The sequence below is a fragment of the Mesorhizobium sp. BR1-1-16 genome, assembly GCF_020165495.1.
Classification (GTDB): Bacteria; Pseudomonadota; Alphaproteobacteria; order Rhizobiales; family Kaistiaceae; genus Kaistia.
The window spans coordinates 1-57,671 of the sequence record NZ_JAIUIE010000018.1 but is presented as its reverse complement, the minus strand read 5'-3'; the positions used below and the strand labels follow the sequence as shown (position 1 = coordinate 57,671).

General features: G+C 63.6%; 50 protein-coding genes and 2 pseudogenes (1 of these 52 running past the window's edge). 33 read left to right on the top strand and 19 right to left on the bottom strand.

Features of this window, described 5'->3' with window-relative positions:
• The 9 genes from LB518_RS23345 to LB518_RS23305 form a co-directional block, all read right to left on the bottom strand.
• On the bottom strand, positions 1–1,634 hold the 5' portion of the coding sequence (locus LB518_RS23345) for an FGGY-family carbohydrate kinase (protein ID WP_224580231.1). The gene continues 13 nt to the left of window position 1, outside the view; the window shows 1,634 of its 1,647 coding nt (coding positions 1–1,634); the start codon lies at positions 1,632–1,634; the stop codon falls past the left edge of the window.
• 4 nt (positions 1,635–1,638) lie between these two features.
• Positions 1,639–2,367, bottom strand: a complete 729-nt coding sequence (locus LB518_RS23340) for an SDR family oxidoreductase (RefSeq protein WP_224580230.1) — start codon at positions 2,365–2,367, stop codon at positions 1,639–1,641.
• Between the two features lie 25 nt (positions 2,368–2,392).
• Positions 2,393–3,661 carry a sugar ABC transporter permease gene (locus LB518_RS23335; protein ID WP_224580229.1) on the bottom strand — a complete coding sequence of 423 codons (1,269 nt, stop codon included), beginning with the start codon at positions 3,659–3,661 and terminating at the stop codon, positions 2,393–2,395.
• Positions 3,658–4,464 (bottom strand): ATP-binding cassette domain-containing protein, encoded by an 807-nt coding sequence (locus LB518_RS23330; RefSeq protein WP_224580228.1) that lies wholly within the window; start codon positions 4,462–4,464, stop codon positions 3,658–3,660. Before LB518_RS23330 ends, LB518_RS23335 begins: the two co-directional genes overlap by 4 nt.
• Before the next feature lie 99 nt (positions 4,465–4,563).
• On the bottom strand, positions 4,564–5,604 hold the full coding sequence (locus LB518_RS23325; protein WP_224580227.1) for an ABC transporter substrate-binding protein: 1,041 nt from the start codon (positions 5,602–5,604) through the stop codon (positions 4,564–4,566).
• Between the two features lie 230 nt (positions 5,605–5,834).
• Entirely contained in the window at positions 5,835–6,716 is an 882-nt protein-coding gene (locus tag LB518_RS23320) for an AraC family transcriptional regulator (RefSeq protein WP_224580237.1), read from the bottom strand.
• A gap of 704 nt (positions 6,717–7,420) precedes the next feature.
• Positions 7,421–10,627 (bottom strand): efflux RND transporter permease subunit, encoded by a 3,207-nt coding sequence (locus tag LB518_RS23315; RefSeq protein ID WP_224580226.1) that lies wholly within the window; start codon positions 10,625–10,627, stop codon positions 7,421–7,423.
• Positions 10,628–10,744: 117 nt separating this feature from the next.
• Positions 10,745–11,935, bottom strand: a complete 1,191-nt coding sequence (locus LB518_RS23310; protein ID WP_224580225.1) for an efflux RND transporter periplasmic adaptor subunit — start codon at positions 11,933–11,935, stop codon at positions 10,745–10,747.
• A gap of 39 nt (positions 11,936–11,974) precedes the next feature.
• Entirely contained in the window at positions 11,975–12,790 is an 816-nt protein-coding gene (locus tag LB518_RS23305) for an alpha/beta hydrolase fold domain-containing protein (RefSeq protein ID WP_224580236.1), read from the bottom strand.
• 154 nt (positions 12,791–12,944) lie between these two features.
• Between LB518_RS23305 and LB518_RS23300 the strand changes: the two genes are divergently transcribed.
• Positions 12,945–13,853, top strand: a complete 909-nt coding sequence (locus LB518_RS23300) for a LysR family transcriptional regulator (RefSeq protein ID WP_224580224.1) — start codon at positions 12,945–12,947, stop codon at positions 13,851–13,853.
• Here the strand turns inward: LB518_RS23300 and LB518_RS23295 are convergent.
• Positions 13,850–14,875 carry a LacI family DNA-binding transcriptional regulator gene (locus tag LB518_RS23295; protein ID WP_224580235.1) on the bottom strand — a complete coding sequence of 342 codons (1,026 nt, stop codon included), beginning with the start codon at positions 14,873–14,875 and terminating at the stop codon, positions 13,850–13,852. The two genes, LB518_RS23300 and LB518_RS23295, sit on opposite strands and share 4 nt — an antisense overlap.
• Positions 14,876–15,048: 173 nt before the next feature.
• On the opposite strand from LB518_RS23295, the gene LB518_RS23290 reads away from it, so the two are divergent.
• The 5 genes from LB518_RS23290 to LB518_RS23270 all read left to right on the top strand — a co-directional run bounded on the left by LB518_RS23290 (position 15,049) and on the right by LB518_RS23270 (position 21,267).
• Positions 15,049–16,290 (top strand): ABC transporter substrate-binding protein, encoded by a 1,242-nt coding sequence (locus LB518_RS23290; RefSeq protein ID WP_224580223.1) that lies wholly within the window; start codon positions 15,049–15,051, stop codon positions 16,288–16,290.
• A gap of 71 nt (positions 16,291–16,361) precedes the next feature.
• Positions 16,362–17,240, top strand: coding sequence for a carbohydrate ABC transporter permease (locus LB518_RS23285; RefSeq protein ID WP_224580222.1), 879 nt, complete (start codon positions 16,362–16,364; stop codon positions 17,238–17,240).
• A complete protein-coding gene (locus LB518_RS23280) occupies positions 17,233–18,069 on the top strand; it encodes a carbohydrate ABC transporter permease (protein WP_224580221.1) in 837 nt (278 codons plus the stop codon). The genes LB518_RS23285 and LB518_RS23280 overlap by 8 nt, the downstream gene beginning before the upstream one ends.
• 166 nt (positions 18,070–18,235) lie before the next feature.
• The gene (locus LB518_RS23275; RefSeq protein ID WP_224580220.1) at positions 18,236–19,600 is read left to right on the top strand and encodes a NosD domain-containing protein; all 1,365 of its coding nucleotides are present in this window, start codon (positions 18,236–18,238) and stop codon (positions 19,598–19,600) included.
• Positions 19,597–21,267: a glycoside hydrolase family 32 protein gene (locus LB518_RS23270; protein WP_224580219.1), complete on the top strand. Its 1,671-nt coding sequence runs from the start codon at positions 19,597–19,599 to the stop codon at positions 21,265–21,267. The genes LB518_RS23275 and LB518_RS23270 overlap by 4 nt, the downstream gene beginning before the upstream one ends.
• 308 nt (positions 21,268–21,575) lie before the next feature.
• On the opposite strand, the pseudogene LB518_RS23265 reads toward LB518_RS23270, so the two are convergent.
• A pseudogene (locus LB518_RS23265) lies at positions 21,576–21,834 on the bottom strand (integrase core domain-containing protein); the annotation flags it as partial.
• Positions 21,835–22,509: 675 nt separating this feature from the next.
• Between LB518_RS23265 and LB518_RS23260 the strand changes: the two are divergent.
• The 5 genes from LB518_RS23260 to LB518_RS23240 all read left to right on the top strand — a co-directional run bounded on the left by LB518_RS23260 (position 22,510) and on the right by LB518_RS23240 (position 27,205).
• Entirely contained in the window at positions 22,510–22,743 is a 234-nt protein-coding gene (locus LB518_RS23260; protein WP_224580218.1) for a hypothetical protein, read from the top strand.
• A 584-nt stretch (positions 22,744–23,327) separates the two neighbouring features.
• Complete coding sequence (locus tag LB518_RS23255) at positions 23,328–24,197, top strand: ABC transporter permease (protein WP_224580217.1); 870 nt, start codon at positions 23,328–23,330, stop codon at positions 24,195–24,197.
• Positions 24,197–24,862, top strand: coding sequence for a flavin reductase family protein (locus tag LB518_RS23250; RefSeq protein WP_224580216.1), 666 nt, complete (start codon positions 24,197–24,199; stop codon positions 24,860–24,862). The genes LB518_RS23255 and LB518_RS23250 overlap by 1 nt, the downstream gene beginning before the upstream one ends.
• A gap of 301 nt (positions 24,863–25,163) precedes the next feature.
• A complete protein-coding gene (locus LB518_RS23245; RefSeq protein ID WP_224580215.1) occupies positions 25,164–25,949 on the top strand; it encodes a ParB/Srx family N-terminal domain-containing protein in 786 nt (261 codons plus the stop codon).
• A 200-nt stretch (positions 25,950–26,149) separates the two neighbouring features.
• Entirely contained in the window at positions 26,150–27,205 is a 1,056-nt protein-coding gene (locus LB518_RS23240; RefSeq protein ID WP_224580214.1) for a hypothetical protein, read from the top strand.
• An 88-nt stretch (positions 27,206–27,293) separates the two neighbouring features.
• On the opposite strand, the gene LB518_RS23235 is transcribed toward LB518_RS23240, so the two are convergent.
• The 4 genes from LB518_RS23235 to LB518_RS23220 all read right to left on the bottom strand — a co-directional run bounded on the left by LB518_RS23235 (position 27,294) and on the right by LB518_RS23220 (position 32,135).
• Entirely contained in the window at positions 27,294–27,818 is a 525-nt protein-coding gene (locus tag LB518_RS23235; protein WP_224580213.1) for a phenolic acid decarboxylase, read from the bottom strand.
• A 324-nt stretch (positions 27,819–28,142) separates the two neighbouring features.
• On the bottom strand, positions 28,143–29,249 hold the full coding sequence (locus LB518_RS23230; protein ID WP_224580212.1) for a class I SAM-dependent methyltransferase: 1,107 nt from the start codon (positions 29,247–29,249) through the stop codon (positions 28,143–28,145).
• Positions 29,250–29,407: 158 nt separating this feature from the next.
• Positions 29,408–30,697 (bottom strand): hypothetical protein, encoded by a 1,290-nt coding sequence (locus LB518_RS23225; RefSeq protein ID WP_224580211.1) that lies wholly within the window; start codon positions 30,695–30,697, stop codon positions 29,408–29,410.
• A 31-nt stretch (positions 30,698–30,728) separates the two neighbouring features.
• On the bottom strand, positions 30,729–32,135 hold the full coding sequence (locus tag LB518_RS23220; protein ID WP_224580210.1) for a TIGR00366 family protein: 1,407 nt from the start codon (positions 32,133–32,135) through the stop codon (positions 30,729–30,731).
• A gap of 90 nt (positions 32,136–32,225) precedes the next feature.
• Between LB518_RS23220 and LB518_RS23215 the strand changes: the two genes are divergently transcribed.
• The 20 genes and pseudogenes from LB518_RS23215 to LB518_RS23125 all read left to right on the top strand — a co-directional run bounded on the left by LB518_RS23215 (position 32,226) and on the right by LB518_RS23125 (position 48,461).
• Entirely contained in the window at positions 32,226–32,936 is a 711-nt protein-coding gene (locus LB518_RS23215; protein ID WP_224580209.1) for a GntR family transcriptional regulator, read from the top strand.
• A gap of 297 nt (positions 32,937–33,233) precedes the next feature.
• Positions 33,234–33,452, top strand: coding sequence for a rubredoxin (locus LB518_RS23210; protein WP_224580208.1), 219 nt, complete (start codon positions 33,234–33,236; stop codon positions 33,450–33,452).
• Positions 33,453–33,478: 26 nt separating this feature from the next.
• Entirely contained in the window at positions 33,479–34,282 is an 804-nt protein-coding gene (locus LB518_RS23205) for a pirin family protein (protein WP_224580207.1), read from the top strand.
• A gap of 176 nt (positions 34,283–34,458) precedes the next feature.
• On the top strand, positions 34,459–35,109 hold the full coding sequence (locus LB518_RS23200) for a tautomerase family protein (RefSeq protein ID WP_224580206.1): 651 nt from the start codon (positions 34,459–34,461) through the stop codon (positions 35,107–35,109).
• Positions 35,110–35,292: 183 nt separating this feature from the next.
• Entirely contained in the window at positions 35,293–35,775 is a 483-nt protein-coding gene (locus tag LB518_RS23195; protein ID WP_224580205.1) for a cupin domain-containing protein, read from the top strand.
• Between the two features lie 120 nt (positions 35,776–35,895).
• Positions 35,896–37,482, top strand: a complete 1,587-nt coding sequence (gene mdlC / locus LB518_RS23190) for a benzoylformate decarboxylase (protein ID WP_224580204.1) — start codon at positions 35,896–35,898, stop codon at positions 37,480–37,482.
• Positions 37,483–37,675: 193 nt separating this feature from the next.
• Complete coding sequence (locus LB518_RS23185; RefSeq protein ID WP_224580234.1) at positions 37,676–38,005, top strand: GCG_CRPN prefix-to-repeats domain-containing protein; 330 nt, start codon at positions 37,676–37,678, stop codon at positions 38,003–38,005.
• 45 nt (positions 38,006–38,050) lie between these two features.
• Positions 38,051–38,548 (top strand): Spy/CpxP family protein refolding chaperone, encoded by a 498-nt coding sequence (locus LB518_RS23180; protein WP_224580203.1) that lies wholly within the window; start codon positions 38,051–38,053, stop codon positions 38,546–38,548.
• A gap of 138 nt (positions 38,549–38,686) precedes the next feature.
• On the top strand, positions 38,687–40,159 hold the full coding sequence (locus LB518_RS23175) for an FAD-dependent monooxygenase (protein WP_224580202.1): 1,473 nt from the start codon (positions 38,687–38,689) through the stop codon (positions 40,157–40,159).
• A gap of 83 nt (positions 40,160–40,242) precedes the next feature.
• Positions 40,243–40,578 (top strand): hypothetical protein, encoded by a 336-nt coding sequence (locus tag LB518_RS23170; protein WP_224580201.1) that lies wholly within the window; start codon positions 40,243–40,245, stop codon positions 40,576–40,578.
• On the top strand, positions 40,575–40,943 hold the full coding sequence (locus LB518_RS23165; protein WP_224580200.1) for a nitrile hydratase subunit alpha: 369 nt from the start codon (positions 40,575–40,577) through the stop codon (positions 40,941–40,943). The genes LB518_RS23170 and LB518_RS23165 overlap by 4 nt, the downstream gene beginning before the upstream one ends.
• Before the next feature lie 44 nt (positions 40,944–40,987).
• Positions 40,988–42,793 (top strand): CocE/NonD family hydrolase, encoded by a 1,806-nt coding sequence (locus LB518_RS23160; RefSeq protein WP_224580199.1) that lies wholly within the window; start codon positions 40,988–40,990, stop codon positions 42,791–42,793.
• A gap of 375 nt (positions 42,794–43,168) precedes the next feature.
• A complete protein-coding gene (locus tag LB518_RS23155) occupies positions 43,169–43,519 on the top strand; it encodes a hypothetical protein (protein WP_224580198.1) in 351 nt (116 codons plus the stop codon).
• A 24-nt stretch (positions 43,520–43,543) separates the two neighbouring features.
• Positions 43,544–43,990 (top strand): DUF3489 domain-containing protein, encoded by a 447-nt coding sequence (locus tag LB518_RS23150; RefSeq protein ID WP_224580197.1) that lies wholly within the window; start codon positions 43,544–43,546, stop codon positions 43,988–43,990.
• A 10-nt stretch (positions 43,991–44,000) separates the two neighbouring features.
• Entirely contained in the window at positions 44,001–44,201 is a 201-nt protein-coding gene (locus LB518_RS24765) for a DUF2924 domain-containing protein (protein ID WP_286198836.1), read from the top strand.
• A 77-nt stretch (positions 44,202–44,278) separates the two neighbouring features.
• On the top strand, positions 44,279–44,542 hold the full coding sequence (locus LB518_RS24760) for a DUF2924 domain-containing protein (protein ID WP_353619983.1): 264 nt from the start codon (positions 44,279–44,281) through the stop codon (positions 44,540–44,542).
• Positions 44,478–45,154, top strand: a pseudogene (locus LB518_RS24865) (recombinase family protein). Before LB518_RS24760 ends, LB518_RS24865 begins: the two are co-directional and overlap by 65 nt.
• A 28-nt stretch (positions 45,155–45,182) precedes the next feature.
• Positions 45,183–45,497, top strand: a complete 315-nt coding sequence (locus tag LB518_RS23135) for a recombinase family protein (protein WP_286198835.1) — start codon at positions 45,183–45,185, stop codon at positions 45,495–45,497.
• Positions 45,498–45,610: 113 nt separating this feature from the next.
• Positions 45,611–46,408, top strand: a complete 798-nt coding sequence (locus LB518_RS23130) for a ParB/RepB/Spo0J family partition protein (protein ID WP_224580196.1) — start codon at positions 45,611–45,613, stop codon at positions 46,406–46,408.
• A gap of 622 nt (positions 46,409–47,030) precedes the next feature.
• Positions 47,031–48,461, top strand: a complete 1,431-nt coding sequence (locus tag LB518_RS23125; RefSeq protein ID WP_224580195.1) for a DUF6538 domain-containing protein — start codon at positions 47,031–47,033, stop codon at positions 48,459–48,461.
• Between the two features lie 566 nt (positions 48,462–49,027).
• Here the strand turns inward: LB518_RS23125 and LB518_RS23120 are convergent.
• The 3 genes from LB518_RS23120 to LB518_RS23110 form a co-directional block, all read right to left on the bottom strand.
• Complete coding sequence (locus LB518_RS23120; protein ID WP_224580194.1) at positions 49,028–50,308, bottom strand: hypothetical protein; 1,281 nt, start codon at positions 50,306–50,308, stop codon at positions 49,028–49,030.
• 54 nt (positions 50,309–50,362) lie between these two features.
• Positions 50,363–50,902, bottom strand: coding sequence for a hypothetical protein (locus tag LB518_RS23115; protein WP_224580193.1), 540 nt, complete (start codon positions 50,900–50,902; stop codon positions 50,363–50,365).
• A gap of 758 nt (positions 50,903–51,660) precedes the next feature.
• Positions 51,661–51,879, bottom strand: a complete 219-nt coding sequence (locus LB518_RS23110) for a hypothetical protein (protein ID WP_224580192.1) — start codon at positions 51,877–51,879, stop codon at positions 51,661–51,663.
• Between the two features lie 287 nt (positions 51,880–52,166).
• Here LB518_RS23110 and LB518_RS23105 point away from each other — a divergent pair, with 287 nt between their 5' ends.
• Positions 52,167–52,949 carry a hypothetical protein gene (locus LB518_RS23105; RefSeq protein WP_224580191.1) on the top strand — a complete coding sequence of 261 codons (783 nt, stop codon included), beginning with the start codon at positions 52,167–52,169 and terminating at the stop codon, positions 52,947–52,949.
• Between the two features lie 26 nt (positions 52,950–52,975).
• A complete protein-coding gene (locus LB518_RS23100; RefSeq protein ID WP_224580190.1) occupies positions 52,976–56,743 on the top strand; it encodes a hypothetical protein in 3,768 nt (1,255 codons plus the stop codon).
• A gap of 18 nt (positions 56,744–56,761) precedes the next feature.
• Here LB518_RS23100 and LB518_RS23095 read toward each other — a convergent pair whose 3' ends face one another.
• Entirely contained in the window at positions 56,762–57,370 is a 609-nt protein-coding gene (locus LB518_RS23095; protein ID WP_224580189.1) for a recombinase family protein, read from the bottom strand.
• Positions 57,371–57,671 lie beyond the last annotated feature (301 nt).

Here is a 57,671-nt window from a genome sequence, read left to right as displayed (position 1 = left end):
TCCTCTCCGTCGCGAATGCGGCGCCCGGCAACTTGCAGGCACTCAAAGGCGGCGTAGCGCTTTAGGTGAATGGTAGCGATCCTCTTCCCTGCGGGCCGCAGCACGGCCGCAGGACCGGACATCGTCGCCATCGCCGTCGGCAAATCAGGACTGGTGGCTGCGGCGACGGACGCGAGCATCGCTGCGCCGCGCAGAACGGGTTCGTCCGCTGCCGGCAACAGCACGGGGGTCGCCGTCGCGTCGGCGAGGATCTGGCAGACCACGGGGTTGCGCGCCGCCCCGCCGCTCGCCACGATCGAGGCGACTGGAATACCGCTGAGCCGCAAACGGTCGAGCAACTGGCGCAGGCCATAGCCGATGCCCGAGAGGCCGGCGACATAGAGCGCGATAAGGCTGTCCTCGTCACGTTCAAGGCCGAGCCCTGCGATCACCGCCCGCGCGTTCGGATCGGCGAAGGGCGAGCGGTTGCCGAGGAACTCCGGCACTACATGCACCCGGCCGGCAAGATCGATCACGGTGGAAGCCTCGCCCGCTTTCGCGGCCGCCCGGCGCGTCAGCCATTCCGTCAGCGGAACGCCATCCGCCGCCGCGCGCTCAGCGGCTGCTGGCGCTTCCGGGTGCAACTCCACCAGATGGTCGAGCGCCGCGCCGGCAGCGGACTGCCCGCCCTCCGTAAGCCAGAGCCCCGGCACCATGGCCGAGAAATAAGGGCCCCAAACGCCGTCGACGAAGATCGGCTCGGCGGCCGAGGCCATCGAACAAGCCGAGGTCCCAAAGATATAAGCGAGGCGGCTGCCGATGGCCGGGTCGATGCTCTCGGCCGCGACGCCGAGCGTGCCGATGCCGCCCGAATGAGCGTCGATCAGCGCGGCGGCGACGGCGGTTCCAGGTGCCAGGCCGAGATCGGCGGCAGCCCGTTCCGTCAGGCCGGTGCCGATCGCCGTGCCCGGCGACACGATCTCGGTGCCGATGCGGGCGAAGCCCTCATCGGCGAGCGCGCCGAGGCCGATGGCGCGGAAATAGCCTTCGTCCCAGCGCTTCTCGTGCGCGAGATAGGTCCATTTGCAGGTGACGGTGCAGATCGAACGCGCAGTCGAGCCCGACGAACGCCAGGTGAGATAGTCCGAAAGATCGAAGAAATGATCGGCCGCCGCGAAGGAGGCAGGCAGGTGCCGCTGAAGCCAGACGAGCTTCGGCGTCTCCATCTCGGGGGAGATCCGGCCGCCGACATGATCGAGCACGCGATGATGGCCAGCATTGATCTCCTCGGCGATCGCCGAGGCGCGGTGGTCCATCCAGACAATGACGTTGCGCTCGGGATCGCCGGAGAGGCCGACGGGCACCGGCGTGCCGTTCGCCTTCACCGCCACCAACGAGCAGGTTGCGTCGAAGCCGATGCCCTTGATCTCGGAGGGATCGAGCCCCGACTCCGCGACCGCCTGACGGACGCTCTCGCACACCGCCGTCCAGATCTGGTTGCCGGACTGCTCGACGATGTCGCCGGGCTCGTGCCACAGCGTCAGCGGCCGCTTCGCGGTGGCGAGCAAGGTGCCATCGGCGAGGAACACGCCGGCGCGGGCGCTGCCGGTGCCGACATCGACGCCGACCAGCGCGGAAAGGGTTTCGCCGGCCATGGCGCTAGAGATCCACGCTGTGCGGCAGCAGCACGAGGTCGCGCACCACGACCCCGGCTGGACGGGTCAGCATGAACATCACGGCGTCGGCCACCTCCTTCGGCGGCATCAGGCTACCATTGGCGAGCGCCTCGTCCATCTTGGCCTTCGGCCAGTCGTCGAGGAGTGCGGTGACAACCGGGCCGGGCAGGACGGCGCCGACGCGGACCTTGTGTGGGATCATCTGCCGGCGCGTGGTGTGCACGAAGGCCTGCACCGCATGCTTGGAGGCGGTGTAGACCGGCTCCCACACGACCGGAATGACGCCGGCGACCGAGCTCGTCATGATCACATCGCCGGTCTTGCGCTCGGCCATGTGCGGCAGCACCGCGAGAACCGAGCGGAAGGCGGCATTGACGTTGAGGTTCAGCATCCGGTCCCAGGCGTCGGCATCGGCCTCCAGCACATGGCCGCCGACATAGGCGCCCGCATTGGCGTGGAAGATGTCGAGCTGACCCGCCTTTTCGAGGATCGCCGGCAGCATGCCAGCGACGCTGGCCGGATCGGTGAGGTTCACCTCCAGCGGATGGGCGCGGTCGCCGAGATCAGCGACGATCGACTGCAGCCGGTCGCCCGCACGATCGACGAAGAACACCGTCGCGCCGGCCGCGTGCATGGCACGGGCACATTCGAGGCCGATGCCCGACGCGGCGCCGGTCACGGCCGCAACTTTTCCCTCGAGAACTGAGGTCATGACACTTACTCCGTCTGAAATCCGGTCAAGCGCGGCCGTGGCTGATGCGGGAGCGCCGGGCGAGCGAGTCGACGATCACGGCGATGGCGAGAACGCCGCCGGTGATCATGTAGCGCAGCGAGGAAGAGAGGTTGAGCAGCGTCAGGCCGCTCGAGATCGCCTGGATGACGATGATGCCGAGCACTGCCGACCAGGCACTGCCGCGGCCGCCGAAAAGGCTGGTACCGCCGATCACCGCCGCCGCGATGGCGTTGAGATTCACGTCGCCAGAACCGGCCTGCTGGCTGGCCGAGGCGAGACGAGAAGCTGCGAGGATGCCGCCCAGCGAGGCGAGCATCGAGCAGAGAACGAAGGCGCTGGCATAGACGCGGCGCACATTGATGCCGGCGCGGCGGGCCGCCTCGCGATTGCCTCCCACCGCCATCATCGAGCGGCCCCATTTGGTGCGGGTCAAAGCGTAGTTCAGCACGACGGCAAGCACGAGGAACAGGCAGAACATCCACGGCACCCCACGGCCGCGATTGAGATAATAGACCGCAAATTCGAGCAGGGCGGTGAGCAGGATTGCCTTGACGACGAGACCGCCGATCGACTGCGCCGAGAGATTGGCAGCGACGCGTCGGCGCATGACCGCGATGCCCGACACGACCATCACGATGCCCGGCAGCAACGCCGCCGCATGCGACAGCCAGGCCGGCATGATCAGGATCTGGCCGAACTTCACCAGCGCGGATTCGAAAGGAAGGTTGATCGAGCCGGCGGCGCCGAGCACATAAAGCTGCAGTCCGAGCAGCGCGAGAAGGCCCGCGAGCGTCGCGACGAAGCTCGGCATGCCCAGCCGGTTGAAGAGGATCGCGTAGAGATAGCCGACCACGGCACCGACGGCGATCGCGGCAAGGATGGCAAGTCCCACCGGCCAACCCTGGTTGACCCAGAGCGTGCCCACCATCGCCGACGCGAAGCCGCTCATCGAGCCGACCGAGAGGTCGATCTCGCCGACGATCAGCACGCAGACGATGCCAAGCGAGATGACGCCGACCGTCGCGCAGTCGAACAGGAGGTTGACGAGGTTGTTCGGCAGCAGGAACACCGGATTGAGGCTGGTGAACACTGCCGAGATGACGACGAGGCCGACCGCGACCGGCAGCATGCCGAGATCGCCCGAACGGACCTTGTCGAAGAAGCTGCTGAGCGCACCGGCGAAGCCGACATCGGTCCGCAGCCGCACATCGGCGCGGTCGAGTGGGATCGATCCGCGTTGCGGTTCCGGGGGCGTGGGAACGGGAGAACTCATCGGGACACCTCGGCGGCCTGGGCCTGCGCCTGGCGGCGCTCGCTGCGACGGGAAACGGAATTCTCGGTGGCGCCGGTAATGGCGGCGACCAGGTCCTGTTGGCTCGCCTCGCGGGTGAAGACGCCGTTGTTGCGGCCGAGCCGAAGCACGACGATGCGATCGGCGACCGCCCGTACGTCCTCCATGTTGTGGCTGATCATGATGACCCCGAGGCCGCGATCGCGCACGCGCTCGATGAGGTTGAGTACCTCGGCGGTCTGGGCGACGCCGAGCGCGGCGGTCGGCTCGTCGAGCATGATGATCTTGGGGTCGAGCAGCAGCGAACGCGCGATGGCGACCGTCTGCCGCTGGCCGCCCGACAACGAGGCGATGGGCTCGCGCACCGAGGGAATGCGTGCGGCGAGCTCCTTCAGCAGCGTCCAGGCGCGCACCTCCATGGTCACCTCGTCGAGGCGCGCCGGCGAAAGTTCGTGGCCAAGGAAGAGATTGGCGACCACATCGAGATTCTCGCAGAGGGCGAGATCCTGGTAGACGGTGGCGATGCCGAGCTGCATGGCCGTGGCGGGGGTATCGAGATGGACCTCCTTGCCGGCGAAGCGGATCGTACCGCCATTGGGCTGATGCGCGCCGGCGAGCACCTTGACCAGCGTCGACTTTCCGGCGCCGTTGTCACCCACCAGCGCGACCACCTCGCCGGCATGAACGTCGAGATCGATGTCGGTCAGCGCGGAGACAGCGCCGAACTTCTTGGTGATGCCGCGCAGGCTCAACACCGGCTCGGTCGAATTCGGGGATGTCGTCATGCCTGTCGCACCCTGTCCTGTCGCGTCATGTTCAATGGGTCGGACCGGATCGGATCCAGCCCCGACGGCGAATGTCCGCCGGGGCTGGTTCCGCCTTGATCACTCGATGCCGAGCTTCTTGCAGGCGTCGACATATTCACCGGTGCAAACTTCGGCCGGGGTCTGGATCTTCTTGTCGAAGATCTCGGCCTTGATGTTCTCGGCGGTGACGACAGCCGGCACGAACAGTTCGGACGGCGTTTTGTAGAGCGTCGTCTTCGCTTCCGGCGTGCCGCCCTTCAGGAAAGTGACGGCGACATTGGCCGCGGCTGCGGCGACGATCTCCGAAGGCTTGGAGATGGTGTTGTACTGGTCGCCGGCGATGATCAGCTGCAGCGCGGCGATGGTCGCGTCGTTGCCCGTCACGGGCGGAACAGGATTGACGCCAGCCGCCTTGAAGGCGGCGATAGCGCCGCCACCGGTGCCGTCATTGGCCGCAACCACGCCCTTGATATCGCCGCCGAAGCGGGTGATCTGGCCGGCGGCCCATTCCTGCGCCTTGGCAGGGGTCCACTGCGGCGTGTCATATTCGGCAAGCGTCTTGTAACCCGACGGCTCGAGCGCCTCGTGGATGCCGTCGCGGATCAGGCCGGCGGCGGCGTCGGTGGGCGAGCCGTTGATCTGCAGGACGCCAGCGCCGGCCGGCACGCCCGTTGCCTTCAGGTGATCGACGAGCGACTGGGCAATCGCCTTGCCGATACCCTTGTTATCGAACGAGACGTAATAGTCGGCCGCCTTGTCCGGAATTGGACGGTCATAGGCGATGACCTTGACGCCCTGCGACTGGGCGAGCGCCACCAGCGAAGCGGCGGCGGTGGAGTCGACTGCGTCGAGCACCACGACCTTCGCGCCCTGCGAGATCACCGAGTTGAACTGCTGCTGCTGCAGCGTCGCGTCGGCAGTAGCGTTCTGGTAGATGACCGTGCAATCGGCGCAAAGCTTCGCCATCTCGGCCTTGAAGCCGGGAAAATCGTGCTGCTCATAGCGCGTGGAGCCCTGGTCCGGCATCAGGAAGGCGACGGTGTCGCCAGCCAGAGCGGCGCCAGCGGACAGCGTGAGCGCGGCGACGGCGGCTGCCGTCCTCAGATAGAAATTCTGCATCAATTCACTCCCCTTGTTTTCGAAAGACCGAACCGGCTCCCGGCGCAGGGCGCGGAGAGGCATTCATGGTTCGATCGGTCCTAGAAGCACGGCCCCTGATGACGCGATCTCCAGGACCACGCCTTCATCACCCCGCCGGACGGCCCTCCAGCCGCCCCGGCACCGCGGGACCCGCGGTCGGGTGCCTCCCAAATTCACATGACGCGAACCTCCCTTGACCTGCGCCGTCCTCAGGCGGCGATGACCACGTTGTTTTCGTTGAGCAGCGCGCGGAAGCGCGACGGCGGCATTCCCTTGCGGCGCAGGAACTGCCGGTTGAAGTTGGACAGATTGTTGAAGCCGCAGGCGTAGCAGATGTCCGTCACGGACATGTCCGGCTCGTTCATCAGCAACTGGCACGCGAGGTTGATCCTGAGCCGGTTTACATATTCGACGACGCCCATGCCGGTATGGCGACGGAAGCTGCGCGAGAAGGTGCCGACCGACAGGCCGGCGCAGGCCGCGAGCTCGTTTTCGCCGAAAGGCTCGGTCAGTTGCTCATTGATATAGGACAGAGCCCTGTTGACGCCGACCGACATGAATCCGGAGGGGTCGGGCCGATAGGTCGGGCTCGACAGGGTGGTCAGGTGCCGGTCGTCCGAAAGGGTCGACATCAGGCTGACGAACAGCTCAACCCGGCGGGGTCCCCGCGCAGGAATCAACTCGGCGAGTATCGCTGCCGCGCGGCCCGAAACCGCTTCGCTGAACAGAGCGCCCCGCCGACTGGTCTCCAGCACGGAAGCGAAGGCGGACATTTCAGGGAACACGTCGCTGATGCGTGTCAGAAAGTCCTCGCGGAACTGGACCACGCGGCTGCGCAACGAGACGGTGGCGCCGGGCGAGACATGACTGACCCAGTTGTGAGGAAGGTTAGGCCCGGTCATCACGAGATTGCCCGGCCCGAAGTCGCCGATGAAGTCGCCGACGAAATAATGGCCAGAAGTCGCTACGACGTAATGGATCTCGCACTCGGGATGAAAATGCCAGCGTACGGTTCGATAGGGATAACCATGTTCCCAAGCGGTGAACGACTGTCCCCTACCGATCTCAACGACTTCAAGATCCGGCTTCATCATATCCCTCCCGAGATCTAAGCTTTTCGCCTCTTGATCTTGACCGCCGGATCGTCTCCCCGTGATCTGGCAATCATGAGGCAGTGAAGCGTCGACAGCCACCTCGTTCCCAATCCGGAACCGATACTATTTTGTCGTTTCGCGTGATTGATCGGCCCAATATTGCACAAGCGAAGTGGGTTTCAGGCGATTGCTGCGGCGCGTTATGTCGACTGAGGTAGGGAAACGGATCGGCGCTGGGTGTCGGCGTTACCGGTCCTCGAGGCTTGCAACCAGACCGTGCCTAATACTGTTTGGAGGCGGCCGACGCGCTTGGTGAGCGGTTCGAGGCGCGATCTCGCGGGCAAAGCGCCGTGTCTCATGCGCGATGCAGCCGGTGCCGGTGTCGGTCAGCCATTCGGTGACGGCCGGAAGCGATCGACCGGTCCGAAGCGGTCTCGACGGCGAGCGTCATGAGATCGCGAACATCCTCGCCCTTGATGCCTTCGGTGGTGAAGTTGATTGCCTCGTGATCGCAGCAGTACGACTGGCTTGGAGAGAAAGCTGGAGTGTGAGTCCGGAGCACGGAACTAGACTACGCTCCATGCTCCGGACTTGAGAAATCGCCTTGGCTATCCTTAGCCAATATCTAGGGTTGCTTCATTGCAATCACCCATGTGATCCGGGCATTGCGATCGGCCAATCCAGTGGCTACCTCGAATACGTCATACGTTAGCACTGCTTGAAGAAACGATTTTCACTTCACCGCCATCGGAGACTTGGACGTGGTGCTGGACGAGAGGGCGATTGCCCGCTACCCGGCGCATCAGGACATAGAAAACGGGCGTCATGAATATGCCGAAGAAGGTGACCCCGATCATGCCGGAGAATACGGCGACACCCATGGCCGAGCGCATTTCCGCGCCGGCGCCGACGGAAACAACCAAGGGAACAACGCCCATAATGAAGGCCATCGAGGTCATCAGGATGGGCCGAAGGCGTTGGCGGCTCGCCTCGATGGCCGCCTGCACCGGGTTTCGACCTTCAAATTCCAGTTCGCGGGCGAACTCGACGATAAGGATCGCATTCTTTGCGGACAGCCCCACCAGCACCATGAGGCCGATCTGCGTAAAGATGTTGTTGTCGCCGCCGATGAGCCAGACGCCCGTCATAGCCGCCAGCACGCCCATGGGCACGATCAGAATGATGGCAACCGGCAAAGTCAGGCTCTCGTATTGAGCCGCCAGCACCAGATAGACAAGCAGCAGGGCGAGCGCGAAGACGACGAAGCTCGAATTGCCGGCGAGGATCTGCTGGTAGGTCAGGTCCGTCCACTCGAAATCGATGCCCGCGGGCAAGGTCTCGCCGGCAATCTTCTCGATTGCCGCTTCCGCCTGACCTGACGAAAATCCAGGCGCCGGACCTCCATTGATGTCAGCGGCCAGGAAGCCATTGTAGCGGGTTGTCCGTTCCGGGCCGTTGGCACTTTCCACCTTGAGCAACGCGGCCAGGGGGATCATCTCGCCCGATTTTGAGCGGACACGGAGCCGGCCGATGTCTTCGGGTAATGCCCGAAACGCCGCGTCGGCCTGGACACGGACGCTATAGGTCCTGCCAAAGGCGTTGAAATCATTGACGTAAAGCGATCCCAGATAGATCTGCAGAGTGTCGAAGACGTCCGTGACCGCGACGCCGAGCTGCTCGGCTTTCGGCCGGTCGATATCAGCGAAGAGCTGCGGCACGTTGATCTGGAAGCTGGAGAACAAGCCGGCCAGTTCCGGCGTCTGGCCGGCCTTGGCAAGGAAGTCCTTGGTAGCGTTGTCGAGCGCCTGGTAGCCAAGGCCAGCGCGGTCTTCAATCTGAAGCTTGAAACCGCCCGTCGAGCCAAGGCCGTTGACCGGCGGCGGCGGGAACATGGCGATGAAGGCGTCCTGGATCCCTGCAAATTTCCCGTTCAGCTGCATCGCGATCGCGCCGCTCGACAGTTCGGGTGACTTGCGCTTCTCGAAATCGTCAAGGACCGCAAAGACGATGCCGGAGTTCGAGCCAATCGTGAAGCCGTTGATCGACAAGCCCGGGAATGCGATCGCATGCGCGACGCCTGGCTGTTCCAACGCAATCGCACTCATCCGCTTGATGACAGCCTCGGTGCGGTCGAGCGAGGCCCCGTCCGGCAACTGCGCGAAGCCGATCAGATATTGCTTGTCCTGAGCCGGCACGAAGCCGCCGGGCACGCTGTTGAACACCAGATATGTCGCGCCGCCGAGGGCCAGATAGATAGCCATCACGATGCTCTTGCGCGACATGAGGCCGCCGACCCCCTTGCCATAACCACGGGACACGGAGCCGAACATCCGGTTGAAGCCGCGGAAGAACCAGCCAAGAGCAAAGTCCATAATGCGCGTAAGCCGGTCCCTTGGCGCGTGATGGTCCCGTAGCAGAAGGGAAGCCAGGGCAGGTGAAAGCGTCAGGGAGTTGATCGCGGAAATAACGGTCGAGATCGCAATCGTCAGGGCGAACTGGCGATAAAATTGGCCGGAGAGCCCGCTGATGAACGCCAGTGGGACGAAGACCGCCACAAGCACCAGTGCAATGGCGACGATCGGCCCCGACACTTCGCGCATGGCGCGATAGGTCGCCTCCCGGGGGCTGAGCCCCATCTCGATGTTTCGCTCGACATTTTCGACGACGACAATGGCATCATCGACGACGATACCGATCGCCAGCACCAGGCCAAACAGCGTCAGGGCGTTGATCGAGAATCCGAATACGAACATGACGGCGAAGGTACCGATGATCGATACCGGAACCGCGATCAGGGGGATGATGGACGCGCGCCATGACTGCAGGAAGAGGATGACGACCAGAACGACCAGCGCTATCGCCTCGAGAAGCGTATCGATGACCTTCTCGATGGAAGCGCGCACAAACTTGGTCGTGTCATAGACGATCTCGTATCGGACGCCTTCCGGCATCGCGAGCTGCAGTTCATCCATCGTGGAATAGATCTGATCCGCAATCTCGATTGCGTTCGAGCCTGGCGCCTGCAGCACCGCAATGGCCACAGCCGGCCGGCCATCCAGCAGCGAGCGCAGCGTATAGTCAGCCGCGCCCATCTCGACGCGGGCAACATCCCTCAGCCGCGTTATCTCTCCGTTCGAGCCCGTCCTGACGATGATGTCGCCAAACTCCTCGGGAGTACCGAGGCGGCCACGCGCGTTGACGTTCAGCTGCAGGTCCGTGGACGAAGGCGCGGGCGAAGCGCCGATGGTGCCGGCGGCCGCCTGGATGTTCTGCTGGCGGATGGCATTGGTGATGTCGCTCGCGGCAAGGCTGTGTTGTGCCGCCTTTTCCGGGTCAATCCAGACGCGCATGGCATAGTCGCCGGCGCCGAAAATCTGGACCTGGCCGACGCCCTCCGTGCGAGCCAGACGGTCCTTGATGTTCAAGGTCGCGTAGTTCCGCAGATAGGTGATGTCGTAGCGATCGGTGTCGGAAACCAGGTTCACCACCATGATGAAGTCGGGCGAACTCTTGATGGTCGTAACGCCAAGCGCGCGCACCTCGGCAGGCAGGCGGGGTTCCGCCTGCGAGACGCGATTCTGCACCAGCTGCTGTGCCTTGTCGGGATCCGTGCCGAGCTTGAAGGTTACCGTGAGGGTCAGAACGCCATCGGAGGTGGCCTGGCTGTTCATATACAGCATGTCCTCGACGCCGTTTATCTGCTCCTCAAGAGGCGTTGCTACGGTTTGGGCGACGACAACGGGATTTGCCCCCGGATAGGTCGCCCGCACGACGATCGAAGGCGGAACGACCTCTGGATACTCGGAGATCGGCAGCGACCTCATGCCGATCAGGCCTGCGACGACGATGAGAACGGACAGCACGCCGGCAAACACGGGGCGATCGATGAAAAATCGCGATATATTCATTTCCAAGTCCTACTCTGGGACGAAATTAGCGTGAATCGTCCTAGTCCCCGGATCGCTCCGCAGGCTGATGAGAAGTATTCGATATTTTGCGGAGCTTAGCGGCCTCCGCTGTGGCCTCTATTTCAGTACAGCAACCGCTTCATCGACCTTCGGAGCTACGATTGCGCCGGGACGAATGCGTTGCAGGCCGTTGACGACCACCCGGTCACCTGCCGAAAGTCCGCTTTCGACAATACGCTCGCCATTCGCACTGTCGCCGATCTGGACGGGGCGATAGATCACCTTGTTTTCTGCATCGATGACAAAGACGAACTTCTTGTCCTGGTCAGTGCCGATAGCCCGCTCGCTGACGAGGATCCTCTTTTCGGCCTTCGGTTCGCCGATGCGGATCCGAACAAACTGGCCGGGGATAAGCTTGCCACCCGGATTGGAGAATACGGCGCGGACCCCGATTGTGCCGCTGGCGGCATCGACCTGATTGCCGATAAACTGCAGCTTTCCTCGAATAGGCGAGCCATCTTCCGAAGGCGATTGGATCTCGACGGGTATCTCTTCGATTGGCGAATTGGCCACGTCAGCTGTCGGTAGCTTGGCGAGGATCTGCGCCGCAATATCCTCCGCCACGTCAAAGCTCGCGTAAATCGGATCGATCGAAACAAGCGTTGTCAGGGCAGGCGAGGCGGATCCGGCCGCGACCAGATTGCCGACTGTGATTTCGACCCTGCCAATGCGACCGGTGACCGGCGCATAGAGCTTCGTATAGTCAAGTTCCAGTTGCGCCGACTGCAAAACAGCCTGAGCCGTCTGTTGAGCTGCCTGCGCTTCGGTCACGGCATTCTGGCGTTGGTCCAGCGTGCTCTGCGATATGACCTGGGTCTGCGACAGTCGCCGTCCGCGCTCCAACTCGAGCGCTGCAAGTTTCAATTTTGCACCGGCCGACGCCACCTGGCCTTCTGCCTGGGCGACGGCGGCCTGATAGGGCGCCGGATCGACCGTGAAGAGGAGGTCTCCCGCATTCACGAGCGAGCCTTCCCGGAAGTCCACGGATTGGATGGCGCCTGCGACGCGGGAGCGTATCTGGATACGGTTGACCGCCTCGAGGCGGCCCGAGAATTCCTGCCATCGGTTCACGTCACGAGCCTTGATGACGGTGACGGTGACGGGCACTGCGGGGGATTGCAGCACCCCATCCGATGCCGATGCATTGGTGCTCAGGGGAAGATCAAGGAGCATGGCAGCGGTAAAAACGGACGCAGCCAGTCCCAGACCGGTGCCCGCAAGGGCCCAGCGCTTGATAGTCGGTGTCATTGTTTTTCCTTACGGCCGGTGGATGCCGGCGATGGTCAACTAGGTTTCAAGCCGCGCATACCGGGTGCCGAGTTCGCGGGTGAAACTTAAAAAATGGCTGCCTACGACATCCTGCCACGACGATGCCTGGCCCGTGTCGCCACCGTAGATGGATGGCCAACCGGTCCCGGCAGGAAGAGCGTGCTGGTGAACCTGAACCCCCGCATCCCTCAGCTGCCTGGCATAGCCTCTCGCCTCATCGAGCAGGGGGTCGTCGTCCGACGTCAGCAGGAGTGCCGGTGCCACGTCACGAAGGCGCGAACACATGGAGGGGGCAGCGTATGGATGACAGATCCCGCCGCTCAGATAATGGACCCATCCATTCTCCCAGCGGTGGCGCATCCCGATATCGTCAGAGTTGCGAAAGGAGGGCGAGCCCATGAAGGGATCGAGCAGAGGCGAAGCGAGCACCTGGCCATCCAGTTCGCTGGCAAAATGATCGCGTGCCTTCAGCGCGACGGCAGCCGCGATGTTGGCACCCGACTCCTCGCCGCCGACAATCAGGAGAGACTTTCGGTCGCCAAATCCGGCGCACTTTTTCGCAAGGGTGGAGAAAATCGAAAAACCGACTTCCAAGGGTCTGGGAAACACACCGCCGAACGGCGCGTTATAGTCCGGCACCACGACGATTGCGCCTGTGGCAGCAAAACACCGGGCGAGCGGGCACTCTTCGAGGCCTGTGCGCATGAACGCACCGCCGTGAAAATACAGAAGGACAGGTGGGTACTTGGTGGGTTCTGCGCCCTGATAGATTTGCGCAGACACACAGCCTCCCGCCACTTGCTCCAACTCCACATTTCTCACTTGGACGGCAATCACGCTTTTCACTCTGGATGTTGAGGCTGCGGGGGGTCGCAGCTCGCGTCATTTCAGTGATCTAGCATTATTCATCGCCTTGAATAAGGACGCCATATTCGACTACACTATTCGAAATTTTGAACAATGACCCCAGCGGGAGGCGCCCTCGGATATGGATCAGCTATTGGCCATGCGCGCCTTCATCCGGGTCGTCGATACCGGCAATTTCACCAAGGCTTCCGAAGCGCTCGGTTTGTCGAAAGCCTCGATGACGAATCTCGTCCAAAATCTCGAAGCGCACCTGCAGACGAAGCTGCTCAATCGGACCACGCGGCGGGTGATGGTGACGACGGACGGCGCGCTCTACTATGAGCGCGCATTGCGGATCATATCCGAAGTGGACGAACTCGACGGCAGTCTGTCCCAGTCCTATTCGACCCCGACAGGCCGCTTGCGGGTGGAGATGGCCAGCATCTTCGCCGACTGGATCGTGATTCCCGCGCTCGATGATTTCAACCGGGAGTTTCCAGATATCCATATCGACTTGGGTGTCGGCGACCGGAACGTCGACTATCTTGCCGAAAATGTCGATGTCGCATTGCGGGGCGGACAGCCTGCCGATCAATCCCTGATTGCGCGACGCGTGGGCCAAGTCGACCTGACATTCTGCGCCTCCGCCCACTACGTGGAGAGGTACGGGATGCCGAACCATCCCTCCCAGTTTGAAGCGGACCATCAATGCGTCGGCTACTTCATGCCGCCCAGCAATCGGAGCATGTCGTTCCTGTTCGAAAGGGACGGCGAACAAGTCGAGATCAACCCGCGCTACGCCTTGTCCGTCAATGACGCACGCAGCTACACGGCGGCGGTTCTTTCCGGCCTCGGTGCGGGCCAGCTTCCTCGCTGCATGGTCGCCGATGAGATCGCCAGCGGGCGGCTCATTGCTGTTCTGCCTGACTGGCATATCGAGCCGGTGCCGCTCTACGTCGTCTATCCGCCGAACCGGCATCTGAGCAACAAGGTAAGGGTGTTTGTCGAATGGCTTGTGAGGCTGATGGCGAAAAAGGGCCTGAACGCCTAGCACACTCGCGTGCTGGATCGTCGTGTAACCAGCGAACACCTGAGGACGCGTCGCTCTGTTTCGCTGCCGCCCTTGCCCTGTATCAGCTGATCCAGCATGTCGGCGCCTTGCCATCCCAGATCGTAATAGGGCAGGGCCACGGTCGTGAGTTCCGGCTTGAGTCCAAGCGAGACCGTCCGGAAGTCGTCGAAGCCAACGATCGTGATATCGTCCGGGATGCGCAGGCCGAGGGAGAGGGCGGCGAGGTAGGCCTGGAGCGCCATTTCGTCATTTCCGCAGACGAGCGCTGTCGGGCGATCGGGCAGGGAGAGAATGTCCAGGGCTTCACGATAGACATAGTTCGTCTCGCGACCGATCGGTCCCTCCATTCCGAGACGGATGATCATGTCATTCTCTGAAAGGCCGTGCGCCTGCGCCGCAGCGAGGAACGCATCCAGCCGCTGATTGGCCCCTAGCAGAAGCGGGTTCAGGCGGATGTAGCCGATCCGGCGGTGGCCAAGGTCTATCAGGTGCCGGGTGAGGTCATAGGCCCCGCCATAGTCGTCCGGCTCGATCGACGGATACGAATACCCGTCCTCGGCATGGGAGTTGACCAGCACCGTCGGGATCGAGACTTCGCCCGCCGCAGGCACCACGACCCGGTGATACATCGCGACATAGAGTACGCCATCGATACGGTGGGCCTTGAAGGTCCGCCAGACATTGGCTTCGCGGTCCTGGTCGCCATCGGTGTTGGCCAGTAGCACCGTTCGGCCATTGGCTCCCGCCCAATCCTGCACCCCCCGGACGATGTCGCCGGAATAGGGCGTCGTCGAAATGAAATCGGTGATGATGCCGATGATATCGGTACGGTTCGACCTGATGCTGCGCGCCGCGAGGTTCGGGATGTAGCCCAGACCGGCAATGGCGAGCTGCACCTTCTCGATCGTGTCAGCCGTGACGTTCGGCTCGCCATTGACCACTCGGGACACAGTCTTGTCCGACACGCCGGCCACGCGAGCGACATCCTTGATACTGACCATCCACGCTCCCCCACAATCTCCCGGGAACTCTATCGTCACCAAAACTATACCGCAACCGACAACGTCGACATTATGCATGTCGACGTTGTCATAGCCAATTGACGACGTCGACATTGCTGCATATGGTCCCAGCGCTCCCGGTCGTCTTCCGCGGGCAAAAAGCAGGAGGGGACATGAACAAGACGCTCTTATGCGCGGCAGCCGCGCTTTCTCTGGCAACGTCCGTGGCGCATGCCGAAGCCATCAACGTGCTTGTCGAAGGCGGCGGTCATTCGCTTCAGCAGGCGGCCGCCGATGCTTTCACCAAGGACACCGGCATAGAGGTCAATTTCGTCGAGGTGCCCTACCAGGGCGTCTTCGACAAGCTCACGGCCGAGATCGCCTCGGGAACGTCGAATTATGACGTCGCGACCATCGACGTCGTCTGGAATGCGGCCTTCGCGGATCATGTCGAGGATTTGAGCGACCTGTTCACCGATGCCGTCAAAGCGGATATTCCGCCGGCCCTTCTCGCCGACGCCAAGGTCGGCGGAAAAACGATGGGCATGCCCGCCTGGGCGAATGCCGAGATCGTCTTCTACCGCAAGGATCTGTGGGAAGATGCAGCCAACAAGGCGGCCTTCAAGACGCAATATGGCTACGACCTCGCGCCGCCAGCCACCTGGCAGCAATGGCGCGACATGGCCAAGTTCTTCACCAAGGACGGCATGTTCGGCACCGATGTGATCGGCGGGACGTCCGAGGAATGGATGGCCGAGGTGCTGCAGGCCGGCTCGCCCGGCGTGATCCTCGATGACCAGGGCAATGTCATTATCGACAACCAGGCCCATATCGACGCGCTCATCAACTACCGGGCGCCGCTTTGCGAAGACAAATCAGCGCCTGACAATGCGCTCGAAATCAGCTGGGGCGAGGCGCAGAACCTGTTCTATCAGGGCCAGACGGCCATGATGAAGTTCTGGGCCCACGCCTACAAGATGACGCCAGCGGATAGCAAGGTCGCCGGCAAGGTCGGCGTGGCGCCTATGATCGCCGGTCCAGCAGGGATCGCAGGCATTCCCGGGCCCTGGTACAACGTCATTCCGTCGACGTCGCAGCACAAGGACGCGGCGCGAAAGTTCATCGCCTACGAGACCGCCCACAACGCGCTCGGCATCGAGGCTCCGCTTGGGCTTGCGGCGACGAACTCGGCCTATGCGAGCTATTCGGGCAAGCCCGGCTACGAGCATTTCGGACCGCTGATGGCCACGCTCTCGGCGCCGGCAACCAAGGGCCGGCCGCTCAATGCGCATTATCAGGAACTCGTCGACGAAGCCGTCATGCCCGCATTTCAGGGGGCCCTCGAGTGCAAGGATAACGTGGCGGATCTGCTCAAGGAGGCGGCCTCCACCGCGCGCGGCATTCTGAAACAATAAACGCCAGCGCATCACGGACCGAGGCGGTCGCCCGCCGCCTCGGCACATCAACAAAAACAGTGGAGGGGGCGATGAACGAACGCAGGTTCGTGCTGCTTATGCTGCTGCCTGCCCTGTTGTTCCTGGGGTTGCTGGTTGCCTATCCGGTTGTGCTGCTCGTCTATAATTCGTTCTTCGACGTCAAGCTGATCGATCCGTCGAGCCGTGTCTGGGTTGGTCTTGCCAACTATGCGGACGTGCTGACCTCGAAGCGGATCCTCGAATCCGCCGTCAGGACGCTGCAATATTCGATCTTCGCGCTCGTCTTCGAGATCGTCTTCGGCCTCGGCGCAGCACTTCTCTTTGCCGCGATCGCCAGGCACTCACACTGGCACCGCACCGTCTTTGCCCTGCCCTTAATGATTTCGCCGATCGTCGCCGGCCTGCTCTGGCGTTTTCTCCTTGTCGGAAATATCGGAATCCTCAACTACGGGCTGGCGGCGCTCGGCATCATTCCGAACCCCGGCGCGATCAAGTGGCTGTCCGACACCGACATCGTGATCTATTCGGTCGCCGTCGCCGACATCTGGCTGACGACGTCATTCGTGGCTCTGGTCAGCTACGCCGGACTGACGAACATACCGAAGGATGTTCTCGAGGCTGCCCGGATCGACGGTGCCGGCGCGGTCAACCGCTTCTGGCACATCACCTTGCCGATGATGCGCCCGGTCCTTGCGGTCGTCGTGATCGTGCGCGGCATCGATGCGCTCAAGACCTTCGACCTGATCTGGATCCAGACCCAGGGTGGGCCGCGACAAGCCAGCGAAGTCCTGTCCATGAACATCTATCAGCGCATGGTCCGCTATGGCGACCTCGGCCAGGCCTCGGCATCGGCGACGCTGTTTCTGGCCTTCATGATTGCGCTGGCCGGCCTCGCCTATTGGAAGATCTGGAGGAAGGACAATGTCTGATCGCGAACCTCTGGACCTTGGCAAGACAGTCATCCATGCGGTCGCGTTCATGCTGGTGCTGTCCTATGCCCTTCCCTACGTCTACCTGCTCTCGACGTCGCTGAAGCCGGCGGCAGACGTCCAGCAGATCCCGCCTTCCTTCTTCCCCGACCGCGTGTCGCTCGAGAATTTCGGCACGGTCATCGGCACGGCCGCGCTGCCCCAGGCATTCCTGAACTCGGCCATCGTCGCGGTCCTTACGACGCTGCTGTCGCTGCTGATCGCAGTTCCGGCGGCTTATGTCTCCGCGCTCTATCGTCGGAAGATCACCGTCCTCTTTCTCTTGTTCGCTCTCATCACCCGCATGGTGCCGGCGGTCTCGCTTGGTGTCCCGCTGTTCCAGATCATGAAGACGCTGGGCCTGCTCGATACCCGTATCGGCCTGGTTCTCGCTCATACATCCACTGCCGTTCCCTTGGCCCTCCTGCTGATGGCGGCCTTCTTCGAAGGCGTGCCGAAGGAACTCGAGGAAGCGGCGCGCATCGATGGCTGCAGCCGCTTCGGCGCCTTCTGGCATATCATCCTGCCCTTGATGCCGAGCGGCCTTGCGATCACGGCACTGTTCAGCTTCATCGCGAGCTGGAACGAATTCCTGTTCGCCCTGCTGCTCACCTCCCAGAACAGCAAGACGGCGCCGATCGTCATTGCGGAGTTTAACTCGGTCTATGGCCTCGCCTGGGGGCCGATGACCGCCGCCGCCGTCCTCTATTCGCTGCCCGTCATTCTCATCACCCTCATCCTGCAGAAGCAGATCGTCGGCGGGCTGACCTTCGGCGCCGTGAAAGGCTAGCCCGGTGGCCCGCAATCGAACGCGACAGGATCAACAGGGTCTGGCGCGGGCGAGGGACGCTCGACGGCAGGATGTTTCGACACCCCAGCAACCGCCGGCAGCCCGCCGGATCGCGCCGCCCTTGGTCTCGCGCGCGAAAACAGAAATGCCCGAGGAAGAGCACGGAATGTCCAGCGCCAATGTCTACAACGTCACGGAATGGTCGGTCGGCAATCCGCATGAGGATATCGGCGCGGTCATCAACAGCATTATTGCGGACATCAAGCGCCGGCAGGCCGTCTCCGATCTCCATGAGGGCGGCAAGCCGGGCGCGGTGATCTACATCCCGCCTGGCGATTTTCGCCTGCGCACGCAGGTCGTCATCGACATCAGCTTCCTGCGAATTGTCGGATCCGGACACGGCTTCACCTCGTCGAGCATCCGCTTCAACACGCCGCCGGACGAGCTGAAGCAGTGGCACGAGATCTGGCCCGGCGGCAGTCGGGTCCTCGTCGACATCCCCGATGGCGCTGGCGAGGGCGAGGCGGGGAGGGCGGCATTTCTCGTGCGGCGCGCCGGCAATCCGCGCATCAGCTCCGTCGAGTTTGCCGATTTCTGCATTGACGGCCTGCACTTCACGGAAGCTCGCCATGGCGACGTCGAGAATTCCTATCGAAACGGCAAGACCGGCATCCATGTCGCGACCGCCAACGACTCGTTCCGGATTACGGGTATGGGCCTCGTCTATCTGGAGCATGGCATCGTCTCGCACCATGCCGATGCCTCCACCATCGACAACAACTTCATCGGCGAATGCGGCAATTGCATCGAACTGCGCGGCATGGGCCAGGCTTCGAAGATTTCGAACAATCTGATCGGCGCCGGCTATGATGGCTATTCGATCTATGCCGAGAATTTCGGCGGTCTGCTCGTGTCCGGCAACAATGTATTCCCGCGCGGGCGCAGCAGTATCGAGTTCTCGGGCGTGGTCCGGTCATCCGTCACCGGCAACAGGTTGCACGCCTTCTATCCGGGAATGCTGATCTTCTCCGGCAACTGCTCGGAAAACCTGGTCTCGTCCAACCACTTCCTGCGCGATCGCGAGCCTTGGGCGCCCATGATGGGCTACAATAATGGGCTGGACGACCAATTCGGCCTTCTCCATCTCAATGGCGACAATAACTCGGTGATCGCCAACCATATCTCCGAGACGATCGACACCAGGTTTCTGAAGCCGGCCGGCGAAAAGCCGGTGATCATCCGGATCGTCTCGGGCCGGGGGAACTACGTCGCGAACAATCATATCGTCGCGACGACAGAGGCCGCGCAGGCGAGCGACCCACTGAACAGCGACTGCTTCGCGACGCAGGTCGAGGCGATCCTCTCGACGAGGAACCTCGCTGCCCTCGAGGTGATCGCCGTGCAGGTCGAGCCGCAATCGAGCCACAACACGATCCTCGATTCCGGCAGCGATGCCGAGGTTCAGCTCGACAGGAGCGTCAATGCGTTCCGAGGCACGCCCGCGCCGGGGCAGGGAGGGGTACCGAATTGAAGTCGACGATCACGCTTTCCGCCAGCTATCAGCTCGAATTTTGGGCGCAAGGGCCGGGCTCTATCCGCATCGTGCGAGACGATGATCTGCTCTGGCAAGTGCCCGCCTTTTCCTCCCATCCCGATTTCTTCCGCTATCACCACCGCGAGGTTGGCGTCGTCACCCTGGAATGGGATCGGAGCGAGGCGATCCTCTGGGCCTATGGCTATGACCCGCAGACCGTGACCGAGACCGGCATCACGATCTTTGAATTCGGCGCCGAAGGGTTGGCCCTGCGCACCGGTCCGGAGATCGATGCCCGGCTGCGGTCCGACCCCGCGCGGCCAGTGATGCATTTCTCGCCGATTCGCCAGTGGATGAACGACCCGAACGGGCTCTGCAAGATCGGCGAAACCTGGCACATCTTCTACCAGTTCCATCCGGCCGGTACCGACTGGGGACCGATGCACTGGGGCCATGCGGTCAGCACGGACCTCTTCAACTGGACGCATCTGCCGGTCTTCCTGCATCCCGAGCAGAATCTCTGGCGGCTCGGGGCCACGGGCGGCGCCTTTTCCGGCAATGCCTTCGAGGATCGCGACGGCAGCCGCATGTTCTTCTACACCGAGCGCCTGCCGGCCTATGACCTGTTCAAGGGTTATCGCGAGGTGCAGAAGCTGGCGCGGCCGGGGCGGGGCCTCCTCCACGCTACCAGCGTCGAGACGGTCATCGCCGTACGCCCCGAAGCGGATGGCGTCGATCATGATTTCCGCGATCCCAAGGTCTGGTGGGATGAGGGCGCCCGCGCCTATCGCATGGCGCTCGGTTCGGCGCTCTTCGGCGATCCGGCGGTGCTCCTGTACGGTTCGGACAATCTGATCGACTGGTCCTATCTCGGCCCAATATATCGGGCGCCGGCACATTACCGCGAAAACGGCGCTCGAGCAGTCGAATGTCCCGACTTCTTCCCGCTCGGTGACAAGTGGGTCATGCTCATGGCCTTTGTCGGCTATACGGAGCCGGCGACGGGCCGCCACAATCTCTCCTTCGCCCTTGTCGGCGAATTCAAGGACGATGCTTTCGTGCCCGATACGGGCGAATTGCAGGTGCTGGACTTTGGCACCGACTTCTACGCCATGCAGACCTTCCGGGCAGGCGAACGGCAGGTCGCCTTCGCCTGGCTGTTCAACTGGGAAGACCGCAAGCCCGCCGGTTCGCCCTATTCCGGCGAGATGTCGCTTCCGCGTGAGATCAGCCTCGACAGCACGGGGCGGCTCCTCATGCGGCCGTCAGCCGAACTTCAGAACGCCTGGCGTGCCGATCCTCTGGTGAGAGAAGCGGACGGAAGCTTCAAGTTGAACGACGCGCCGTTCGAGTTGTTCATAACGGGCAACCTCGAAGGCTCAAGGGTTGCCGCTACGGAACGCGATGCTCTAGCATTTGAGATCGTGGTGACGGGCGGTCGCGTTTCAGTCCGGCTCCCGCAGGATGATGGACGGATCCGCTATGAGGCGGAGTGTGCCTTGGCGGCCGACCTGCGCATCATCTACGACCGAGGCATCATCGAGATTTTCGCCGACAACGGCGCGATTTGCGGTACGCGGCGCAGCTATACCAATATCGCCCCAGACAAAATCGAAATCATGTCCAGCGCGCGCTTCATTCTGTCCGAGCGCCAAGCGGTTTGACATCTCCAATGCCGTCAGCCGAGCCCTGGCGCAAAGTCGAATGTCGGCTGTTGGGCGCAGAGCCAGCTTCTATTCTTGGCGCAGAGCCGTCGTTCGCACCTCGATACCGGACTGACGGCTTTCCACCATGCCCCATGGTTGATGTTCGTGGGCGTCGAGCATGCAGGGCGCTCTCATCGCTTTTCTAGCAAAGACTGGTCCTAGATTGCACTCATCTGCCGACGGCGGGTCGGTTCGTGCGCACCGCCGGATGAGCGCCGGCGGTAATGTAGGACTGAACTGCTGCCGGTTTTATGGACACGAGGCTCGGCTAAGTTAGCCTGCTTCTCGAAGTCCAAGGGGCTGAGATACCCCAAGGTCGAGTGCCTGCGTGTCGGATTATAGAAGCGCTCGATGCAATCGAACGCATCCGCCCTTGCCTCACTGCGCGTGCGATAGATTTCGCGCGGTCCGCCCGGTTTTGAGCGATGAGGTCTCCATTGCAGCATTGTCCCAGACGTGGCCCGGCCCACTCATCGACCAGCCAACGACGCGCCGCGAGAACCGGTCAATGACGGCCGCACCGTAAAACCCGAGACCACCGAATAGCTGCATCCTTCGATTGGAATGTCTTGGTGAGGGTCGGAATCCGACTTCGCGCACCTGAGCGTGCCACGACGACCCACGCGTCCGGATTTGTGGCCATAGCAAAACGACCTATGTCAAAAGTGTGCCAAGCCGATCCAGTATGGATCCACACGAGGAGCTATCGGGAAGAAAAGTCTCTATTATTACATAGACTTAATAGCGGAGAGGGGGAGATTCGCACCGGAGGCACTTCTGGCCCCAAAATGGCGGCTTTCAGAGATCGGTGAGTGAGGGGAGAGGAGGGGGCTGGTGCGGTCTCTGGTAAAAAGGCTGGTACAGAGATGACCGGCAGCGCGCTACGGGGGCATTAGTGACCAGCGCGAGATCATCCGTCAAGAAAACCTTGAAAGCCGTGTGGGGAATGTACCACAAAACGCCCTGTCAGTTGATGGGCTGGCGAACTGCGTCGACCGAGAGGCGGCCCGATTCGATGCTCCATCGGCAATCAGATTTTTGACCAGCCGGGCCCTCAGGTCCGGCTCTTTCTTTGCGAACTCGGAAACCGCAGGTTTGGCGGCCTGCGGCTCCTCGGCCGGGTCGGTCGGCGGCAACAGCGGGATCGGTCGTGGCGCGACCGATCCTGTCCTCTCCAACGATAGGAGCCCGAAAGGGTTCATGCGCACGATCACCGTGAAAGGGCGATCCGTCACAGTCGTGAAGGGGACGCTTGACCGTCGGCCAGGCGCAGTGCCGGTCGATAGACGCCAGGACCTCGCGTCCCGGCTCGACCAGATCGAGGAGCGCATCAAACGCCTGACGGTCTCGCGGCGAGATCCGGATCGGTTCTTTGAACAGCGATCCGAGATCGCCGACGACGTCCGGAAGCTCGCCCTCGAGCTTCGTTTCTAGCTCAGTCACCAGTTCGGCACGGCGCGATCGCCCACCCGCTCGGATCAGGTCTTAGCGTTCCGATCACGCGACGTCGCGGCCGCCATGGGAACCGCCGCCGTCCGCTTCAACGCGAACGCGTTGCCGCGGCCGTCGCGTCGTGCCGTCGACCTATCGACATCGGGAGAAGCGCAGATGCGCCTTGGTTACACGAACGCGGCCTACGCTGGGGCGCTCTTTCTTGCCGCTGGGGCAGGGCTGTTCTCGATCCATGCAGGTCATCGTATCGAGACGCCCCTCGGGCCGCCGATCGCCGAGCCTGTGCGACGCAAGCGCGCCGCTCCCAAGTCGAGCGGCTTCTACTATCCCCAACGGCGACCGGGAGCGGGCGCGCCGTCGGCGCCAGATCGCGGCCGGTCAGCTCACACCTTCCAACGGACTTCGCGTCGCCGGATAGGCTTCGCCCGGGCCTTTTGCCCGATCCGGCGCGTTGAACGTCGCCGCCGGCGGGCAGAAGGTCCCCTTATTCCCGCAGCGCTCGCCGACACCGCAAGACGACCGCTCTGCTCGGCGAGGCGGACGGTCGAACAATCGGGATTGTTGCCGTGGCCGGGATCAGCACCGGCCTCTTCTCGAAGGCGAGCATTTCCGCAGACCTCGACAACAGTGGCGTCCACTTTGACCTGAGCGACTTCGAGCGGTTGACGGCCAAGCTTCAGGGCGCGGCCGACCAAATGCCGTTTGCGCTCGCGAATGCCATGTCGCGCACGGCGTCCGTTCTGCGCGACATGATGACAGATGACGTGTGGCCGACGCATGTCGAGGCCCGGAACAAGCGCTTTCTTACGGCAGCTCTGAGGGTCGAGGCGGCGTGGAACACGCTCAAGATCGCCGTCTTCGCCGTGCTGGCATCGCTGGTGTTCGCCGTTCCCGCCGCTTTCGGCATGGCCCGGATCAGCGCACGGCGTGCGAATGCGCTGGAACCTCTTTTCCTCGCCCCGATGGTGCTGCCGAGCCTGGTCTACGGGCTGGCGCTCCTGATCGCCGCTAACCTGATGCATGTCAGCCCGTCGACCGGGCTCGTCGTCCTCGCCAATGTCGTCGTTTTCGGGCCGCTGATGTTCCGCGCCACATCGAGCATCGCGCTGCAACTCGACCAGAGCCTCGAGGACGCCTCTGGGCTGCTCGGTGCGTCGCGCTGGGCGACCTTCCGCCGCGTGACGCTGCCGCTGCTGGCGCCCGGCATCTATGCCGGGATGTTCCTCGTCTTCATCCAGTCGATCGAGAATGTCTCGCTGCCAATGTTCCTGGCGCCGGCCGGCACGACCATCCTGCCGCTCGAGATGTTCGCCATGCTGCAGGACACGCTCGATCCGCGCATCGCCGCGATATCGGGTGTGCTCATCGCCATCACTGTGCTGGTGTTGATCGCGGTGCAGCGGCTGACGCCTTTCCTCCGTGACGAGCGACGCTGATGGGCGAGATCAAGGAACACACGCGGTTCGATTTCGCGAAATTGACCGAGCGACAGAAATACAAGCTCCTGATCGGCACGGTCATTCCGCGACCGATCGCGCTGGTCACGACCATGAGCCGGGAACGGGAGCCCAATGCGGGGCCGTTCAGTTTCTTCAATGTGCTGACGCATGAGCCGGCGATCGTCGCCATCTGCGTCGAGAACTACGCCGACATGCGCTTCAAGGACACGGCGAAGAACATTCGCGAGACGGGCGAGTTCACGGTCCATATCTGCGACGACGCCATGGTCGAGCAGATGGAGATCTGCGCGATCAAGTTTGGGCCCGACGTCAACGAACTAGAGCAGGCGGGCTTGCACACGGTTCCTGGCGAAGCCGTCAGGAGCCCGCGCATCCTGGAGGCGCCTGCTGCTCTGGAGTGCCGACGCTATATGACGCTGGAGCTTGGTTCGGCGCGCGAGATCATCCTCGGGCAAGTCGTCGGGCTCTATGTGCGCAGCGATGCCGTCAACCCGGCCGACCACCACATTGACCAGATCAAGATGGATGCCGTGGGACGCATGGGCGGCCACACCTATGCGCACACGCGCGACCAGTTCGACGTGGTGACGCCTACGCCTGCGGACTCGTTCGCGCGGGGAACCCAACAGGGGACCAAGTAGCACTTCCGGCGAGAGTGATTCGCCATGCGCGCCGTCGACGAGGGTTGTCCGAAGACGCCCTAATCGTATCGATAGTACCGTCGCTACCTCGTTCTCCAATCCCTCCATCTCTTGGCGGTCCATTAAGGCCCCCTTAGTGACCCCTATGAGCCCTTGAAACCTCTTAGGGGCTCTTAAGGACCCGCCCGCTTCGAAAGTGTTGGATTCGCTCGATTTTCGCTTGCCAGCCGCCCATATGTTCTCATCCTGTTCCTAGTCGCGCGGCCTCTCCGGCGGCCGGACAGTGCCAGGAAGGACGAGAATGGGATCCTCCTACCTCTCGATTGAAGTCATGCCGATTGCCGCGCTACGACCGTATTCGGGCGACGCGCGCACGCACTCAACGCGACAGGTCCGCCAGATCGCCGACAGCATCCAGCGGTTTAGATTCACCAACCCGGTGCTGATCAGCGACGACAACGAAATCGTGGCCGGCCATGGCCGCGTCCTGGCGGCGAAGGAGCTGGGTATCGCCGCTGTCCCGTCGGTGAAGCTGTCGCATTTGAGTGCCGAGGAGCGACGCGCCTATGTGCTCGCCGACAACAAGCTGGCGCTGAATGCCGGCTGGGATATGGAGATCTTCGCCGTCGAGCTGCAGGCGCTGGTTGATATCGACGTCGATGTCACCCTGACCGGCTTCTCGTTGGCCGAGGTCGACCTGACGCTCGATCGGTCGCGCGAGGCATCACCATCGAGCCCGGACGCAGCGGCCGATCTGATCCCGCCGCTGCCAGCCACCGCCGTCACACGGACGGGCGATCTCTGGCAGCTCGGCAGCCACCGGCTGCTCTGCGGCGATGCCCACTCGCCAGAAGATGTCGGTCGGCTGGTCGGGGAGGGGACAATCGATCTGATCTTCACCGACCTGCCTTACGACGGGACGGCCGCGCGGATCCCGCCGAGGGCTTCGGGACCCTTGGCGGGACGCATTGCAGCCCGTCAGCTTTGGGGCCGGGAGCCGCTAGTCTGCTATTGGCGCTGTGCAGCTGATAGCTGCCAATCTGAGCTGGACCCTATTCGGCCAGCCGGCACGCGACATGCTCGTTGATGCTGGAATAATCCTCTGACCGAGGCGCAAAACGAGGTGGGCGATTTGATTGGGACCGCTCCATGCGTCTAGAGTTCCGGTGAAAACAGGGGACCGATAGACTGGCTTTCTGTGATCTCAATCGTCGTCAGCTGGTGATGCTCGGCGCGGCTTTGACCGTGACGTGGCGCGCCACCGCAGAAGCCCAGACGAGATAGCCGATGCTCTATCCCCGCGAGGAATTGACCGAGGCGGCCGGCTATCCGGCTATGGTGCGTTTCGAAGCCGGGCGACCGGAACTTCCCGTCGTCGTGTTCGTCACCGGTGGCGGGGTGCTCGGTCGCATCGCCTACGGACCGCCCAGCGAAAGGGCCGCCGATTTCCTCTGCCATTGGCTGCATGAAGAAGGCTTCGCTTCGCTGGTCCTCTCCTATCCCATCGACAACGTCAGGGTATTCAACGCTACATTCCCGCAGTTTTCGATCACGGACTGGGCGGAGCAGAGCGCCGAGATCATCGCCCGTTACGTGGACCGGAACGATCTGCCGGCAAACGTCATCGTCCTTGGCTGGAGCATGGCCGGGCGGATCGCGGAGCCGCTTCATGCAGCGCTACGACGGAAGGGAAAGGGCATCGAACTCTTCGTCGCGATGGCGGGTGCATCGGCGCTCCCCAATACTCTGCCCGGGCTCGATCATCTGAAGCCAGCGCCGAGCGGCCTTGCCGCGATCGAGGGCGCCTACGCCGACTGGCTGCTCCACTGCCTCGCGGATCAGAACGCGGCTGCCGGTCATTCGGTGCTTGATGCCGACAGGTTCACCGACGAGATGACCGGCGATTTCCCGGTAGGGCTTGCGGCATCGGCCATGCGCTACAGAGACGGAGCCTTCGTCCGCAATCCAGCCAGCGACGCGCTGGAGATAGGCACGGCGCAATATGGTGCGTTTCCGCCGCTCGCCCTGATGACGCACGCCTCTGTGATCGACGCCCGGCACGCTCTCACGGACCGCTCGACATGGGGCGTCTACATCACCCAGCAGCTATGTGAGACCCTCATCTTCTCCCGACCGGACAAGCTCGCCGCTCTGCCCTCCGCGAAGTGGGCGAAGCTGGACGAGCATGTCAGGGACGCCGCGCAGCGGCTCAGTGCGACGCTGCCGGGCAACCACATGTTCTTCCTTGGAGAGAAGGGTGCGAGGAGCACCGTGCAGACGCTGAAGCTCCTCAGGCAAACCGCGACGAATGTTGCAGACGAGATTTCACGCCTGATGGCGTAGGAAAATTCGTTCCGCCAGGCGGAAATCGATCGACCGCGTCGACCTCGATCCTGGAGCACGGGTTTTCGAGCACCGGAACCGGCTCAAATCAGCTGACGTTCCGCCGCGTGGCGTAACCCGGCGGCAGGTCTTCAGGCGCACAGGAGATGACGCTCTCATCGTCACGCCCGCAATCCTCGACAAAGGTGATCTCGGCGAATTCGTCGACCAGCAGGGTTGGATAGGTGGGGCCTGCGTCGCGATATTGCTGCATCAGGGGGATTTTTTCATTCTGGAAGCCGATGATTTTCTTTGGCTCGCGTTCGATCCAATGCGGGAAGAACGTCGCGCCGTGGGCCACGTTCTCCTTGAGATTATAGGCGACGCTGACGCAGGTGCCGGTCGGTTCGTGCCAGGAGACCTTGTACACAGCGTCGGCGAGACGGACGATGTGGACCTCCTGCCCCTTCACCCAACGCCCGCCGACGATGCCGCCATGGACGCGGTAGTCGATGGTGCGTTCGTTCTTGAAGTACATCTCGTACTGCCAGCCATTGGCGTAGGTATAGATGATGTGCTTTCCGACAAACGGGGCGATCTCGGCCGGGCGAGTGGATTCGAAGCGATCGGACATGGATGCCTCCTTGGGCGCGCCGCTGCTGTCAGTCCGGCGGGATTTAGATGAAGGGATGAGAAGAAGGTTCGGTTCGCAGTCTGATGGAACCGGGCTTAGCTCGCCGGCCCAGACGTAACATCGTCAGAACTGGTTACGGGTCCGCCTTGAGAGGCGCTGCAGGCCGGTCGGCGACGTATTGGGTGAGATGGCCAAACTTCGCGAGTGACTGAACGTCAAAGGGGGCGCCCAGCGCGTTCCAATGGCAGTAACGTCGGGCTTCCCGCACTAGCGCGACGGGATGGACCTCAAGCCACGCCGGCCGGCATCGATAGTATCCCCCTCTTATGCCGTCTGCGGCCCTGGATCGGCTTCTTCAGCTGCTGCCACGACGATTATTGCCAGCGGCATGAGCGTTCGGTCCGGCCCGACTGCGAGGCGCGCGGCCATGCCGGCCTCCATCCGATCCATAAAGCCTCGAACGCGCTCGGCGCTCGCGCCCTGCGAAAGGTCACGCGAAAGCGTTGGAAGGACCGATGCCCTCGAAAACGCAGCCCAGCGCGCGCCAAACGCCGTCGCATTGCCGTCGGCAAGGAAATCACGCCAGATCGCGTCGTCGCCTTCGAAGATCTCGATGTGCTCCAGTTCGAGGCCGGAGACTTCACCGGACGTGAAGGGCGCGGCGAACTCCGCACGCGTCCGTCCGACTGTTGGGATAGCCATCCTCGCCGCCTCCTCTTGCTGGACCACGCCCTCGGTCACCAGTTCCCGCAGCGCGTCATACATCGCCGTCAGAAGCGGCCCGTAGCCGAAGTCGCCATCATCGGTCCGGGCCATGGTGAGGATGACGAGACGGCCACCTGGCCGCAGTTCGCGGCGGCGATGCTTCAGGAAGACCAGCCAATCATCGGCGGCCTGGGCTGCGAACGCGGCGCGCGTGGCGTCGTCCTTGCTGTAGGCAACCTGCACATGGTCGGGAATTGCGACCGGCGTTCGGCTCAGCCATTGCACGGACCAGGCGCACCATCCGAGTGTCACGCTGTCATCGGGAAGGATCTGCTCGTAGAAGGAGCGTCCGATCGCGCTGGCGAAGGCGCCTTGGTCCTGCTTCAGATAGCTTTCCGGATCGGTGTTTAGCAATTCGAACAAGGCGCTGAAGTCATTGTCGGCAAGATCGGTATGGACGACCGATATCGCCCGGCCTGTCTCCAGGCGCTGTCTCAAACGCCGCACTGCGATCGACATCGGCATCAGCGAATTGCGGCCCTGGGAAGCCCCGTAGTCGGCAACGACGATCGCGCCTTTGCCCGGCGAGAGGGGGACGTCGACGGCAGCCCGTTCAAGGCGGGGCAATGCCGGTGAGGCCGTCGAGGCCTGCACGGCGGATCTGGAATTGTAGCCACCATGCCCTTCCATGGGTGCCGGCCGGGCCAATTTCGATTCTTCTTCCATCGTGCAACTCCTTTGGTCCGAGGCTGATCGATTTCCGGTCGTTAAGCGGCCCCGAACGGCCCGGCACCGAATGGCGCACTCCACTTTGTGGTCAACGTTCGCGCCGAGCAACCAAATGGCGGCAAGACCGATTGGAACGGCACGCCGGCGCGGGCGCGCTAAGGCGACTGTGGAGCCAGCAAAGCGACGGTCGCCATGGTCCGCTCGAAGTCTCTGAGGTTTTCCGCCTCCGCCTTGCCCAGGATCGCGCGGATCTGGCTGCGGACGGTCATCAGCGCGACGCCGCGTCCGCGCGCCACGTCTTCGGCGCTGGCGCCACCTGAAAGAGCGACCGCGACTTCCGCCTCGGCCCGGCTGAATTCGAACATCTCGCACAGAATGGCCGCTTGGGGCGACATTTTGCGATCGATGGGCCTCAGGATGAGGAGAGCAAGCGCTTCGCGGCCGTGATCGCCTTCCATGGCGTGTACATCGTTGGCAAGCTGCTGCGGCGCCGGCGTGACCATCAAGGCCAGGGTTGAGCCGTCGCCAGACGTAAGGCGCATCGACCCTCCGGCCCCTCCGGACGTCGCGGAGGATACAAGCCGTCGGAGCCTCGCCGCATCCTCGCGCGACAGGGCGGTGAGGTAGATGCCGCTGCCGGCGAACGGTCCCGTGCGCTTGAACACGAGGCCGGATTCAGGACCCGTCAAATATCGACGGGCCATGTCGTTGACCAGGCGGATCTTCAGTCCCGCATCCACGACCCCCACACCCACGGATAGCGTGTCCATCGTTGCTTGGGTCAGGGCGCGTGCGTGTTCATCGCGCGCGAGGCGCAGGTGAAGCTCCAGAGCACGCTGTACGTGCGGCATCAGGGCTCGAAGCAGGCGAACATGCGTAGGGTCAAACGCGCCCGCCCGGTCGTCGCGAAAAACCAGCACAGGCGTGGCGTCGGCGAGGCCGGCCATACCCCCGATCATGTGACGGCGCTCATGGTGTCGAGCGAAGTCGAAGTAATATTCGCTGCGGAGAAAATCGTTCTCGGCGACGAGTTCGGCACCGAGCTTGGCGTTGCCGAGATGATGGCTGCGTGCTTGCGCATAGTCGCGACGGGCCTGGGCGGCATAGGGGTCCATCGCGTGAAAATGAGCCACATAGGCGGCCTCGCTGCCGTCGGAAGGCATGAGGAGATTGCTGGGCCGGACGAGCCCGCCGGGGTTCAGCACGATCCTTTGGGCATCCATGATCCGACAGATGCGCGCGCCGACCTCCAGCCAGCTGTCGTCACCGGAACCGGCCTGGTAGATGGCGCCGACGCAATCGGCGAGATCACGCTCAATGTCGACCACAACCAGCTCCCGTGCGAGGAGCGGAGATTGCCAAATTTTCGCCGCCGATTCAACGCGTGGTACCCACGGCGCGCGGTCTTCGCCCGGCGCTCCCCGCCAGGCATCGGTCCTGCTCATGCGAGAATTCCGCCTCTCGCAGTGCCGCGACCTAGTTGAACGTCGACATCAGGATTGCGCCAAGGATCAGCGCGATCGGAAGGTGGACGATGAACTGCATTGCCGTGAATCCGACGAGGTCCTTTGCTCGGAGACCCAATATCCCGAGAAGCGGTAGCATCCAGAACGGATTGATGAAGTTCGGCAATGTTTCCGCGATGTTGTAGACCATGACGGTCCATCCTGGATGAGCCCCGACCGCTTTGGCCGCCGTCATGACATAGGGCGCCTCGATGACCCATTTTCCACCGGCAGATGGGATGAAGAGGCCCAGGAACGCCGAATAGAGCCCGACCACCCCTGAGAAGATCGTGGGGCCGGACGACGCGCCGATGAAGAAGGTCGCGATCGCATCGCTGAGCGTTTGGCCGGCCGCGTTTCGTGGCACCGTCAGCATGGCAGCGATTCCCGCATAGAAGGGGAACTGCAGCAGCACGCCCGAAACGGTTGGAACGGCTCTGGCGAAGGCGTTAGTCAGATTTTTGGGCCGCCAGTGCAGCAGGATGCCCATGAGCAGAAATATGAAATTATAGGTGTCGAGGCCGGAAAGGTGCTGGATCGGACTGCCCGCGACGAAACGGTTGGCGATCCAGCACAGGCAGAGTGCGACAAAGAGGATGGTCAGGATCGGGCTGTCGGCGAGCCAGTCGGCAGGGCGTCGGCCTTGAACCGCCTCAGGCTCGGCAATCGACAGATCGACGCCGAGGTCGCTCGCGGTTCGAACGTTGCCGGGTCCGGGAACTGTCCAATAGCAGACGGCTGCGGCGACCGCCGTTATCACGGCGATCATCAGCCCGTTCTGCCAGGTGAAGATTGTCTGGGAGAAGTCGATGACGCCGGTGATCGGCAGCAGCGAGGCGGGAATGCTGTCCGAGTTGGCCTGCATTTGCGCCGCCGACGAACTGATCCCCAGCGTGAAGCCGCACCCAAGCCCGAGATAGGCCGCAGCCCCGGCGGCGCGGTAGTCGAGCGCGATATCAGTGCGGCGGGCGACCTCGCGCACGAGGAGGCCCGAGAAGATCAGGCTCAGGCCCCAGTTGACGAGCGAGAGGCCGATGCTGACGAGCGCGATCCAGACCACGGCGGAGCGGCCGGAAGCCGGCAGCCCGGCAATTCTCCGCAGCAACGCCGCCGCCGGCGGGGACGTTGCGACCACGTATCCGCCGATCGCGACATAGGTCATCTGCAGCGTGAAGGGACCCAGCGACCAAAAGCCGTCGCCAAATGCGATGCCGACCTGCATGGGGGAGACGCCATGCGCAACCGCCGCTATTGCCACCAGAACGACGGCGGCGAGCACGAAGACATAGGCATCCGGAAACCAGCGATCGGCGAGATCGACCACGCGATTCGACAGCGCTTCCAAGCCGCCGCCGCGCCCACTCCGCAAATCCTGCATGCCGCCCCCGTGCGATGCGTCCATTCTTAACAATTGCGATGGCGAGGCAAGACCTTTGATTTATCCCCGGTAACGCGCTACATAGGGTTCATGTCAATTCTGGAACGGCCGTCCGACGGCAATCTTCGCCAACAGGTTCTGCAGCAGGTACGGTCCGAGATCATCTCGGGAGCCAGCGGGCCGGGCGCAATGTATTCGGTCCCGAGCCTTGCCGCGGCGCTTGGCGTCTCGACCACGCCGGTGCGCGAGGCGCTGCTCGAGCTGGCACGGTCCGGGCTTATCGAGCCGCTGCGCAATCGCGGCTTCAAGGTGGTGACACCGACTCTGGCGCAACTCCGCGATCTGTTCGACATGCGGGAGCTGCTGGAGGTTCATGCGGCCGAGACCGTGGCGCTGAAGCGCAAGAAGGATCTCGCCAGGGCGCGCGCCATGGCTGATGAGGTCGCCCGTGCGGTCGAGGCCGGCGATGTCGCGGACTATCTGGAAGCCGACCGGCGCTTCCATCAGGCATTCGTCGAGGCGACCGACAACGAATTGCTGACCGAAAGCGTGATGGCGTTTCGAGACAAGATGCGGCTGTACGGCATCTCGTCCGATCAGGGACTTGAGAGGCAGCGGGAATCCGTGGCCGAGCACTATCGGATCCTCGATCTGGCCGACGTCGGCGATGCGGCGGGCCTGCGGACCCTGATGCGCCATCACATCCGGTCCTGGGAGCCCATTTTTACCGAGGCTCTGCTGGCAGCGTCGAGGAATGACAGCGCGCCGGTGGCCAACGGATTGCGCGGCTTGCGGCAGTAGCCCGCCACACCCGGGTGCCGGCCCGGCGGCCGGGCCCTCTATTTTTCCCGAACGCGCCCCATCCGCGAACGACCTCGTCATCTCCGACGGCTTCGTCGGCGGGCAGCGCCGCAGCGGGCGCAGCGCGGCGGCAATTGCCGAGGACCCCGCTGACCCCGGCCAAGGCCCCGCATCGACGCCCCTCCGGCAATCTTGCGCTTCCCCCGATTTTCCCCCTTGCAGCAATTCCAAATCCGATCTAGTAGTGCGTCACACATCAAACGTAGCGCGTTACACATTACCCGGAGGAGACGAGCGATGACGGACGAACCCTTCAAGCGGCTGATGTGTCTTGGCTGCGGCTTTTCCTATGACGAGGCGCTCGGCCTGCCCGAGCACGGCATCGCGCCAGGAACGCGCTGGGCGGACATTCCCGCCGATTGGGTCTGCCCCGACTGCGGCACACCCAAGCACCTCTTCGAAATGATCGTCGTCGGCTACGCCCCTGGCGGCCCCGACCTGGCCCGGACCGCGTGAGCGGCGCTCAGCAAGGAACCACACAGATGAGCCAGTCCTTCATCATTCGGAACGAAGAACGCGGTCATGATCTGATCAAGTCCGACGGATCGCGGTCATCCTACATCGCGGGCCATCCCGACGGCTTCGTCACGCGGGCCTCGAGCTTCAACTTCCACGAATATCAGGGCGGTCGGCCCGGCTTCGGCACGATCCGCGTCTTCGGCGACGAGGTGTTCCATGGCGCCGGATGCGGCTACAACATGCATCCGCACCACAATTTCGCGATCTGCGCCTTCGTGTTCGGGGGGCAGCTCACGCATGTGAACACGGCTGGGGAAGGCATGGTCGACCAGCTTCGCGCCGGCGACTACTACGTCTTCTCGGCCGGCTCGGGCGGCAAGCATTCCGAATTGTCCATCACCACGGAGGACATGCAGGCGATCTATCTCTGGGTCCTGCCCGAGCAGCTCTACCTGCCACCCTCCTATCACCGCGGCCATTTCGATTTCCGCCGCCGGCGGAACGAGCTGGTGCAGCTCGTCGGCAATGCCGACGGCGCCCTGCCGATCCCGCAGGACCTGCGCGTCTCGCGCCTCATCGCCGACAAGGGCAGGACCTTCCGCTACGCCCCGCGCACACTGGGACACGGGACCTATGTCTTCGTGCGGGAGGGCAGGATCGGATGCTCCGGCACCGAACTCGGCCATCGCGACAGTATGGGCCTATCGAGCGTCGACGGCTTCGACATCGAGATCATCGATGACGACAGCGACATCCTGATCGTCGAGACCGTGATGATTGACGAGGCGAATATCAGGACGTGGGAGAGCGAGCATGCCGGCCATTGATGCGGGGCTCGCATCGTCCTGCTCGGGCGCAGCGGCCGCGTTGGCGCGTCAAGTCTTCGGCAAGGATCCGGCGGCCGAACTCGCTCCATGTCCAAATTGGTCGACCTGCCGGTCGCCTCGCTGCAAGCGCATGGCGCCCGCGCCAAACGACCTGATGCCAACGAACGGAGGCTGATATGCCCATTATGGAAGTCCAGTACCGTGCCGGCGATCTCGATCCGGCCACCAAGGCCGATCTCGCCGAGCGCCTGACGCAGATCATGATCCGCATGGAGGGCGGTGGCGACACATTCGGCGGACGGGCCTTCGCCTGGGTGCTGTTTCGCGAGCTATCGACCGACGATTGGTGGGCGGGCGGCGAGACGGCCGAGACCTATGTGTACCCTCCGGGTCGCTTCCTCGTTCATGTCACCATTCCCGAGGGCTACATGAACGCCGAGCACAAGAACGAGGTGCATGACTGGGTCGCGGCAGCGATCCTCAAGGCGAAAGGTGTCAGTGGCGAGAACGCCGACAAGAGCCCCGCCAGCAGCAAGAGCGCCGGCAAGAGCATTCTCACGGTGATCGACGAGGTCACCGAGGGAAATTGGGGGTGGGCGGGTCTTCCGCTCGGCATGGCCAAGATCGCTCCTGCGGTTGGATTGGCCAAGACCAGCGAACGCTTTGCCTGGACGACGGCCTATTTCACCGCCAAGGCCCGCGAGCGCATCAGCGCCGGCTATCCCGCCGACGCCGGGGGTATCATGGCCGGGATCGAGGGCAGCACCGCAACGGCTCAGGCGAATGCCGCCGGCCAGTCCAGGACCGCAGCCCCCGCAAAATCGTAGCCTTCGCGGGATCTGTCCAGAAGTCACCAGTTCTGAGGATGCGTCCGACACTAGCGACAGGCATTCTGCGCCCGTCTATCTCGATCCACACAGCCAAATGCGTTGAATTCCGGCAAGAGAGCGCGCCGCGGCAGACCGATTTGCACGCCGTGCCCGGCAGCCAGAACACAGGGAGCCATCCAAGTGACCGTCACCTTCCTTCATTCCAAGGGAACCGAGCTTCCCATCAAGATCCCTGCCATCGGTCTCGATCTGTTCGTGCGAATGCCGCCCGCGGCAAGTGGCAACGAATTCTGCTTCATCGAGACGATAAACGCGCCGGGTTTTGGACCGCCCCGACACCGTCATCCGGAAGCCGAGATCTTCCGCGTCATCGAGGGACGGTATCTCTATGAGGCCGACGGCAAGCGCTTCTACGCAGAGGTCGGCGATGTCGTCTGCATTCCCGGCGGCGTCGAGCACGGCTTCGTCAACGTGACCGATGCGCCGGCCCGGCAGTACATTCTCATGACGCCGGCGCTCGACGCCGCGGCCTTCTTCACCGAGCTCGGCGGCGTGATGCACAACGGCCTTCCTGACACCAAGGCGCTGAATGCTTTCGGAATCAAATGGCAGGTCGAGTTCCTGGGACCGCCGGTGAAGCGGGACGAGACGCCGACCGAATGACGGCGGCGACCTCCTGGACTGGCTGCAACTTTTGCGTGATATCAAACAGCAAGATGTTCCGCCGACCTATTCTGCCGAATTGTGCCGGTCCGCGATCGGCGGCCGTTCCCGAGGTTCATCATGGTAACCATCCGCGAACTGACCTACGACTTGCTCCGCCGCAACGGCATCACGACGATTTTCGGCAATCCTGGTTCGAATGAGTTGCCGTTCCTGCAGGATTTCCCCGGCGACTTTCGTTACATCCTCGCCTTGCACGAAGGCGTGGCGATCGGGATCGCCGACGGCTACGCCCAGGCGACCGGCCGCACGGCTCTGGTCAATCTCCATTCGGCTGCCGGCACCGGCAATGCGATGGGCGGCCTCGCCAATGCCTGGAACTCGCATTCGCCGCTGGTGGTGACGGCCGGCCAGCAGACCCGCGCCATGATCGGCATCGAGCCGCTGCTGACCAATATCGACGCCACCATGCTGCCGAAGCCGCTGGTGAAATGGTCGTATGAGCCGGCGCGTGCCGAGGATGTCCCCCTCGCCATGAGCCGCGCTCTGCATATGTCTCGCCTGCCGGCACCGGGGCCTGTTTACCTCTCCATTCCCTATGACGATTGGGCGAAGGACGCGGATCCCGAATCATCGCGGCTGCTGGAGCGCAAGGTGAACGCCGCGGGCGCCTTGGACGCCAATGCCACGGCCAATCTTGCGGCTCGCCTCGACCGAAGTGCTAATCCGGTCCTCATTCTCGGGCCCGATGTGGACGCGGCGCGAGCGAACGAACACGCCGTCAAGCTCGCTGAGCGCCTGAAGGCGCCGGTCTGGGTCGCGCCTTCGGCACCGCGCTGTCCCTTCCCGACCACCCATCCGAATTTCCGCGGCCTGCTGCCCGCCAGCATGGCAGGCATCTCCAAGCTGCTGGACGGGCATGATCTGGTGCTGGTGGCTGGAGCCCCCGTGTTTCGCTATCACGAGTATGAGCCGGGTCCGCTGCTGCCGCCTGGAGCCGAACTGATCCAGATCACCTTCGATCCCGACGAGGCCGCGCGAGCGCCGATGGGCGATGCGATGGTCGGGGATGTTGGCCTCATTCTCGCAGCACTCGCCGACGCGGTGACCGAGTCCGGGCGGGCGGCGCCGGCGCCGCGGATGGCACCGAAGCGGATCGCTCCCGGCAAGACGCCGCTTACCGCGGAGCGGGTCCTTGACCTCATGGACGAACTCGCTCCGCGCGACGCCATCTATGTGAACGAATCCACTTCGACCATCGAGGCGATGTGGGAGCGGATGCGCTGGGAGGAGCCGGGAAGTTATTATTTCGGCGCGGCGGGCGGCCTCGGCTTCGCCATGCCGGCGGCTGTCGGCGTCCAGCTCGCCGAACCGGATCGGCAAGTGATCGCGGTCATCGGCGACGGGTCGGCCAACTACAGCATCACCGCCCTCTGGACGGCCGCGCAGCAGAAGGTGCCGGTCGTGTTCGTGATCATGCGGAACGGCACCTATGGCGCACTGCGATGGTTCGCCGGCGTACTACACGCCGACGGCGTGCCGGCACTGGATGTGCCGGATATCGACTTCGTCGACATCGCGAGAGGGTATGGGCTCGAGGCCGAGCGGGCGACGACCGATGAAGCCTTCGCTGCCGCGTTCGCCGAGGCACTGAAGACCGGGCGCCCGTGCCTGATCGAAGTCGCGACCGCCTGGAGGAAGGCATGAGGTCCGCCGCGCCCTGCATGTGGAGTGCGGGAAGTCGCGACGGAAGCCGGCGGTGCGAAGTGGCCTTCACCAGTTCTGCTGATGCCCGGGGGAATGTGTCGGCGTATCGAGATCGACGGGGCAGCCACCTGGAGCCGCTGCCAGATGCAACCGAGTTACCACGACCAATAGGGAGATGATTGTCGTGCAAAATATGTTTGCCTCTCTTGCCGCACTTGGCCTCTCGGCCATGGCGGCACTGCCGGCCTCGGCGGCACCGATCGTCCCGCCTGTCCAGGCGCCGGACTCCAACATCGTCCTCGTCGCCCAGGGCTGCGGTCCCTATGCATGGCGCGGCCCATGGGGTCATTGTCGTGACACGCCCTATACGGGGCGCATGCCGGGCGGCGGCTGGGCTTACAACTATCCGCCGGCCTACGGCTATTTCGGTAATGGCTGCCCGCCTGGCTTCTGGCGCGGCCCCTGGGGGCATTGCCGCGATACGCCGTATCACGGCCGCCTTCCCGGCGGCGGCTGGCAATAATCCGTTCGCGGAACGACCCCGATCAGCACACAACAGAGCAACATCATGAGAATGACGTTCCTTACCACGGTAGCGCTCGGCGCGTTCCTCGCCTTCGCACCTCCTGCCCTTGCCGATGACACGACCCCGCCGTCCGACCCGCCAGCCGTCGAGCTCTACAGTCCCGCCGACGCGCAGGCCGTCCTCGACGCCCGCATCATCGCCTTGAAGACCGTGATCGGACTGTCTGCCGATCAGGAGAAGCTTTGGGCGCCTGTGGAGACAGCCATTCGGCAGATCGCCGTAAGTTCGGCCGCGCGGCGGGCCGAGCGAGCCGGCGCGACGGAGCCGGCCAGCTTCGTTGACGTCCTGGAGCGGACCGCCGATGCCGAGGCGACGCGCGCTGCTGAACTGAAGACGGTCGCCGCGGCGCTGAAGCCGCTCGTGGCGTCGCTGACGCCCGAACAGCAGCGCCGAATCCCGGCCTTCCTGGGCCTGCGCGAGGCGAACAACGGCATGCCTCAGCCGACGGCTGAGCTGTGGCTGTTCGAAGAGGAACAATAGCCGGCACGCCGAAGCCCGAGGATCCGCTGCTGGGGATCCTCGGGAAGCGGGCCAGGCGAGGGCCGCGCCGCGACCGCCGCAGATCATGACGGATGCACTGAATCTTCGCCGGTGGAACAGAAGCTGAGGGGAGCCAAAATGACGGAACGCGTTCTGGTAGCCGGCGCCGGGCCGGTCGGGTTGACGATGGCGCTTGAACTTTCGCGCTATGGCGTTCCGGTCCGCGTGATCGACAAGATTTCCGGACCGTCGGACACGTCGCGGGCCGTCGCGATCTGGCCGCGCACGCTGGAACTGCTCGATCGCTCCGGCGTGGCCGCTGATCTCGTCAAAGCGGGTAACCACGTCGTCGTGGCCAACATCTTCTCCGGCAACAGCCAGGTCGGGCGGATCAAGCTCGACGGAATCACGTCGCCCTTCCCCTTTGCACTCATGGCGCCGCAATACGAGACGGAAGGCGTGCTGCGCCACCACCTGAAAGCGCGTGGTATCGAGCCGCAATTCTCGACGGAACTCGCCGACATCGCGCAGGATGCAGGCGGCGTCACCGCGACGTTGCGCGCCGCGGACGGCGCGGAAACGACGGAGCGCTTCGGCTGGCTCGTCGCCTGCGACGGCTCGCACAGCGTCGTGCGCCATCGCCTCGGCCTCGAATTCGAGGGCGACACGCTGAGCCTCGACTGGACACAGGGCGATTTTCATCTGACCGGCATGCCGATTCCCTCCTCGGAACTCGCCATCTTCTGGCACCCCGAAGGGGCGCTGATGTTCTTCCCGATGGCGCCGGACCGGTATCGCGTCATCACCAGCCTCGGCCCCTCGACGGATGTCGAACCCGTGCCGCTCGACATGGCCGCCTTCCAGAAGGTCATCGATCGCCGTGGACCCGGCGGCATCACACTGACCGACACGGTGTGGACCAGCGCCTTCCGCATCAATGAACGACAGGTCGACTCCTATCGGTCCGGCCGGATCTTCCTCGCGGGCGACGCCGCCCATGTGCACAGCCCGGCCGGCGGCCAGGGCATGAACACCGGCATGCAGGACGCGATCAACCTCGCCTGGAAGCTGGCTCTCGTCAGCCGGGGCATCTCCACGGCGCCGGTGCTGCTCGACAGCTACGATGCCGAGCGACGGCCCGTCGGAGCGGAAGTGATCCGCGAATCTGGCCGGCTCACCAAGGCGGCGACGCTGGAGAGCCACGCCCTGCAGGATGTCCGCAATTTCGTCGCGCATCTCGTCCTCGGCCTGCCCGCCGCCCAACATGCCATCGCCGGGATGATCACCGAGGTCGCGATCGGCTATCCGCAGAGCCCGCTCAACGGACCGTCGGACGGCGGCAGCACCGCCGGCGCCCGTGTGCCGCCAGCGGTCGGCGAGACACCCTATGGCGCGGCCGAAGCGCCGCGGTTCAGCCTGCACGGCACCGGCGAGGTCGCCGCGTTGCTGGTGTCGCAGTTCCCGGCCCTGCTGGAGCCGCAGCTTCGCGCCCCGCAAGCGGCGGGACAGCTGACCTTGGTGCGGCCCGACGGCTATCTCGCGATGTCCGCGCCGGCGGAGGATTGGCAGGCCGTCGCCACCTATCTGGCGCGGTATGTGGCGCCGGCATAGCGGGTGCATGTCGCGCCAGGCGTAAGCATTGTCGCGACGTGACGGCTCGGCGCGGTCCCATCAATGCCACTCGAGGAGGGGTCATGACCGGAGATTTCGAGCGAGAACTGACCGAACGGGTCTGGGCGGATGACGCGTTCGCAGCACGATTGGAAGCGAATCCCGCCGAGGCCCTGCAGTCGATCGGCATGTCGGTCCCGCCAGGGATCAAGGTAAAGGTCGTGGTGCAGAAGCGCGACCGGATCTACTTCACCATCCCGCCGGCGCGGGACGCCAGCTTGCCCGCGCCGTCGGCGCCGCTCAACCAGTTCGACCTCTGGTCGAGCCAGGGGCTCTTCATCTGGCTCCTTCCAGTTGCGGCCAAGTTCGAGCTTCTCGCGCTCCGTAACGCGGCTCGGCAAGGGGGAGGCCAGCCATGAGCAGCTCCGATTTCGTCGAGCAGTATTACGAGCGCATCGCGACCGATCCGGAGTATCGGTCGAGGCTGCTCGCGGATCCCGTCGCCGTCGTGAGCGAGGAGTTCGGGTATAGCCCGGGACCGGACCTGAAGATCGAGGTGATCGAGCAGGCCGAAGACACCATCATCATGATCGTGCCGCCAAGACCTGAAGCGGGAGAGGACATCGCACAGGAACTGACGCGCGTGACGGAGCAGTCTCTCGACCTCCTATTCTCGTCCGGCATCGGAGGTTTCTTCATTCCGGATGACACCCAGAAGTGGGTGCTGCGCGAGATGAGGCTGGCCTCCCTCGACAAAGCCGGCTCCGGTGTCTCTCAGAAATAGCCGGCCCTCTTCGGTGAGGCAGGCTTCTGATGGGGGAGGCGTGCGTGCGCGCTGGAAATGTGAAACCGGGATTCTGGGACAATCTCATTCCGCCGAAAGGCGGCCTGTTCGGTGAGCAACTGGCCGGATGGACGCCCGGCCCGGCCGCGCGGTCGGGGCTCGGTTGCCGTATCCTTGCCGACCAGATGATCGAGGTGGCGCCGTCCATCGCGCTTGCGGCCGATGTCTATGTGCCCAAGGCGCCTGGCCGCTATCCCGCGGTCGTCGCGTTCGCCGCCTATTCCAAGGAGTTGCAGGCCGCCGGCGCCCCGACCGGCAACAACGAGACCGGCAGTCCGCCTGTCTTCACCGACCGTGGCTATGCGCACATCCTCGTGGCCCGGCGCGGCATGGGCCGCTCGACGGGCGCCGATGGCGTCTATCTCAATGACACCGATGTCGAGGACCATGCCAAGGTCATTCGATGGGCCGCCGCACAGCCCTGGTGCGACGGGCAGGTCGTCCTCTTCGGCACGTCCTATTATGGCATGACGCAGCCGCAGGTGGCGCGGCTTCGCCCGGCGGCATTGAAGGCCTTCTTCGCCATCGAAATGTGCACGGATTTCTTTCGCCACATCGCCATGTTCGGGGGAGCACCGCAGCCCGACTTCTTCGCGACCTGGATGGGCTCCAATTTCACGCCTTTCCAGTTGAAGCTGCATGTGCCGCCGCTCCTGCGCGCGATGGCAAGCCACATCACCAACTCGCCCCTCAAACGGCTGTGGTGGCCGCAACTGAAGAAGCGCATGGCGCGAATCATGAAGGGATTCCAGGGAGAAACCCCGACGGCGGCAACCCGCGAACTGTTCGCGGCCTTGATGCTCGACGGCAAAACACGCGCCAGCAGTGCTCTACCTGGCGGTCCATCGGGTGCGCTGGGCGAGATCGATGTCCCGTTCGTGGTGGTGCAGAATCCGGGCTACCTCAACCTGCACCAGTTCGGCGCCTATGACCTGTTCGAGAATGCCGGCACGCCGGCTGACCGCAAATGGCTGATCATCGGATCTCCCGCCTATGAACTGCCCGCCTATCACTGGCAACTCGAGGCGCTCGCCTTCTTCGACCATGTCCTCTACGGCGCCGACAATGGCTATGCGAGCCAGGCGCGGGTGCGCTACTGGCGGCAGGGAGCCGGGACCTACGCCTCCGCAGCAGACTGGCCGCCTCCGCAGAGTGCGCCGCTGCGGATCTATCTCACATCCAACGGCGCCGACCCGGACACGCACCGACTGACGCCGGATCTGCCGGCCGACGGCTTGAACCGCTGGGCGGCGGTCCCCCCGGGCGCCACGCTTGCAGCCGGCTTCGATGCGGTCGCCAATCAATCCCTCGCCTTCGAACTGCCGATCGAGGAGGAGATGGAGCTGACCGGACCGGTGACCGTGAGCCTTGCCTTCAGCTCGAACGAAATCGATTCCCACGTCGTGGCCCGCACGGGCGTCGTTTCGGCTGACGGACGTTACACGATCCTGTCAATGGGCATGATCAGGCCGGCGTGCCGACGGATCGACGAGGCCCGCTCCACAGCCACCGAGATCGCGATCGACGTCGACACACCGGAGCCGCTCGTGCGCGACGTTCCCGTAACGCTCCTGTTCAGCCTGACGCCGCAGCCGGTCGTGCTGAGGCCCGGCGAGCGGTTTCGTCTCGACATTGCAAGCCGCACAGACCTCCTGCGCAGCGATGTGAGTCGTGGCTACGCGCAGTTCGACATGCAGGTGCCGCCTTATTTTTCACGTAACACCATCCACTACGGCAAAGACAGCTTTATCGAGATGAGGCGCCTGGCCAGGTGGCCGACCGCTGCATAGCAAAAAGTGGCGGTCGGGTTCGCTACGGACACGCGGGTGATAGAGGCAGGTGCACGCGCTTTGTCCGCTTCGGCGACATTCGTGCAGATCGCGGCGAATGGCAGGTTCTGGGGACCGGGTTCGGGCCCTTCGCCGTCCGAAATGGGGGCGCAAAGCGGACGTCGCTGAAAGGGCAATCGAGGAGCAGGTACGGGTGACACAGACTCTCGCGCTCCCGCTGAATCCGACTGGACTTCGATGTCAGCGCAAGCATTGCTTTAACCGCGTCAAGACGGCGGAAGCCCGCCGGCGCGGCGCCCGCCCGGCTCTTGATCTTTGCCGGGCTCGTCTCCGTGCAAGCCCCAGCAGAGGGCTGGCGCGCAACGGAGCGAGATCATGACCATCAACAACAGCATCGAGAACGGCGGCAGCGTAGTCCAGGTCGGAGATCAGGCGACCGCAGTGGGCCGACGGAACCCGCCGCTCTCGGACACAGCATCGGTTCTGCTGAGCACAGCCGCCAACCGCGACAATGGTTCAATCTTGCCGCCGCCGGCTGATTTGAAGGCGCGCGGTGGTGCCCTCAAGGCAGTCTTGAGTCATCTTCTTGCGCGGGCGCTCGTCGAGGAAGTGCCTGCCAGCTCCGATGCAGAGAGCTGGCGGCGTGACGACGATGCTGGTCGGATTGGCCTCCGTATCACGGTGGCAGGATACGCAGCGATCGGCGTTGAGGCCGTGGGCGACTGACCTACGGTGCAGAAGTCGGATCAGTTGGTTCGCGAGGTCGCCTCGGGCGTCGCTGCCGACTCCAACGGCCCCGGCCTAGACGGCACTGTTCGGCACGGCGATGAGACGGAGGTGGTTGACGACGATCCGCTCGACGGCACGATTACCTGGACCGATGGAGGTGTGGACCCGGTCACTTCGGAAAGCGACGGCAAGGTCGACCGTGCTTGGACGGACCCCTCCTCGCGGCGAAGCCCGTCCAAGCAGGACCAGATCATCGCGCTGCTGTCGCGCGAGGAAGGTGCCACTATCGAGGCGCTGATGGCTGCGACCGGTTGGCTGCCGCACACGGTGCGGGCGTTGCTGCGCTGCCTGCGGAAGAAGGGCCATCGCATCGATCGTCAGAAGGACTGCGATGCCGGTTCGGTCTACCGTATCCTGCCGAGCGCGAATGCTGAGACAGCGCCTCCAGCGACGGGCAAGGCGGTCTGAGGCGACGGTCATGACCGCCTCTCTCGCCAAGAGACTGGCGGAGCTGGAGACGATGGACACGGCGGCGCTAAAAGTCGAGTGGCGCCGCCTGTTCCGCTCGCAGCCACCCGCGCTCAGCCATGACCTGCTGAAGCGTGCCATCGGCCATCGTTATCAGGAAATCGCTTTGGCGGCCTCGGCAAGGCCGCCGCTCGCTAGCTGCGCACCATAGCCGATGCGGCGAAGGCGACCTCCGCCGATGCTGCAACGTCGTCGGCGAGGGACGATCGCTGTGGCGCTCCTCGCGCGGTGCTGACGCCTGGCACGCGGCTGGTTCGCGAGTGGCATGGCCGAACCCACAGCGTCACCGTGACGGATACCGGTTTCGACTATGCCGGCCGCTGCTACCGCTCGCTGACGAGGATCGCCCGCGAGATCAACGGCACGCATTGGTCCGGTCCACGCTTCTTCGGCATCGGCGCGGCGAGCAGAGCGACCGGCGGCATGCATGGAAAGTGCGAGCTCGCCTCCGCGCCGGCATCGAGTCCCAGGAAGGCATCGCACCATGGCTAGGGCGCCGTCATCATCGTCCTCGCCCCGGATGGCTTCGGCCGGAGCGACAAAGCTCCGTTGCGCGGTCTACACCCGCAAGTCGAGCAAGGAGGGACTTGAGCAGGACTTCAACTCGCTCGACGCTCAGCGCGAAGCTTGCGAGGCCTATATCCTGTCGCAGCGCCACGAGGGCTGGATCGCGCTGCCGCAGATGTATGACGACGGCGGCATCTCTGGCGGCACCATGGACCGGCCGGCGCTGAAGCGGCTGTTAGCCGATGTGGCGGTCGGCAAGATCGACGTGGTGGTCGTGTACAAGGTCGACCGGCTGACCCGCTCCCTCGCCGACTTCGCCAAGATCGTCGACATCTTCGATCAGCTCAGGTGTCGTTCGTCTCGGTCACCCAGGCCTTCAACACCACGTCGAGCATGGGCCGGCTGACGCTGAACGTGCTGCTCTCCTTCGCGCAGTTTGAGCGCGAGGTCACCGACGAGCGCATCCGCGACAAGATCGCGGCGTCGAAAAAGAAGGGCATGTGGATGGGCGGTCTGCCGCCGCTCGGCTACGATGTCCAGGATCGCAAGCTGGTGGTGAACACGCCAGAGGCCGAGACGGTCCAGTTGGATCTTTGAACGATACGCCGCGCTGAAGTCGGTGCGCTTGCTGCAGGCCGAGATCGACAAGCACCGCATCGTCAGCAAAAGCCGCAAGCGCGACAACGGCTCCGCCTATGGCGGCCAGCCGCTCGGCCGTGGTGCGCTCTATGCCATGCTATCGAACCGGCTCTATCGCGGCGAGATCGTGCACAAGGGCATCGCGCATCCCGGCCAGCATGATCCGATCATCGACGAGGTGCTGTTCAACGACGTGCAGGAGATCCTGGCGGCCAATCGAGCAACCTGGAGCGTGGCACTAATGCCGATGCGCCGTCGCTGCTCGCCGGGCTCATCTTCGATGCCGACGGCAACAGGATGACGCCGACACATGCCAGCAAGAAGGGCGTCCGCTATCGCTACTATGTCTCGCAGACGCTGATCGCAGCCCGAGCGGCGAAGTCGGAGGATGGCGACGCGACCGGCCCCGCCAATATGGTCTCATCCGGTCAGCGGCTTCCAGCAGCCGGCATTGAGCGGCTAGTCATCGATCGGCTACGCGCTTTCCTCACCACTCCGTCCGATGTCGCCGCGGCGGCGGACGCGGACGACGATCTGACCAATCATAGACGTGGATCCTTCGATGCATTGGGCCAGCAGGCGCTGTTGGATGCTGCCGGGCGACAGGCGTCACTCCTCGGGAGTGGCGGCGAGGTTGCTCAACGAGATTTCCTGCTCGCCATCCTCCAGCGCATCGCTGTCCATCCTGATCGTGTCCACATCTCGATCGACAGCTCGGCGCTCTTGCAGATCCTGCATGTCCGCGACGCCGGCGTACCGGCCGATCTGACAGATCGGGATGCAACCAACCCGAACCAAGCTGCCGCGGCTCCCGTAGGATATGATGGCGAGCAGATTCGTCGCTGTGGCATCGAACTCACCGTCCCTATTGTCTGCAAGCGAGCCGGCCACGAACTCAGGCTGATCGTGCCGGGCAGGACGGCGGCGGCGGTGCCGGATCAGAGCCTCGCGAGAATCCTTGCTCGGGCGAGCCGTCTTTTCGACCGGTTGAACAGCGATCCCGAACTCACCGCGGCCGAACTTGCGAGGAACGAGGGTTTGAACAAGTCCTATGTCTCGCGGCTCGTCAGACTGGCCTTCCTTGCACCCGACATTGTGACGGCAATTCTTGACGGCCGGCAACCTATAACCCTCACAGCCAACAAGCTGATGGCGGACACCCGGCTGCCGATCGACTGGGGGGAGCAGCGCCGCGTGCTCGGATTCGAGTAGCTACCTCGCAGCTTTCCAGCCTGCCCTGCGCTAGTATCCACAAGTTGGAAGCTAAGGCGTCCGCAATCGACGCCGCTTCCGCGCCGTTGGTCCTCTGGCATCGTCAGCACCTTGTGTCGGGCTTCTAGGGCGGTCTCATGCGGACTGCCGGTAGCGGAGAGCTTGATCGGCGGGCGCCGGGTCCAGTGCGCCCCCTTTGGTCTGGTGCCGATAGGTGTCCTTGCCTCCTGCAGGCGTAAGGACGCCGTGAGGCCGACAGGGGCGCAGTCAGCGAACCGCCGGTACCCAAAATGGAAAAAGGGGTACTGCCGCAAGCCGTCGCGGAGACGGAGAATTAGGATGCGCGGGTGCCTAGGCGCAAAATGCGTCTCTCCGCACCCTCATGAAGATCGACCGCCCGCAAGCCTCGGAAAATACGGCGCTATCCGCCGCGGTCTCTCAGAAGTCAAAAAATCATTGAAAACAGGAAGTTAGTGGCGGAGAGGGGGAGATTTTCCGCGATCCCCTCTAGTAACGGCAGAATGGCGCAGTTCCGGTCTTTCAAAGCGCATCTGTGTGGGGTATATCGTGTGGGGGTGCGTATGGGGCAGGGGAGCCCTTTCCGCCTTTCCAAGGGGCCACCATGACCGATACGCGATATCTCACCAAGCGCCGCCAAGGGTACTACGTGGAGATTGAAATCCCGCCATCTCTCCGGGAGACGATGGGCAAGAAGCGGCTCGTTAAGAGCTTAGGCACACGGGAGCTTAATGTCGCCCGGGCGAAGCGCTGGGAGACCATTGCGGCGCTGAAGGCGCAAATAGAAGCGGCCCGGAAGGGGAGCGCGGCGTTACCTCTTGAAGAGGAGGCGCTGGGGTATCGCAGAGCCTTAATGCAGGCGAGGGGCGACGCGGAGGCGGATGGTGCTGAAACGGGCATCCGCGATCGGTACTTTGACTTGCTCGGAAAACAGACTGGGACGGGTGCTTTTGGCGACGGGGAGTTTGATCCCGAGAGCGAACGTCAAGCTGGCCTCTTTAGGGATGTCGCGGCAGGGAAAGCGACGCCCCTCACCATCAACATTGACGATTGGCTCTCTGCAACCGGACTGCCTATGCGGTCCATCAGCCTGCATCGCCGCTCCATCAACGCTTTGATCGCGTGGATGAAGGAAGAAGGGCTGGGGTCGACGGTCGAGACGGTGGACCGGGATATTGCACATAGGTTCCTCGTCACGTTCCTTTTCGGAACGCGAGGCCTGAACCGGAAGACCATCACCAGCTACCGCTGGGGCCTAACCGACTATTGGCGGTGGATGGTCGATGCGGGCCGGATCAAGTCCAGCATTCCCAATCCTTGGGAGCATCAGCGTCTCCCCAAAGAGCAAACCGTCGCGGCCCGCAGCGCCGAGGGGACCCACGAGACCGAGCGCCCCTTCACGGCGGAAGAACTCGGCAAGCTCTTGGGCGGCTCACCGACGCCGAGGACGATGGACGCCATGCTCTTCGGCGCCCTTACGGGAGCCCGCCTTGAGGCCATCTTCCGGCTTCGCGTGAGGGATTGCGACGTTGAGGGCGGAATGCTCTCCGTGCCGCCGCTGAAGAAGGAGAAGGCCGCTCGTGCCCTGCCGAGCCACCCTAAGCTCCTTCCGGTTATCGAGGCGAGATGCAAGGGCAAGGGGCCGGACGCTTGGCTCTTTGACGATATCGACTTGGTGAAGACGGGGAGGGAGCGCAGCATGGCAGAAAGTCAGGCGTTCGGCCGCTACCTTCGTAGCCTGAAGTTGGAGCAGGTTCGACCCGATCGCCGCCGCTCCCTCGTCAACTTCCACTCGTTCCGCCGTTGGTTCATCACGAAGGCGGAGGAGGCCGGCTATCCCGAGAGCCTCATTGCGCTGGCAGTCGGCCACTCCCGCAAGGGGATGACGTTCGGGGTTTACTCCAAGCCCGACATGCAGCGGCAGCTTAAGGAACTCGTGGGGTCCATCGTGCTGCCGGAGCCCATCCCGCCCGATGCTGGGGAGGCTCCTTCGAGGCGCACCCGGAGGCGATCTAGCGCCCCGAAAGAGGCCTGAAGCTGAAAACGTTGAGGAATTTCCCGTTAATATCCTTCTCTATGAGAACACCCCGGCCGGCTCTAGGTGGAGGCATGGCGGATGGACCCCCAGTCACCCCGGGTGCTGCTTTAAGCCTCTCAGAAGCGTTCTCTCCTCCCGGGAAACGGTCGAAGGAGAGCTTGGAGAAGCGAAAAGGCGGCTAAAAGCGGGGACTTTGAGGGAGCTAAATGGAGCTTTCATTGAAATCATTGAGGAATTTCCCCTTAATACCGTCCTCTATGAGAACCCCAGCCCTCCAGGCATATACATAGAGCAGTGCACTAGGTGACCAGTGAGGGTCAACTCCAGGGGAAGACCCGGGATGGTCGCTCCCCCACCGCCCCGGCCTCTTTGAGGCAACCCATACCGTCCACCAAGAGCCCGAGGAGAGCCGGGAGGGAATGCCCGGGGAGCCACCCCCAAGCACCTTGTAGTCCCTCCCGGCTCTCCCCCTAGGCGGGAGGTGGTGAGGTCAACACCCTCCAACCACTCTCCCCTTGAGGTCCACCTTATGGCTCCTCCTTTAGCGCGTGCCATAAGGCTCCTTAACCGCAGACTTCCGCCATCCCTTGCACTTCAACGAGACCGCAAGAGACTCGCCCGCCGATCCTCTCAAAGGCCACTTCCATGACTTCCTTCGCCCGGGGTCCATGACGCTCCGGCACAATGACCGCATCGTGCATGGGCAGTGCCGGGACCCCCTCGCGGTGCAGGACCTCAAGCACCCCGAGAAGAATTTCACTCTCGGTAAACATGAGGCGGTACCCGAGGCCAGACCCGAAGTACGGCACGAGGCCGGGATGCTTGGAGGAGATGGACCCCACCACCTCCCCGAGCTTGGTACCCTTGGGGAAAGCCTGAGGTCCACCCTTAGGCCAAGCCTTGAGGGGATGCTCGGAGAAGAGAAGGGCGGAGGTCATGAGCTTCACCCCCTCCCTGCAATGCTCCAATCCCGGCACCGCATAGAGGTCTCCCTCGGGAGGCTCACGGTCCGCCACGAGGTAGGCGAGGCGGGGGTAGAGTTGGCCATAGTCCACGTTGACCACCGGGTCCCCTCCAAGCCTCAGACGGTGGAAGCGATCCATCCTCGGCATCTCCTCCCAGTATGCCCCAAAGAGTCGACCCCCACGGTCCATGCGTCCCCGATTGAAGTACCGCTTCACTGTCACCTGCGTGGGGTCCACGGGCCTGCCGTCATTGCCGAGGCCATAGGGCGGACCGGAAGCCACCGGCAAGAGGTCGATAGGCAGGGCTTTAAGCCGGGCATTAAGCCCTACCACCCGGCGCCTGTAGCTCTCGGCCGTGCGAGTGCTCGGGATAGGTTGGACCTCACCATCCATCCCTTTGAGCACCAGCACTTCGGGCTCTGGGAGGCGGTCCATGGCCTTGAGCGATAGGGCTTCAGGTGGCACGTGAGACCACAGCGCAGGCCTTGAGCTTATCTCAGTGGGTCTCCCGCCCGTCCCGTCGAAGCGGTACCCCGTGGCCATCCCCATGAGCCCGACCTTGGGATGAGCCATCACGTCCAGAGCATCGAGCAACCCCTTAGCGTAGACCTCAGGCCTCCAAGGGTCAGCACGGCGGATGGTGGCGAGGGAACGATACACCTCGACCCTCTCAGCCCCCACCACCTCAGCCACCACGAGGTTGCACAAGGTCACCTCCACGGCGAGCTTGAAGGACCTGTGGTCCACCTCCCGACGAGCACGCTGGCGGAGGCCGAGGGCTAGCTCACGCTCACCCAGGTAGGCGGTGAGGCGGCTAATGGCTGACTTCAAGGGGAGGCTTAATGCCCTCCTCTGGGGGTCGAACCTAGGGCCCTTCAATGCATCACCTCCGGGTAACCCTCACCAGATCATTTGCGGGAGTGCGACCCCACCTCATCCCTGAGGGTGCCACCAGTCTCGCCCATGGTTCCGTCGTGAGGGACTCCAGGGGATGACGTTGGGTGGCAGCACTAGGGGGTCCTCCTCGCCGGCCTCATCGTCGAACGAGGCGGAGAGGGAGGCGGCAGCTTCCATCACCACCTTGCCCTTCATGATCAATTCGGAGAGGTGGCCGGCGGCGAGGTGTTGAGCCTTGGCCATGAGGTGACCGAAGCCGTCGCACACGTCCCAGTCATCGACCACGGCGGTATTCTGGAGCGCCTCACTGCGGTGGGCAGGCATAGAGCCGACCGGTACCACGACATTAAGCGGACCCCAGGCCGGATGCTCCCTGTGCCAGAGTACTGCCTGCGACGCGGCGGACTCGACCTCCCGCCCGATAGCCATACCGGCGTCATCGCCCGCCGTCATGGTGAAATACAGGCGTTTACGGGCCAACCTGCCGTCCCCGCCGATAGCCGCCACCGGCATTATCAACGTGCACGTGGTGACCATGAGCCGTGCCCATCGGCCGCGCGATGCGGACTCGAGCATGCTCGTTCCGATGAACGCAAAAGCTTGGCTTCGGCGTGAAACGCGGGGCTCGCTCAAAATAATTCTCCCTTCGGTTGGACGCGGTTTTCCAAGTAAGCGGGGCCTAAGTGCTTGGCCCGGCTCGCTGTTGAATATTCGTGAAATAGAAGATGCAGAAGAGCATCCTTCGATCCGCGCCGCAAGGGGCATTGACGAAGAAAAATGTGGGGTCCATATCGGAATGGTGGCCGACTATAGATCAATTCCCGACGCCATTCGACTCATACAGGAGCTAGTCCTGGCCAACAACTTGGCAGTGGTCCATCGGACTCATTACTACACCATGAGAGATGCCATGGGGTCTTATGCGGCCGCCCGGAGGACTACCAAGGTTAACTACAGGGGGCACACGGGCCGCACCGATACCTTGCCCTGACCCTCACTCCCACCACAGCCCCTACCCCGGCCGTGCACCACACCACTGGCTAGGCCCTAGGCGGGCCACTAGGCAAACCAAAGGATCACCCATGAGCAAACGTCCTAACTACGACCCCGCTCCGCCTGCGCTTTATTCCGCTTGGATCAGTCAATGGCTGACCCCCAGTTTGGCCCGTCTAGTAGACCCTGGCCTTCCTGAGGTTGATCCGGGTGTATTGGTCCGGGGGCTGGAGACGTGGAAGAGCGCTATCCACCCCGCCACCTCGGTCGGGGTTGATGATATCGGCCCTTACATTGGCGTCCGACTCCGTGACCTTGTGAACCTGAGGTCCGACCAAAGCCTAGATGAGGCGCCGCTGCGGGGAGAGCGCCGCGTCGATCCCGAGGGCTTCGGGATTATCATTCTGCATCTGGCGTGCGGAGGAGGGTTTTCCTTCAAGAAGAACGGGGCGGAAGATGACCCGGATCGGAAAGACTATCTCGCTTTGTTTAGCGGAAACTCCAGGCCGGACCTCGGGCGCCTTCTGGCGAATACGCCGGTCGCAAAGATAGCCCGACATAGCGTCCTCGATCACTATGACTATCGTCGAGCAGGCCTTCGCAAGCCCGCTGATGAAGCCTCCGAGCGGGCACGGGGACGCCGCACCCGATCACCGACAGACGGACGTGAAGCGGCTCTTGCGCTCTCACTCCATAGGCTTGCGAGCCGTCCGAAGCGGGCCGCCAAGGAAGCTCTTGGCCTCTCCCGAGACGGGTTTCGCAGTCACATTCTAGATGCTTACAGGGTCCTTGACGGATTGCGCCCGCTCCCCTGGGACCTTCGCGAAGCCACCTGAGGCTCAGGCCAATGCGCGATCCCTCCATCAAGCGCCGCGTTGCCGAAGGCCCCAACTTGGACCCGTCGCCCGTGTGCGTCCTACCCGGATGCGGCAGGCCAACTCTCCAGGCCGAAGGGCGTGGCCTCTCGCCCTTCCACTGCGGCTATCACGTCAAACTCAAGGCCCGGCACGGCTCGTTTCTATGTCGCACGATCCGTGCGCCGCACCTCAAGCCCTACGTCACGGCCGCCACCGCGTGGCTCAAGGTCAACGCAATGGACCCTGAGGTGGCCACGGCGGTGGCCGATGTCGCGTGGTCCATGCCCCACCCGCGTGAAGCCGTCCGCGCGGATGAGGTCCGAACGAAGCTGCCTAAGGAAAAGGTCCGCATCGCCATGGCGCGGCTTCGCAAGGCGGGCATTCGCCCGGAGCGACTGGTAGCCATCCACATGGCGATCACCGCGCTCATCGCGGAAGACGCCGATGCTGACCGGAGCGACGAGTACCGCTTGGTCCAGGTCGGCAAGGCGGTCCACCGGCTCGCCTCCGGCACCCACCGCGAGGGCGTCCTCGGCCGAAACTCCACCGTCCCGCGCAATCCCCATGCGATCCGCCGCGACATCTATCCGCAAAGCTCCGGCCGCGTGCTGCGCTTCCTTGGGTCGACCATAGAGGCGGCTTGCGGCCACCTCACAGCGCAGCACCTCCCCGCCATCATCGCCTTGAAGACCGAACGCTTTGGGCCGCACCCCTCGCAAGTCCCGGGATGGGTCCCGCGATGGAAGCGCGAACTCTTGGCGGCCCGGCTCTAGCCTCCTCTCACCCCAAAGGTCCCACCATGGATGACGCTCTCTTCCAGAAGCTCCTAGCCGATACAGTGGCGAATAACCCGCCTCCTGCCGCAAAGCAGGGGGACGAGGCTTCCAGCCAAGCTATAGCCGATGCTGTGCAGTCTATAGAAGCCGGCGCGGCACAGCCGGCCTCCGCTGCTACTCCGGCTGAAGCACAGGCCCCCCCTCCGGCCGCTCCATCCGCCGATCCCAACGCCCAGCCGTCCTCCCCAACGCCCCAGACTTTGAACCCCCTCGGCCACGTCTCTGAGGCCATACAGTCCATCGGCGGCGGGGCGGGCAATGCGGTCCTCGAAACGAAGGACTTCCTTTTCGGGGAGCCCCCGGAGGCCGATAAGTCTGCGTGGCGGAAGGACTTCGAGTCCACCAATCGTCAACTCCAGGCTGACTCCCCGGTCAACGGTTTCATCATGGGGGTCTCCCAGTTCGCCACCGGGCTCATCGGTGCGGGGAAGTTCCTCAAGGGCGCCCAGCTTGCCGTCCCCGCTTTGGAGGCGGCAGGCGGTGCCATTGCGAGGGCGGGAGGCGTGGTTCGTGGTGCGGCCGAAGCAGTCAAGGCGGCGACGGTGGGGTCCATCGTCTTCGACCCGCACGATGCCCGCCTCTCCAATCTCATCGAGAGCTTCCCGGCCCTCTCCAATCCGATCACCGGGTGGCTCGCAGCGGACCCCACGGATACCGCCGCAGAGGGGCGCCTCAAGTCCGCCATCGAAAGCATCGGGCTTGATGCCGCTCTCGGAGCCGTGCTCGTGGGCGCCACCAAGGCGTACAAGGCGCTGGCTTCCGGTGACCACGTGGCGGCTGAAGCTGCGGCCCGTGAGACGGAGGCGGCGGTCAATCTCCGCACTAACCCGCCCCCGGCTAATGCCAGCCCGGAAGAGGTCGCCGCCCTAAACGCCAAGATCGCCGCAGAGGTCAAAGCGGGGACGTTCGGAAAGGATGCGACGAATGGCAATTATTCAGTACCTCCAGTGGCTGGTGTGGGCGGTGGACCACTGCCACATGCCGAGACCGCTGGAGGCGTGGCCAATCCGATCGGAGCCACCTTCACCGCCGTCCCCAACGCCACGGAAGCGGCAGCGCAAGACGGCACAAAGCTCCCGCCGCGCCTGAAGCTCCCCGAGATCACGGACGACCAGATCAACGGCCTCCTCTCGGGCATCCGCTCCGACGCCGAGGCGATCGATAAGGCCGGCTCGTGGCAGGGCGCCATCCAGGACGGGCACACCTTCGGCGTAGGCGAGAAGGTCCCGTGGCAGAAGTTGGACCCCCAAGATGACCCGAGCGGCGGCACCACGGACTTCACAGCACGCCTTGCGGATAGCATCGAAGCCGAAGTCAACAAGGCGAAGGGTGGGGACGTGCTCTCCGATGCCCGGGTCCAACAGATGGTCCAGCAGCGGGCCAACCTCTTTGGGGAAGACCCTGCGGCCCTCCTCGGGATGATCCAGCAGTCCGGCAAAGCGGCTTCCCGCATGGTGGCCGACATGGAGGCGGGCTATCTCGTCTCCCAGCGTGCCTTCCAGGATAGCTTTGCGATGGCCTCCCGCATCAACGCCGGGGTCCTCGACGAGTGGGGTGGGGACCTCACAAAGGCCCTCGACGGCCTCAAGAAGCAGGTCTCCATCTCGGCCGCTGCGTATTCCGGGGCGAGGTCCATCACGGCCAATGCCGGGCGGGCCCTGCGTAGGATGCGCGGCGAGTTCCGCTTGAAGCCCGAAGACATCCAGGCCCTTACGGAGGTCGACGGGGAGCGCCTTGCGCAGCTTATCGCCAACACGATGGGCGACCCCAAGGCCCTCGCCAAGATCGCCACACCGTCCACCTGGGCGAAGATCGCGGACTGGGCCAACTTCCTCCAGGTCAACAACCTCCTCTGGGGCTGGAAGACCCACCTCGTGAATATCTCCACTAACGGCTACATGCTCGCCGCAAGGCCAGCCGAGCGGATCGTGGGGAGCTTCGCGGTCCAGGGCGGGCAGGCCATCCGCTCCGAGGCGATGCGGCAGTATTTGTACATGGGGACCGCTTTGGGGGACTCGTTTCGGGCGGCCCGGGAGGCGTTCGTCTTGGGGGATAGCCGGTTGGCGCCGCACGGAAGCGAGGTGCTCCAGGCCGGCTTACAGGGCAAGCGGCAGGGTGCCAACGCGCTCAACTTCAAGCCGTGGGGCAGTCTCCCCAACCTCGTGCACAATGTGCTCGTGGTCTCGACCCCGAAAACGCTCATCGGACTTCCGACCCGGAGCCTCGGCTTCGCGGATGAGATGATGAAGCAGATCACCTACCGCTCGAAGGTCCTAGCGAAGGCCCATGTGGACGGCATGGAGCGGGGGCTTGAGGGCAAGGCTTTGCGAGACTTCATCGGGCAGAAGCTGGATGACGCCTTTGACGATAACGGGGTGGGCCTCGACGCCCAGGCCAAACGGGAAGCGCAGATTGCCACCTTCCAGCAAGACCTCCTCGCCAAGACCTTCGGCAAGGCGGTCCAGGACGGCACGGCCCAACTCCCGGCGCTCCGCATTGTGTTGCCCTTCGTGAAGACCCCGACCAACGTCCTCCGGTACGGCTGGAAGATGACGCCGGGCCTCAACCTTCTGCAATCCGAGTATCGGCAGATGATCACCGGGAAGCTGGGGGAGGAGGCGAGGGCCCAGGCGGTGGGGCAGATGGGCTTGGGGACGCTCTTTATGGGGGCGCTCGCCTTCAAGGCGTCTCAGGGCACGATCACGAGCGGCGGCCCGTCCGACCCTAAGCTCCGCTCGGCGCTGCTCGCTACGGGGTGGCAGCCCTATTCCTTCGTCAATCGCCATGATGACGGCACCACCACCTACACGCCGTTCGGCAAGTTCGATCCCGTCGCCATGCCGATGGGCATTGTGGCGGACCTTGCGGACGCCATCCACATAGCGGAGGAGACAGGCGACGCGGACCTCATGGGACGGGTCGAAAACGGGACCACGGCGCTCCTCGTGAGCGTCGCAAAGCAGATGGGCAACAAGTCCTACCTGATGAACGTCGGGGCGCTCCTCGACGCTCTGGACCAGCCGGATAGCCGTATGGCGGGCTTCATGGGTCGCACGGCGTCCAACTTCGTGCCGGCCGCCTCGCTCCTCCGCACTGTGAACCCCGACCCGTATCTCCGGGACGCCCGGGGCGTGGTGGATCGGATCATCGCGACGGTCCCCGGTCTCTCCGAGCATCTCCCTGCGCGATACGATGCGTGGGGTGAGCCGATCACAGCCCGGAAGGGCCTTAGCTCCACCATGGAGAGCGACCTTGTGGACCGTGAGGTTGAACGGCAGGTGCTGGAGGGCGGCTCAACCTTCGCCCCACCGTCCGCACGCATCAAGGGCGGAGTGGACCTCCGTGATATCACGCTCAAGGATGGCCGGAATGCCTATGAGGTCTACCAGCAGTTGGCCGGCAAGCCGGGGCCAAACGTCCGAAGCCTGAAGCAAGTGGTGGCGAAGGCGATCACAAGCCCCGTCTATGCCAAGGCTCCCGATGGCCCGGCGGAGATCAAGGGCACGAAGCTTTGGCTCCTCTCCGGCTTCGTCGTGAGGTACCGGAATGCCGCCCTAGCCGTGTTGAAAATGGACCCCAACGTCCGCGCGGCGATGCTCAAGGAGCGGCTCAAGGTGCAGGGGGCGTATGCCACTAAGCAGGCTGATCCCACGGGGGCTAGGGCTCAGGGCGGGAGCTTGGCGGAGGTCGGCAAGGCCTTTGGGGTCGACCTCAGCGGCTTGACGAAATAGCGAAGCGGGGAGCGCCTCTTAGGCGGCCTTCGGGTTGGCCTTGGGGGCGCTCTCGGCTTGCGCTTCAAGCACGCGGTAGACGCTGGCACGGCCGATCCCGAGGGCCTTGGCAATCTCAGAGGCGCCCTTGCCCTCGGAACGCATAGCGCGGACCCGCTCGGGATCGATGGAGGGGGTGCGTCCCTTGTAGGTGCGCTTGCTTTTATCCTCTTCCTTAGCGTCCGCCGCTTTCGCCTTCGCGATGCCTTCAAGCTGGCGCTCCTTGCGGATGTTGGTTTCGAACTCGGCAAAGACCCCGAGCATACCAAGGAAGGCTTTCCCCTGAGCCGTCTCGGTATTGATTTGATGGTCAGTGGTTCGTAAGGCCGCCCCTTTGGCCTGAAGCTTCCGAACGATGTCTTGAAGGTCGCCTATGTTGCGGGCGAGGCGATCGACCTTGGTGATCATCAGCACATCGCCGGGACGGATGAAGGCGAGAAGGGTCTCAAGCTCTTGGCGTCCCTCCATCGATGTGCCGCTCCGCTTCTCCTCCCGGATCAACTCACAGCCGGCAGCCCGGAGGGCGTCGATTTGGATCGTGAGGTCTTGGTCCTTTGTGCTCACCCGAGCATATCCGTATGTCGTCATGGCTTCCCCCGATGTCTCGTTTGGGTCTAGACCACCGAGCGATAGCGTCTCGGAATGTAGAAGTCAACCCTAATGAGACGAAGAAACTGTCTCGCCGCTATGACTCGCTGGGGTGTACCCAAAGGAGACGGGAAGCGAAGACAGGGAGGACGGCGGGCGGTGGACCTGAGGTCGGCCCTCGGGTGGGAGCCGGGCTGTGCCGGGCAGTGACGTGGGGCGGTGGGAGCGCTAACGCTGCGGCGGCCGGCAGTTAGCCTTGCGGTCTGACGTGGCGCGGCGGGGAGCGCGGCGGATCGAGGAG

Coding starts and splice junctions, on each gene's coding strand:
- LB518_RS23340 (WP_224580230.1), bottom strand. CDS start 2,367: ATGACCTCAGTTCTCGAGGGAAAAGTTGCGGCCGTGACCGGCGCCGCG.
- LB518_RS23335 (WP_224580229.1), bottom strand. CDS start 3,661: ATGAGTTCTCCCGTTCCCACGCCCCCGGAACCGCAACGCGGATCGATC.
- LB518_RS23330 (WP_224580228.1), bottom strand. CDS start 4,464: ATGACGACATCCCCGAATTCGACCGAGCCGGTGTTGAGCCTGCGCGGC.
- LB518_RS23325 (WP_224580227.1), bottom strand. CDS start 5,604: ATGCAGAATTTCTATCTGAGGACGGCAGCCGCCGTCGCCGCGCTCACG.
- LB518_RS23320 (WP_224580237.1), bottom strand. CDS start 6,716: ATGAAGCCGGATCTTGAAGTCGTTGAGATCGGTAGGGGACAGTCGTTC.
- LB518_RS23315 (WP_224580226.1), bottom strand. CDS start 10,627: ATGAATATATCGCGATTTTTCATCGATCGCCCCGTGTTTGCCGGCGTG.
- LB518_RS23310 (WP_224580225.1), bottom strand. CDS start 11,935: ATGACACCGACTATCAAGCGCTGGGCCCTTGCGGGCACCGGTCTGGGA.
- LB518_RS23300 (WP_224580224.1), top strand. CDS start 12,945: ATGGATCAGCTATTGGCCATGCGCGCCTTCATCCGGGTCGTCGATACC.
- LB518_RS23295 (WP_224580235.1), bottom strand. CDS start 14,875: ATGGTCAGTATCAAGGATGTCGCTCGCGTGGCCGGCGTGTCGGACAAG.
- LB518_RS23290 (WP_224580223.1), top strand. CDS start 15,049: ATGAACAAGACGCTCTTATGCGCGGCAGCCGCGCTTTCTCTGGCAACG.
- LB518_RS23285 (WP_224580222.1), top strand. CDS start 16,362: ATGAACGAACGCAGGTTCGTGCTGCTTATGCTGCTGCCTGCCCTGTTG.
- LB518_RS23280 (WP_224580221.1), top strand. CDS start 17,233: ATGTCTGATCGCGAACCTCTGGACCTTGGCAAGACAGTCATCCATGCG.
- LB518_RS23275 (WP_224580220.1), top strand. CDS start 18,236: ATGTCCAGCGCCAATGTCTACAACGTCACGGAATGGTCGGTCGGCAAT.
- LB518_RS23260 (WP_224580218.1), top strand. CDS start 22,510: ATGCGCACGATCACCGTGAAAGGGCGATCCGTCACAGTCGTGAAGGGG.
- LB518_RS23250 (WP_224580216.1), top strand. CDS start 24,197: ATGGGCGAGATCAAGGAACACACGCGGTTCGATTTCGCGAAATTGACC.
- LB518_RS23245 (WP_224580215.1), top strand. CDS start 25,164: ATGGGATCCTCCTACCTCTCGATTGAAGTCATGCCGATTGCCGCGCTA.
- LB518_RS23240 (WP_224580214.1), top strand. CDS start 26,150: ATGCTCTATCCCCGCGAGGAATTGACCGAGGCGGCCGGCTATCCGGCT.
- LB518_RS23235 (WP_224580213.1), bottom strand. CDS start 27,818: ATGTCCGATCGCTTCGAATCCACTCGCCCGGCCGAGATCGCCCCGTTT.
- LB518_RS23230 (WP_224580212.1), bottom strand. CDS start 29,249: ATGGAAGAAGAATCGAAATTGGCCCGGCCGGCACCCATGGAAGGGCAT.
- LB518_RS23225 (WP_224580211.1), bottom strand. CDS start 30,697: ATGAGCAGGACCGATGCCTGGCGGGGAGCGCCGGGCGAAGACCGCGCG.
- LB518_RS23220 (WP_224580210.1), bottom strand. CDS start 32,135: ATGCAGGATTTGCGGAGTGGGCGCGGCGGCGGCTTGGAAGCGCTGTCG.
- LB518_RS23215 (WP_224580209.1), top strand. CDS start 32,226: ATGTCAATTCTGGAACGGCCGTCCGACGGCAATCTTCGCCAACAGGTT.
- LB518_RS23210 (WP_224580208.1), top strand. CDS start 33,234: ATGACGGACGAACCCTTCAAGCGGCTGATGTGTCTTGGCTGCGGCTTT.
- LB518_RS23205 (WP_224580207.1), top strand. CDS start 33,479: ATGAGCCAGTCCTTCATCATTCGGAACGAAGAACGCGGTCATGATCTG.
- LB518_RS23200 (WP_224580206.1), top strand. CDS start 34,459: ATGCCCATTATGGAAGTCCAGTACCGTGCCGGCGATCTCGATCCGGCC.
- mdlC (WP_224580204.1), top strand. CDS start 35,896: ATGGTAACCATCCGCGAACTGACCTACGACTTGCTCCGCCGCAACGGC.
- LB518_RS23185 (WP_224580234.1), top strand. CDS start 37,676: ATGTTTGCCTCTCTTGCCGCACTTGGCCTCTCGGCCATGGCGGCACTG.
- LB518_RS23180 (WP_224580203.1), top strand. CDS start 38,051: ATGAGAATGACGTTCCTTACCACGGTAGCGCTCGGCGCGTTCCTCGCC.
- LB518_RS23175 (WP_224580202.1), top strand. CDS start 38,687: ATGACGGAACGCGTTCTGGTAGCCGGCGCCGGGCCGGTCGGGTTGACG.
- LB518_RS23170 (WP_224580201.1), top strand. CDS start 40,243: ATGACCGGAGATTTCGAGCGAGAACTGACCGAACGGGTCTGGGCGGAT.
- LB518_RS23165 (WP_224580200.1), top strand. CDS start 40,575: ATGAGCAGCTCCGATTTCGTCGAGCAGTATTACGAGCGCATCGCGACC.
- LB518_RS23155 (WP_224580198.1), top strand. CDS start 43,169: ATGACCATCAACAACAGCATCGAGAACGGCGGCAGCGTAGTCCAGGTC.
- LB518_RS24765 (WP_286198836.1), top strand. CDS start 44,001: ATGACCGCCTCTCTCGCCAAGAGACTGGCGGAGCTGGAGACGATGGAC.
- LB518_RS23130 (WP_224580196.1), top strand. CDS start 45,611: ATGGTCTCATCCGGTCAGCGGCTTCCAGCAGCCGGCATTGAGCGGCTA.
- LB518_RS23125 (WP_224580195.1), top strand. CDS start 47,031: ATGACCGATACGCGATATCTCACCAAGCGCCGCCAAGGGTACTACGTG.
- LB518_RS23115 (WP_224580193.1), bottom strand. CDS start 50,902: ATGCTCGAGTCCGCATCGCGCGGCCGATGGGCACGGCTCATGGTCACC.
- LB518_RS23110 (WP_224580192.1), bottom strand. CDS start 51,879: ATGTCGGGCTATCTTTGCGACCGGCGTATTCGCCAGAAGGCGCCCGAG.
- LB518_RS23105 (WP_224580191.1), top strand. CDS start 52,167: ATGCGCGATCCCTCCATCAAGCGCCGCGTTGCCGAAGGCCCCAACTTG.
- LB518_RS23100 (WP_224580190.1), top strand. CDS start 52,976: ATGGATGACGCTCTCTTCCAGAAGCTCCTAGCCGATACAGTGGCGAAT.
- LB518_RS23095 (WP_224580189.1), bottom strand. CDS start 57,370: ATGACGACATACGGATATGCTCGGGTGAGCACAAAGGACCAAGACCTC.